The sequence below is a fragment of the Mycobacterium paragordonae genome, from assembly GCF_003614435.1.
In the GTDB taxonomy this organism is placed as follows: domain Bacteria; phylum Actinomycetota; class Actinomycetes; order Mycobacteriales; family Mycobacteriaceae; genus Mycobacterium; species Mycobacterium paragordonae.
In genome coordinates this window covers 3,319,716-3,377,386 of sequence record NZ_CP025546.1, presented here as the reverse complement: position 1 = coordinate 3,377,386, position 57,671 = coordinate 3,319,716, and the positions used below count along the sequence as shown (strand labels likewise).

At 67.0% G+C, this 57,671-nt stretch carries 49 protein-coding genes (2 of these 49 cut by a window edge); 23 read left to right on the top strand and 26 right to left on the bottom strand.

What is annotated here, in order from left to right; all coding sequences use genetic code 11:
* On the top strand, positions 1 to 1,120 hold the 3' portion of the coding sequence (locus C0J29_RS15340) for a molybdopterin-dependent oxidoreductase (RefSeq protein ID WP_240748664.1). 440 nt of this gene lie to the left of the window's left edge; the window shows 1,120 of its 1,560 coding nt (coding positions 441–1,560); its start codon lies beyond the left edge, outside the window; it ends in the stop codon at positions 1,118 to 1,120.
* 7 nt (positions 1,121 to 1,127) lie between these two features.
* On the opposite strand, the gene C0J29_RS15335 is transcribed toward C0J29_RS15340, so the two are convergent.
* Together C0J29_RS15335 and C0J29_RS15330 are read right to left on the bottom strand one after the other, a co-directional pair.
* Positions 1,128 to 1,532, bottom strand: coding sequence for a hypothetical protein (locus C0J29_RS15335; RefSeq protein WP_065049576.1), 405 nt, complete (start codon positions 1,530 to 1,532; stop codon positions 1,128 to 1,130).
* 130 nt (positions 1,533 to 1,662) lie between these two features.
* Positions 1,663 to 2,223: a hypothetical protein gene (locus C0J29_RS15330; RefSeq protein WP_065049574.1), complete on the bottom strand. Its 561-nt coding sequence runs from the start codon at positions 2,221 to 2,223 to the stop codon at positions 1,663 to 1,665.
* A gap of 202 nt (positions 2,224 to 2,425) precedes the next feature.
* On the opposite strand from C0J29_RS15330, the gene C0J29_RS15325 reads away from it, so the two are divergent.
* Both C0J29_RS15325 and C0J29_RS15320 read left to right on the top strand, forming a co-directional pair.
* A complete protein-coding gene (locus C0J29_RS15325) occupies positions 2,426 to 4,300 on the top strand; it encodes a DUF4407 domain-containing protein (protein WP_120792841.1) in 1,875 nt (624 codons plus the stop codon).
* Between the two features lie 143 nt (positions 4,301 to 4,443).
* Positions 4,444 to 4,890, top strand: a complete 447-nt coding sequence (locus tag C0J29_RS15320; protein WP_065049570.1) for a DUF6941 family protein — start codon at positions 4,444 to 4,446, stop codon at positions 4,888 to 4,890.
* A 24-nt stretch (positions 4,891 to 4,914) separates the two neighbouring features.
* Here C0J29_RS15320 and C0J29_RS15315 read toward each other — a convergent pair whose 3' ends face one another.
* From C0J29_RS15315 to C0J29_RS15305, 3 genes are all read right to left on the bottom strand, one after another.
* Complete coding sequence (locus C0J29_RS15315; RefSeq protein ID WP_120792840.1) at positions 4,915 to 6,129, bottom strand: cytochrome P450; 1,215 nt, start codon at positions 6,127 to 6,129, stop codon at positions 4,915 to 4,917.
* Between the two features lie 163 nt (positions 6,130 to 6,292).
* The gene (locus C0J29_RS15310; RefSeq protein ID WP_120792839.1) at positions 6,293 to 7,102 is read right to left on the bottom strand and encodes a DAPG hydrolase family protein; all 810 of its coding nucleotides are present in this window, start codon (positions 7,100 to 7,102) and stop codon (positions 6,293 to 6,295) included.
* Positions 7,102 to 8,442, bottom strand: coding sequence for an FAD-binding oxidoreductase (locus C0J29_RS15305; RefSeq protein ID WP_065049564.1), 1,341 nt, complete (start codon positions 8,440 to 8,442; stop codon positions 7,102 to 7,104). The genes C0J29_RS15310 and C0J29_RS15305 overlap by 1 nt, the downstream gene beginning before the upstream one ends.
* 66 nt (positions 8,443 to 8,508) lie before the next feature.
* Between C0J29_RS15305 and C0J29_RS15300 the strand changes: the two genes are divergently transcribed.
* The gene (locus C0J29_RS15300) at positions 8,509 to 9,255 is read left to right on the top strand and encodes an IclR family transcriptional regulator (RefSeq protein WP_065164398.1); all 747 of its coding nucleotides are present in this window, start codon (positions 8,509 to 8,511) and stop codon (positions 9,253 to 9,255) included.
* A gap of 86 nt (positions 9,256 to 9,341) precedes the next feature.
* On the opposite strand, the gene C0J29_RS15295 is transcribed toward C0J29_RS15300, so the two are convergent.
* From C0J29_RS15295 to C0J29_RS15270, 6 genes are all read right to left on the bottom strand, one after another.
* The gene (locus C0J29_RS15295) at positions 9,342 to 9,632 is read right to left on the bottom strand and encodes an ANTAR domain-containing protein (RefSeq protein WP_065049560.1); all 291 of its coding nucleotides are present in this window, start codon (positions 9,630 to 9,632) and stop codon (positions 9,342 to 9,344) included.
* A gap of 167 nt (positions 9,633 to 9,799) precedes the next feature.
* Positions 9,800 to 11,164: a wax ester/triacylglycerol synthase domain-containing protein gene (locus C0J29_RS15290; protein WP_120792838.1), complete on the bottom strand. Its 1,365-nt coding sequence runs from the start codon at positions 11,162 to 11,164 to the stop codon at positions 9,800 to 9,802.
* Positions 11,165 to 11,275: 111 nt separating this feature from the next.
* Entirely contained in the window at positions 11,276 to 12,553 is a 1,278-nt protein-coding gene (locus C0J29_RS15285) for a D-arabinono-1,4-lactone oxidase (protein ID WP_065049556.1), read from the bottom strand.
* 2 nt (positions 12,554 to 12,555) lie between these two features.
* On the bottom strand, positions 12,556 to 13,761 hold the full coding sequence (locus tag C0J29_RS15280) for a M28 family metallopeptidase (RefSeq protein WP_120792837.1): 1,206 nt from the start codon (positions 13,759 to 13,761) through the stop codon (positions 12,556 to 12,558).
* Between the two features lie 19 nt (positions 13,762 to 13,780).
* Positions 13,781 to 15,019, bottom strand: a complete 1,239-nt coding sequence (locus C0J29_RS15275; RefSeq protein ID WP_120792836.1) for an amino acid deaminase/aldolase — start codon at positions 15,017 to 15,019, stop codon at positions 13,781 to 13,783.
* 204 nt (positions 15,020 to 15,223) lie between these two features.
* On the bottom strand, positions 15,224 to 16,444 hold the full coding sequence (locus C0J29_RS15270; protein WP_120792835.1) for a CaiB/BaiF CoA transferase family protein: 1,221 nt from the start codon (positions 16,442 to 16,444) through the stop codon (positions 15,224 to 15,226).
* Between the two features lie 228 nt (positions 16,445 to 16,672).
* On the opposite strand from C0J29_RS15270, the gene C0J29_RS15265 reads away from it, so the two are divergent.
* Genes C0J29_RS15265 through C0J29_RS15230 form a run of 8 tightly spaced genes read left to right on the top strand, consistent with a single transcriptional unit; the run spans position 16,673 to position 25,269 of the window.
* A complete protein-coding gene (locus C0J29_RS15265; protein WP_065049552.1) occupies positions 16,673 to 17,536 on the top strand; it encodes a mycofactocin-coupled SDR family oxidoreductase in 864 nt (287 codons plus the stop codon).
* 56 nt (positions 17,537 to 17,592) lie between these two features.
* Positions 17,593 to 18,531 carry a thiamine pyrophosphate-dependent dehydrogenase E1 component subunit alpha gene (locus C0J29_RS15260; RefSeq protein WP_082994337.1) on the top strand — a complete coding sequence of 313 codons (939 nt, stop codon included), beginning with the start codon at positions 17,593 to 17,595 and terminating at the stop codon, positions 18,529 to 18,531.
* Positions 18,532 to 18,545: 14 nt separating this feature from the next.
* Positions 18,546 to 19,544 (top strand): alpha-ketoacid dehydrogenase subunit beta, encoded by a 999-nt coding sequence (locus C0J29_RS15255; protein ID WP_065164403.1) that lies wholly within the window; start codon positions 18,546 to 18,548, stop codon positions 19,542 to 19,544.
* On the top strand, positions 19,537 to 19,776 hold the full coding sequence (locus C0J29_RS15250; protein ID WP_055580007.1) for a lipoyl domain-containing protein: 240 nt from the start codon (positions 19,537 to 19,539) through the stop codon (positions 19,774 to 19,776). The genes C0J29_RS15255 and C0J29_RS15250 overlap by 8 nt, the downstream gene beginning before the upstream one ends.
* A 17-nt stretch (positions 19,777 to 19,793) precedes the next feature.
* Positions 19,794 to 20,663 (top strand): enoyl-CoA hydratase/isomerase family protein, encoded by an 870-nt coding sequence (locus tag C0J29_RS15245; protein WP_065049546.1) that lies wholly within the window; start codon positions 19,794 to 19,796, stop codon positions 20,661 to 20,663.
* Positions 20,664 to 20,682: 19 nt separating this feature from the next.
* The gene (locus C0J29_RS15240) at positions 20,683 to 22,215 is read left to right on the top strand and encodes an acyl-CoA synthetase (protein ID WP_065164405.1); all 1,533 of its coding nucleotides are present in this window, start codon (positions 20,683 to 20,685) and stop codon (positions 22,213 to 22,215) included.
* Between the two features lie 13 nt (positions 22,216 to 22,228).
* Positions 22,229 to 23,581 carry an aromatic ring-hydroxylating oxygenase subunit alpha gene (locus C0J29_RS15235; RefSeq protein WP_065049542.1) on the top strand — a complete coding sequence of 451 codons (1,353 nt, stop codon included), beginning with the start codon at positions 22,229 to 22,231 and terminating at the stop codon, positions 23,579 to 23,581.
* Positions 23,578 to 25,269: an FAD-binding protein gene (locus tag C0J29_RS15230; RefSeq protein ID WP_065049540.1), complete on the top strand. Its 1,692-nt coding sequence runs from the start codon at positions 23,578 to 23,580 to the stop codon at positions 25,267 to 25,269. Before C0J29_RS15235 ends, C0J29_RS15230 begins: the two co-directional genes overlap by 4 nt.
* Positions 25,270 to 25,332: 63 nt before the next feature.
* Here the strand turns inward: C0J29_RS15230 and C0J29_RS15225 are convergent, their stop codons facing one another.
* Positions 25,333 to 26,166, bottom strand: a complete 834-nt coding sequence (locus tag C0J29_RS15225; protein WP_120792834.1) for an enoyl-CoA hydratase-related protein — start codon at positions 26,164 to 26,166, stop codon at positions 25,333 to 25,335.
* A 168-nt stretch (positions 26,167 to 26,334) separates the two neighbouring features.
* Complete coding sequence (locus tag C0J29_RS15220; RefSeq protein WP_120792833.1) at positions 26,335 to 26,886, bottom strand: class I SAM-dependent methyltransferase; 552 nt, start codon at positions 26,884 to 26,886, stop codon at positions 26,335 to 26,337.
* 102 nt (positions 26,887 to 26,988) lie between these two features.
* On the opposite strand from C0J29_RS15220, the gene C0J29_RS15215 reads away from it, so the two are divergent.
* Complete coding sequence (locus C0J29_RS15215; RefSeq protein ID WP_120792832.1) at positions 26,989 to 27,579, top strand: TetR/AcrR family transcriptional regulator; 591 nt, start codon at positions 26,989 to 26,991, stop codon at positions 27,577 to 27,579.
* A 20-nt stretch (positions 27,580 to 27,599) separates the two neighbouring features.
* On the opposite strand, the gene C0J29_RS15210 is transcribed toward C0J29_RS15215, so the two are convergent.
* Positions 27,600 to 28,829: a hypothetical protein gene (locus tag C0J29_RS15210; protein WP_242460647.1), complete on the bottom strand. Its 1,230-nt coding sequence runs from the start codon at positions 28,827 to 28,829 to the stop codon at positions 27,600 to 27,602.
* A gap of 259 nt (positions 28,830 to 29,088) precedes the next feature.
* Complete coding sequence (locus C0J29_RS15205) at positions 29,089 to 32,376, bottom strand: helix-turn-helix transcriptional regulator (protein WP_120794745.1); 3,288 nt, start codon at positions 32,374 to 32,376, stop codon at positions 29,089 to 29,091.
* Positions 32,377 to 32,603: 227 nt separating this feature from the next.
* Between C0J29_RS15205 and C0J29_RS15200 the strand changes: the two genes are divergently transcribed.
* Positions 32,604 to 33,014 carry a hypothetical protein gene (locus C0J29_RS15200; protein WP_082994338.1) on the top strand — a complete coding sequence of 137 codons (411 nt, stop codon included), beginning with the start codon at positions 32,604 to 32,606 and terminating at the stop codon, positions 33,012 to 33,014.
* Here the strand turns inward: C0J29_RS15200 and C0J29_RS15195 are convergent.
* A complete protein-coding gene (locus tag C0J29_RS15195; RefSeq protein ID WP_120792830.1) occupies positions 33,011 to 34,762 on the bottom strand; it encodes an N-acyl-D-amino-acid deacylase family protein in 1,752 nt (583 codons plus the stop codon). The two genes, C0J29_RS15200 and C0J29_RS15195, sit on opposite strands and share 4 nt — an antisense overlap.
* A gap of 139 nt (positions 34,763 to 34,901) precedes the next feature.
* Positions 34,902 to 35,699, bottom strand: coding sequence for an LLM class F420-dependent oxidoreductase (locus tag C0J29_RS15190; RefSeq protein ID WP_120792829.1), 798 nt, complete (start codon positions 35,697 to 35,699; stop codon positions 34,902 to 34,904).
* A gap of 243 nt (positions 35,700 to 35,942) precedes the next feature.
* Between C0J29_RS15190 and C0J29_RS15185 the strand changes: the two genes are divergently transcribed.
* The 4 genes from C0J29_RS15185 to C0J29_RS15170 are packed head-to-tail and all read left to right on the top strand — an operon-like array spanning position 35,943 to position 38,541.
* Positions 35,943 to 37,127: a cytochrome P450 gene (locus tag C0J29_RS15185; RefSeq protein WP_120792828.1), complete on the top strand. Its 1,185-nt coding sequence runs from the start codon at positions 35,943 to 35,945 to the stop codon at positions 37,125 to 37,127.
* On the top strand, positions 37,124 to 37,318 hold the full coding sequence (locus tag C0J29_RS15180; protein ID WP_065049524.1) for a ferredoxin: 195 nt from the start codon (positions 37,124 to 37,126) through the stop codon (positions 37,316 to 37,318). The genes C0J29_RS15185 and C0J29_RS15180 overlap by 4 nt, the downstream gene beginning before the upstream one ends.
* Positions 37,319 to 37,369: 51 nt before the next feature.
* Positions 37,370 to 38,158 (top strand): heavy metal-binding domain-containing protein, encoded by a 789-nt coding sequence (locus C0J29_RS15175; protein WP_065049522.1) that lies wholly within the window; start codon positions 37,370 to 37,372, stop codon positions 38,156 to 38,158.
* Positions 38,158 to 38,541: a DUF5073 family protein gene (locus C0J29_RS15170; protein ID WP_065049520.1), complete on the top strand. Its 384-nt coding sequence runs from the start codon at positions 38,158 to 38,160 to the stop codon at positions 38,539 to 38,541. The genes C0J29_RS15175 and C0J29_RS15170 overlap by 1 nt, the downstream gene beginning before the upstream one ends.
* Positions 38,542 to 38,560: 19 nt before the next feature.
* On the opposite strand, the gene C0J29_RS15165 is transcribed toward C0J29_RS15170, so the two are convergent.
* From C0J29_RS15165 to C0J29_RS15155, 3 genes are all read right to left on the bottom strand, one after another.
* Positions 38,561 to 40,066: an adenylate/guanylate cyclase domain-containing protein gene (locus C0J29_RS15165; protein WP_162951478.1), complete on the bottom strand. Its 1,506-nt coding sequence runs from the start codon at positions 40,064 to 40,066 to the stop codon at positions 38,561 to 38,563.
* Between the two features lie 87 nt (positions 40,067 to 40,153).
* Entirely contained in the window at positions 40,154 to 41,557 is a 1,404-nt protein-coding gene (locus C0J29_RS15160; protein ID WP_120792826.1) for a WS/DGAT/MGAT family O-acyltransferase, read from the bottom strand.
* 14 nt (positions 41,558 to 41,571) lie between these two features.
* Positions 41,572 to 43,122 (bottom strand): FAD-dependent monooxygenase, encoded by a 1,551-nt coding sequence (locus C0J29_RS15155; protein WP_120794744.1) that lies wholly within the window; start codon positions 43,120 to 43,122, stop codon positions 41,572 to 41,574.
* A 113-nt stretch (positions 43,123 to 43,235) separates the two neighbouring features.
* Between C0J29_RS15155 and C0J29_RS15150 the strand changes: the two genes are divergently transcribed.
* Entirely contained in the window at positions 43,236 to 45,968 is a 2,733-nt protein-coding gene (locus tag C0J29_RS15150; RefSeq protein WP_162951477.1) for a helix-turn-helix transcriptional regulator, read from the top strand.
* 9 nt (positions 45,969 to 45,977) lie between these two features.
* Complete coding sequence (locus C0J29_RS15145; RefSeq protein WP_120792824.1) at positions 45,978 to 46,904, top strand: putative antibiotic biosynthesis monooxygenase; 927 nt, start codon at positions 45,978 to 45,980, stop codon at positions 46,902 to 46,904.
* On the opposite strand, the gene C0J29_RS15140 is transcribed toward C0J29_RS15145, so the two are convergent.
* Together C0J29_RS15140 and C0J29_RS15135 are read right to left on the bottom strand one after the other, a co-directional pair.
* Positions 46,905 to 47,780: an SDR family NAD(P)-dependent oxidoreductase gene (locus C0J29_RS15140; RefSeq protein WP_120792823.1), complete on the bottom strand. Its 876-nt coding sequence runs from the start codon at positions 47,778 to 47,780 to the stop codon at positions 46,905 to 46,907.
* A complete protein-coding gene (locus C0J29_RS15135) occupies positions 47,777 to 50,608 on the bottom strand; it encodes an MMPL/RND family transporter (protein ID WP_120792822.1) in 2,832 nt (943 codons plus the stop codon). Before C0J29_RS15135 ends, C0J29_RS15140 begins: the two co-directional genes overlap by 4 nt.
* A gap of 225 nt (positions 50,609 to 50,833) precedes the next feature.
* Between C0J29_RS15135 and C0J29_RS15130 the strand changes: the two genes are divergently transcribed.
* The 3 genes from C0J29_RS15130 to C0J29_RS15120 all read left to right on the top strand — a co-directional run bounded on the left by C0J29_RS15130 (position 50,834) and on the right by C0J29_RS15120 (position 54,070).
* On the top strand, positions 50,834 to 51,904 hold the full coding sequence (locus C0J29_RS15130; RefSeq protein ID WP_120792821.1) for a hypothetical protein: 1,071 nt from the start codon (positions 50,834 to 50,836) through the stop codon (positions 51,902 to 51,904).
* Between the two features lie 113 nt (positions 51,905 to 52,017).
* A complete protein-coding gene (locus C0J29_RS15125; RefSeq protein WP_120792820.1) occupies positions 52,018 to 52,890 on the top strand; it encodes a DUF4344 domain-containing metallopeptidase in 873 nt (290 codons plus the stop codon).
* A gap of 79 nt (positions 52,891 to 52,969) precedes the next feature.
* Positions 52,970 to 54,070: a glycosyltransferase gene (locus C0J29_RS15120; RefSeq protein ID WP_120792819.1), complete on the top strand. Its 1,101-nt coding sequence runs from the start codon at positions 52,970 to 52,972 to the stop codon at positions 54,068 to 54,070.
* Positions 54,071 to 54,162: 92 nt separating this feature from the next.
* Here the strand turns inward: C0J29_RS15120 and C0J29_RS15115 are convergent, their stop codons facing one another.
* The 4 genes from C0J29_RS15115 to C0J29_RS15100 all read right to left on the bottom strand — a co-directional run.
* The gene (locus C0J29_RS15115) at positions 54,163 to 54,927 is read right to left on the bottom strand and encodes an SDR family NAD(P)-dependent oxidoreductase (protein ID WP_120792818.1); all 765 of its coding nucleotides are present in this window, start codon (positions 54,925 to 54,927) and stop codon (positions 54,163 to 54,165) included.
* Positions 54,927 to 55,898, bottom strand: coding sequence for an enoyl-CoA hydratase/isomerase family protein (locus tag C0J29_RS15110; protein WP_065049502.1), 972 nt, complete (start codon positions 55,896 to 55,898; stop codon positions 54,927 to 54,929). The genes C0J29_RS15115 and C0J29_RS15110 overlap by 1 nt, the downstream gene beginning before the upstream one ends.
* Before the next feature lie 78 nt (positions 55,899 to 55,976).
* Positions 55,977 to 56,636: a TetR/AcrR family transcriptional regulator gene (locus C0J29_RS15105; protein WP_120792817.1), complete on the bottom strand. Its 660-nt coding sequence runs from the start codon at positions 56,634 to 56,636 to the stop codon at positions 55,977 to 55,979.
* A 73-nt stretch (positions 56,637 to 56,709) separates the two neighbouring features.
* Positions 56,710 to 57,671, bottom strand: partial view of an iron-containing alcohol dehydrogenase gene (locus C0J29_RS15100; protein ID WP_120792816.1) — the 3' portion only. The gene runs 211 nt beyond the window's last position; only the last 962 of its 1,173 coding nucleotides appear in the window; its start codon lies beyond the right edge, outside the window; its stop codon occupies positions 56,710 to 56,712.

Here is a 57,671-nt window from a genome sequence, read left to right as displayed (position 1 = left end):
GTGGCGGCACCTGGTTCCGACGAGCTGGGATGTGTTCCCCAACGCCGCATCGGTGGCCATTCAGTACGCGTCACTGCAATGGCCCACCGACAACGGCTGGGTCGCATACAACGGGCTGCAGCTGCTCGCCTACTTCACGACCGTGTTCATCGCCGCCCCTGCCGCGGTGATCACCGGACTGGGCATGTCACCGGCACTGTCACAGCGGGTGCACTGGCTCAGCAAGCGATTGAGCATTCAGCACGCCCGGTCGCTGCACTTCCTGGTGCTGGTGTATTTCCTGTTCTTCATCCTGACCCACGTCACGATGGTTTTCGCCACCGAAGCCCTGCGCAACCTCAACCACATGTTCGCTGCGCGCGACGACACCGGCTGGGCCGGCTTCGCGGTCTTCTGCGTCGCGATGGTGATCGTGGCGGTCGCGTGGGTTGCCGCCACGCCGTTCACCATTCGGCACCCGCGCGTGGTGCAGCGGGTCGGGTACGCGCTGGTCGGTCCCTTCCAGCGAGCGCTGGAACGTCTGAATCCCAAGCCCGGTGCCTTCACCGAGAAGGACATTTCGCCGTATCACTGGCGCAACGGCCGGCTGCCGGAGACCGTCGAGTACAAGGAGCTGGAGAAGAACGACTTCGCGGACTGGCGCCTGCGGGTGTACGGCCTGGTCGAGAACCCGACGGCGTTTTCCCTCGAGGACCTGCGCGCCCTGCCCTACCACGACCAGATCACGCAGCACTTCTGCATCCAGGCCTGGTCTGGGGTGGCCAAGTGGGGTGGCGTGTCGATGCAGACCATCATGGACATCGTCAAACCGCTGCCGGAAGCGAAGTGGGTGGTCTTCTACTCGATGGGCCTGGGCGCGACCGGAGGCATCTACTACAACGCGCACCCGATCGAGCAGATGACGCACCACATGAGCATGCTCGCCTACGACATGAACGGCGAGCCGCTCCCCTACCTGCACGGCAGACCGCTACGGCTGCGCAACGAGTTGCAGCACGGATTCAAGCAGGTCAAATGGATCAAAGGCATCGAGTTCGTGGCGCACTACTCCGAAATCGGCAGTGGCTACGGGGGTTACAGCGAAGATCACAAGTTCTTCGGCCGGCACCAGACGCTGTAGCGAGGTATCAGGTCGGGCACACCTGGTCGACCCACGACTTCACGATCTGGTTGTTCTTCGTGTAGTCCGGGTCGTCGAAGTGAGCGCCACCGGTCGTGACGAAGTGTTCGATCGCCGATTTGACCGAGGACGGCGGGTTGTAGCGCTCGAGGGTGTCGGCCGCCTTGCGCGCGGCGTCCTTGTCCGACGCCGTCAGCAGGTCCAGGTTGGCCCCGGTGACGTCCACGCACTGGCTGGAGTCGAGCGTGGTGACCGGTGCGGATTCGGTGGAGGTGGCTTCGCTCGAGGAGGCCGCGGCTGACGTCGACTTGGCCGCGCTGCTGGTGCCTGACGAACGGACCACCGTCTTGCCCGACGAGCAACCCGTCATCACCGTCGCCGCAACCACGACGGCCGCGATCCACCACCGCATTCCCATGAATCCTCCTGGCTGTGTACGCCAACCGCTCCCGACGCGATTGCACCGCCGTAGATTAGCGCACCACCTGTGGCCTGGGTCACCTTTGAGCTGCGAAGACCCGTCAGGGATGCCCGGGGCGCGGCTAGTTGCCCCAGGCGGCGGCGACCTGCGTCGCGACGTCGATGATCTGTGCCGACTGGGACTGCGGCGAGTCAATCTCTTCGCGGACGTACTGGGCGATGAATCGCCGGATCTCTCCGTCGACACCCGCGAGGATGCGCAGCACTTCGCCACGGATCGACTTGGACGAGACATTCACGGTGATGTCCGACGGGCGCGGCTTGGACACGTCCACGATGAGCAGCAGCGGTTCGGCCGCACGCGCGGTGGCACGCAACGCGATGTCGCCGGTCACCTTGAACCGCTGCTTGTCCAGTCGCAGGTCCAGGAGCAGGTCGATGGACAGCGGGATGTGAATGACGAAGGTGATGAGGTCACCGAGCTTGCGGGTGACCCTCGGCTCCTGGATCTTGACGTTCGCGCTGACCTTGGCGATCCCGCCGGGGCCCTGGGCGATGGGCTCCATGGCAAACTCACTGCCGGCGATGTCACTCAACGCGGCGGCGACCCGGTCCGGCGTTACCGCAACCTCGAAAAATCTGCGGCCGAACTCTTCGTAGCTGAGGAAGTCCTGGTTTTCCATAAGATTTATACGGTCTCATGCCGCCCGCCCGATGAGTCGCTGATCCGGTCGAGTCGCCGAAATTCGGGTTCACTTGCCCGCCCCGGGTGTGATCTGCGCCACCGCGCAGCCGGTTGTGAAGAACACCACAAGCGGGCGCTTCGATTCGGTGTGTCGGGCGGCGGCCTGCCACCCTTGACGTAACTGGAGGTGTTTAGATCCTATGCGCGCGCACGAAATATCGGAGCAGCGCTCGGTCGTCACGCGGATCGAGGCGCTGCTGACCTGGCTTGGCGGCGGACACGCAGGCGAACTCGGCGAATCCCACGAGCGGTCCACGCACGCCGTCGCCGGAGCGGTGGTGGTGCTCGGCGCCGTGCTGGCCTGGCTGGTCGCTGCGCTGGCCGTCAGGCCGGCGGTCGCCTCCGCCCCGATCTGGGCGGTCGTCGCGTCGACCCTGGTTTTCGGCCTGCTGGTCGGGGCGGTCACCCGCGCCATCGCCGGCGGTCCGGCCCGCGGTCGGTCCGGCACGGCGGGTCGTGCCGTCGTCGCGGTCGTCCTCGGAGTGGTCGTCGGCGAGTTGGCCGCACTCGTACTCTTCTCCGGGGCTGTCGGGCGCCGTCTCGACGAGCGGGCGTTGCGCACGGCGGATTCGGCACCGGCGGTGGCCCAGGCCTCCGCGTCGCTGCAGCAGGCGCGCGCGGCACGCGGCGCACTGGACGGCAGCGTCGAGCAGGCCCGCGGGCAGCTGGACAACGCTCTGGTGATCGCGCGCTGCGAATACAACCCGACGCCGGCCTGCCCGCAAACCCGGATCACCGGCGTTCCCGGCCGCGGTCCCGAGACGCGGACCGCCAACGAGCTGCTCGGCGACGCACAGCGCGAGCTGGACACCGCGCTGGCCGCGCGCGACCGGCAGGCACCCGCACTGGACGCCACCGTCTCCCGCGACGAACAGGCCCTGGCGGACGCACGGCACGCCGTGGTGGCCGATGCCGGCCATGGCCTGGGTGCGCGGTGGGTGGCGATGAATGACCTGACCCTGGGCAGCGCCGGGGCCCTCGCCCTGCGCATTCTGACAATCGCGTTCTTCACGCTGCTGTATCTGCTGCCGCTGATCCTGCGGATGTGGCGCGGCGAGACCACCCACGATCGCCACGCCACCGCGCGCGCAGAACAGGAACGCGCCGAGCTGGAGGCTGACACCGCGATCGCGATCAAGCGGGCCGAGGTCCGGCGCGCAGCCGAAATCATGTGGGCCGAGCATCAACTCACGCAGACGCGCCTTGCCATCGAAGCCCAGGCCGAGATCGACCGCGAACACCACCGCCGTCGAGTCGTCGAGGCGCTCGACGCCCCGGTGCACGCGACGTCGGAACGTACCTTCGAGCCCGTGGAGGAAGACATGTATCTGCCGATCGCCGCCGAAGCCGAAGCCGCAAGCCGGGCGGTGGCCGAACTGCCTGCCGCGGAGCGGGACGTGCAGCCGCCCGTCACCGAGAACCTGCCGGCACCGGCCGAACCCGGCGTTTCTGCCGTCGAGCACTACCAGGCACCGGCCAACGAGGTCACTGACGAGCACCGCGCCCCGTTGATTCCGTCGATTCCGGATGCCACCAAGGCCGCGGCCCGGTGGATCCGCCCGCTGGTGCCGCCGTTCGTGGCGCGGGTCATCGACAACACCACCCAGCCGCTCCGGACCGCCCGGCAGGTGTTCGAAGAGGTCGAGGAGATCGCGTTCTCGCTGAAGCGGACCCGCAAGGTGACGATGAATACCGAGACCTCCGACGGCCCCGGTCAGCAGCAGCCGCAGCAGCAGCCCCCGATGCAGGCGCCGGATCCCGCCGCAACCGGCCCCGGCTTGCACCACATCGATTCATCGCGTGGTCAGGCGGCCCACCCGAATTACCGTGACGACTACGCACAGGTGCGCGGCAATGCGGGACAAACCTCCCTGGGCAACGCGTCCGGCAGAGACCTGGCCGGTCTGTCGGTCGGGGCGTCGGCCTCGGATGCCCGGCGCGAACTGGTCGAGCGGGAGGGGCCGCGTGAGTTGCGTGGGCCCGACGGGCCGCGCCAACTTCCGCCCGCCAAATAGGGTGGCATAGCGGCAAACCGGGCGAGTTGGTCGCAGCGTAGTATCTTTCCAGGTCGGCAGCGACGGGTAATTGCATACGGATTGGGAACAGGACGTGGATCTATGGATCTCGTGACGGCGGCAATCGTAAGGCAGCGACTCGCATGAAGGTCAGCCTCTTTCTGGCGGACGCGGCGCAGGCCGATGTTCAATCGGGCAAGGTCCATACTCTCGGGCTGGGCTGGCGGCAGTGCCAAACACCTACGCCCCCATTCGCATTGGTGATGTTCCTGGACATCGACTGGGACGAGACGAACAAGCAGCACAAGCTCACCTGTCAGTTGCTGGACACCGACGGTCAACCGGTGGTGGTACAGGGGCCGCAGGGCCCGCAGCGGATTCTGTTCGAGGCTGCCGCCGAGGCGGGCCGCCTGCCGGGAGCGATCCACGGCACCGCGGTCCGGATGCCGCTCACCCTCAACATCCCGGCCGGAATCCCCTTGGAACCGGGCATCTACGAGTGGCGGGTCGAGGTGGACGGCTTCGAACAGGCCACCGCCGTCGAGGCCTTCATCGTGTCCCCGGGCGGCATCGCGCCGACGCCGACATGACATCGTAATCGGCTGCGCCGCAAGTTATTTGACCAACAATTGTAGGTGCTCCAGGCGCCGCACCAGCAAGCTGGGCAGCCAGGGCCCGACGCCGGCTGCCTCGATCTCGGTGGTGTGGTCCAGCAGTAGGCGCAGCACGATCTGAGCTTCCAGCCGCGCGAGTGCGGCGCCGACGCAGAAGTGCACTCCCCTGCCGAAGCTGAGGTGTCCCTTGGCTCCCGGGCGGTCGAGCCGGAACTGTGCGGGGTCTTCGAAGTGTGTGGGGTCGCGGTTGGCCGCGCCCCACATCAGCATCAGGTGCGAGTCGGCGGGTAGATCGACCCCGGCCAGGCTGGTGTCGGTGCGCACATGCCGGTAGTGACCACGGAACGGCGGTTCGTAGCGCAGTGTCTCTTCGATGAAAGGCCCGAGCAGGTCCGGGTTTTCGCGCAGCCGGCGCTGGATGTCGGAACGGGTCGCCAGGATCCAGGCGGCGCTGCCCAGCAGCGAGGCGGTCGACTCCCCGCCCGCCGCGAACAGGGTCACCATCATCACCTGTGCCGCGATGGTGTCGATCTCCCCCGATGTGCAGGCCGTCGAGAGCTCGCCGAGCAGGTTTGCCTGCGGCGCGGCGACCGCTCGGCGGAAACAATCGGTGATGTAGCCGTTGAGTTCCAGCAGCGCAACGCCTGCCGCATCGAGCTGCTCGCGACTCACCAATCCTTCGAGCAGCTGAGTGGCGGCGTAACCCCACTGCACCAGCTGGGCGATGTCGGCGTCGGGAATGCCGATCAGCTCGGCCACCACCATCATCGGCAGGCGGTTGGCCACGGCTCCCATCCATTCGATTTGCCCGTCACGCAGACCCTGGCGCCAAAGCCGGTCCGCGGCCGCCGCGGTGAACTGTTCGATGGCGCGGATTCGTTTGGCGGCCAGGTGCCGGACCAGCAGCTTGCGATGCACCGCATGCAGCGAATCGTCGGCGGTCGCCAACACCTGGGTGGGCCCGCCGAGGCCATCCATGGTGAACGCCTGCACGCTGCCGTCCGGCGTGTACGTCATGGTGGCGGTCAGATTCGAGGAGAAGTCCTCGGTGCGGCCGATGGCCTCATGGACCGCCTCCCACCCGCACACCACATAGAAGTCCGAGTCGGCTACCCGATGGACCGGGCCCGCGCTGCGCATGCGCTCATAAAGGGGGTAGGGATCCTGGATCGACCCGGCATCGAAGAGGTCGACGGTGTCGTGGACGGCGATCATGGAGTCCAGCGTGCTGAGTCAATACCCGCAGGTCAATGCCACCCGGCGAAGTCGAAAATGCCCGATATCGGCCTCCCGCCGGGTCTGTCTCAGCGGCGCGCTCCGACATGCGGTTATCCGCGGAAGGATCTCCGCAGCTGTCTCAGACGTGAGAATCTGGGCGTCACTCGTCACCGAAGCTCTCGTAGAGTTGGGGCAGAAATCCGGCCAGGTGGTTCATCTCCTGGGCACAGTGCACCAGCAGATTGCGTCCGCTGGTCTCCGCGTTGCCCAGTATCCGGGATGCGATGGGACGCACTGCTTTCGACGCCACACCGGGAGCGTTGCGGACGGCGATGTGCGGTCCTCCCATCCAGAAGCGGGACCGCATCTCCGATCCGTCCCGGGTGGAGCGGATGTGGTGAATGAACCAGCCGACGTCGACCGGCGCGTCCGCTGAGCCCAGTCGCGCACAGACCGCCACCGCATCGTCGCTGTCGGCGGGCAGGCCCATCGCTGCCGGTTCGACGAATTGTATTGCCCCACTGAGCATCGACGAACCGATGTACTCGTTGATCAGCGACCAGCGCCCGATATAGCGTTGCGCCCCTTCGCGTCCATTGTCGTCACCGTCTTTCCAGGCGGCCGACAGGTGTGCCCTCGGGTGCCACAACTTGTAGCGGCGGCTGTCGCATCCGTGCCAACCGAACCACCACGACCACATCGCCGGCGTCACACCGGGCATGTCGGTACGCACCGACACCTGATAGCTGCCGTCTTCGAGAACGCCGTAACCGTTCTCGGTCTGCTGGTAGCCGTCATCGGCCACCCGGGCGGCGTCGTCGCGCGCCAGCAGCGCCATGCCGCCTTGCGGCCCGTGCTCCAGCGCTTCCACGACATGCTTTGGCAGCGGCGCCATTTCGGGTTTGAAGAACTTGCCGAACGGAGTGTCCGCGTCGTCGCCCCGGTAGCCGAGGTAGAGGTCTCCGGTCATCAGATTCGTCCCATCCAGCTGTTGAACAGGCCATCGGGGTCATAGGTCGCGCGAGCTTTGTCCAGCCTGACCATCGCCTCGTCGGTGGCGAAGCGGGCAGGGCGCTGGCCCAGGTTCTCGTCGGCCAGTTGAATGCCGGTTGCCAGGTGTGACATCGCCGCCATGTTGGATTGCGCCCAGTCAGCGTATTTCGCGTCATCGGCGGGGTCTTTCCAGGAGCCGTAGAGGGCGAGGTAGATTTCGTCCTCGACGCTGTAGGCCATGTCCTGGCGGGCCGGCGAGGGCCCCCAGTTCAGCCACAGAAAGTGCGACGGCGACGGTGGCAGGGTGTCGACGATGTTGCGGATGCCCGGCAGCAGCTCCTCCGCGGACGCCGACGTCCACATGTTGTCGGCCGTGTAGCGGTGGTCCTCCAGGTAGTGCGTCATCACGACGTCGTACCAGGTGGGTAGATCCGTTGGCATGTAGGGATTTTTGACCAGTGCTCGGTCGACGACCGGACACGTCTCGAACACCGCGAGGGCCTCCTTGGCCTCCTCCTCGGAGTCGGCGAACGCCGGTGATGCCATCACGATGGCCGGAATGTCGAGGCCCATCTCGGGAACGCTGGCCGTGGCGATGATCTGCATCTCGACGCGACGGTCGACGTCAGCGCTGACGTTGCGGGCCCAGGTGTACACCTCGTCGGCGAGATCGAGCGGGTACACGTACACGCTGGTGCCACAGACCGCGGGGCGCGGATAGACCTTCAGATAGAAGGAGGTGACGACACCGAAGAAACCGGGGCCGGCACCGCGGGCGGCCCAATACAGTTCGGGATGGTTCTCGGCGTCGCAATGGATCTGCTCGCCGTCGGCGGTGATGACATCGAGCGCGGTGACGCTCTCGCAGGCCGGCCCGTAAATCCGGCTGTTCCAGCCGTATCCACCCTGCAGGAGGTACCCGCCCAGGCAGACACCCTTGCAGTGGCCGCCGGGGAAGAACAGGTTCTGCGCCTGCAGATCGGCCATCAGCAGGCTGCCGCCTTTGCCGGGCCCGGCGACGGCGGTCATCTTGTCGGCATCGATCGAGGCGTGGTCGAGGCGGCTCACGTCCAGCAACAGGGCGCCGTCCCGGAGGTGGCTGGCCGCAAAGCTGTGCCCACCCGACTTGATGCTGACCTTGTGGCCGTGGGCCTTGGCATAGGCGAGGGCGGCTTTGATGTCGTCAGCATCGGTAGCCTGCACGATCACGTCCGGGTAGCGGTCGGGCACCCGCTGATGCCAGACGCTGTCGCGCCGGGCGGGTTCGTAGCCGTCCTCGCCACGGAAGTAGTGTCGCCCGGCAGGTAACGCGCCCATTTGGAACTCCTTTGATCCCTATTTCGGTTCTTCCCAGTCCGCTATGCGGCACACTATAGTGGAAGTGTGGGGCAAACGGAACGGACTTCGACGACCAATCGTGACGAGGGAATTCAGGTGCTGCGCCGTGCCGCGGCCGCCCTTGACGAAATCGCCGCCGAGCCGGGCCATCTGCGTCTGGTCGACCTCGGCGAGCGACTGGGATTGGCGAAGTCGACCGTCCGGCGACTGCTGGTGGGTCTGGTCGAGGTCGGCCTGGTCAGTGTCGACTCGAATGGCCGTTTTTCCCTTGGTGATCGGTTGCTCGGCTTCGGTAGCGCCACCGGTGCGCATATCGCCGCGATCTTCCGGCCGACCATCGAGCGGGTGGCCACGGCCACCGACGGGGAAACCGTGGACCTCTCCGTGCTGCGGGGCCAGCGAATGTGGTTCGTCGATCAGATCGAATCCTCGCACCGGCTGCGGGCGGTTTCCGCGATCGGGGTTCGTTTCCCGCTGGCCGGTACCGCCAACGGAAAGGCGGCGCTCGCCGCACTCGACGACGCCGACGTGGAGGTGGCATTAGCCCGAATGCCCCGCGAGGTGGCCGCTGCACTGCGGCCGGAGATCGACGAAATCCGTTCCACCGGAATCGCTTTCGATCGAGATGAGCACACTGCGGGCATCTCCGCGGCAGCTATCGCACGACGGTCGGTGGGAGACAACGTGATTGCCATCTCGGTGCCCACCCCGACCGAGCGCTTCGCGGAGAAGCAGGACCAGATCGTCGCCGCACTGCGCGCCGCCGCCGAATCGGCGGCCTGGACGCGCTGATCCGCACCCGGAGGCCTTGAAGAAGGCCTTGAGAAAGGCCACGGTACTTCCCTTTACCGCGGCCGTGCCGTGTTCGGTGATGCGGGTCAGCAGGACGATACGCCGGAAGCGGCGAACAACTCGCCCCACTCATGCCGGGCCGCTGACTGGGCCTCGATGAAACTCGGTGTCTCCTCTCCCTCCCCGGCCAGGTGCACCAGCGCCCAGGCCATCGCGTACACCGGGACCCGGTGACGCTGCGCTGCGTTGTGCAACTCGTCGAAGGCCATGCCGGAGCGGCACCGGCGCAGGCCGATGAGAATGCCGCGTGCGGTGTCCATCAGGCGACCCGAGTTCGAATCCGAGGGAATCTGGGTAGGAGCCCAGCTTGCCGTCATACCTTTCTACCTCCAACCGATACATCCACCAGCGAAACTCTTGCAGGTGAAGACTTCTCGCCGGAGGCACGCCACAATCGGCGCACCGTGCCATGATTTGCGGGTCTGCGCGAATGCGCCAGAGCGCCGCCCGTATCGATACGTAGCTGTAAGGGTGCTGATACCGATCAGTCGGCCAGCGCCAGCACTTCTTCGAAGCCGGCGACCAGGGCTTCGTGGAAGACGTCGTAGTCGGGAATCGCCGCGGTGTCGACGTTGACCCCGAGTGCGCAGGTGTCGACGTAGGACAGCAGCGTGACGTTGACGGATGAGCCGATCGTGGGTCCGAAAGCGTACTGACCGCGCACCGCGGCACCACCCAGAAACACCGGTACCGGAATACCCGGCACATCACTGGTCAAGAAGTCGACGTGGCGCAGCACCGAACCGATGTACCACCGCGGCATCAGATTCAGCACACCGGCGATCAACTGGGTGTGCGGCAGCGACTTCTCGTTGCGCACCAGGCCGACACGTTCGTGGATCTGCTGGATCCGGCGCGCCGGATCGGGCTCGCCGACCGGCACATCGAAGCGCATCAAGGTGATCTTGTTGCCGCCCATGTCATCGGTGTTTGTCCGCAAGCTGATCGGCATCGTCAAATGCAGATCACCCACGGCGACACCGTGCTTCTCGTGGTAGCGACGCAGCCCGCCCGCCACCCCGGCGACGAACGCGTCGTTCAGCGCGCCGCCGGCGCGGTGTGCCGCCTCCCGCAGTTGCGGTCGCGATACCTCGTGCACGCTGAGACGGCGGATCAGACTGCGCTCGGTGGTCAGCGGCGAGCCGGTCCGGTTCAGCGGGCGCACGGTGCGGTAGACCGATGCGGCGTTGGCCGCCGCCGACCGCACCGTCGCCACCGGCCGCCGAAGACCGTCATACACCAGGCGAGGTGCCCTTCTGGCGGTGCCGACCAACGCCTGACCGAGCAGAGAAGCGTTGTAGCGCAACGTGTCCCGGTAACCGTCCAGCCAGCTGGACGCGGAGACCCGCGGCTCCTCCGGCAGCGGCTCATGCGGGTACAGCTCTTCGGAGAGGTCGAACAGGTTCATCGCGATCTGCACACCCCCGACCCCGTCGGTCAGGGCGTGGTGGAACTTGCAGATCACGGCCGCACCGCCGTCGGCCAGACCCTCGACCAACGTCGTCTCCCACAGCGCCCGGGCCCGGTCGAAATCCTGCATCTCGGCCAGCCGCGCCATTTCCAGCACATCGTCGAGCGTGCCCGAACCGGAGACCGCGGTGCGCCGCATGTGGTAGTCGAGATCGAAGTCCGGGTCGTACTCCCACCGGGGCGGGGCCGGCGGCGGGGATTCCACGACGCGCTGCCGGAACATGGGCAGCTTTCGGCTGATCCGGTCGAAACGCTCGCGCACTTCGCCCCAGTCCGGAGGCCGGTCCAACAGCACCACGCTGACCACCGTCGACCGCAGCCGCGGATCGCTTTCCATCGCCCAGGTGAAGGCGTCGCTGTTGCGCAAGAATTCAGTCATGTTCGCCTCCCGGTCGTAAACCTACGACCAGCAGCGCCCCGCGTCAGCACCCTATTGGCAGCCAATGACTTTGGTCCCCACAGATGGGGCCGTTCGTCAGTCCCCACCGAGTCAGTTGCCGAGCACCCGCCGGGTGTAGTCGTTGCGGAAGACACGCTCAGGGTCGAGCCGGTCGCGGACCGCGATGAACCGATCCCAGTCCGGGTAGCGCTCCCGCAAGGTGGCGGCCGTCTGGTAGTGGCGCTTACCCCAGTGCGGCCGGCCCTCGTATTCGTCCATGATCTCTTCCACGGCACGGAAATAGGTCTCGAATTCCATGCCGCTGAACTGGTGCACCGCGATGTAACAGGTGTCGCGCCCGTTCGCGGTCGACAGGAACGCGTCGTCGGGAGCACTGAACCGCACTTCCAGCGGGTACATGATCGGCAGGTTTCGCCGGCGCACCAGGTCGATGACGCGCTGGACCGCAACGCGCGCATGCTCCCGGGGAATCGCGTATTCCATCTCGGTGAACTTGACGTTGCGCGCGCTGGCGTAGACCTTCCACCCGTGGTCCTGGACGCTGGACGGCGACATGAGGCTGGTCAGCAGCCGATTGAGGCGTGGTGCCGCGCTCGGGAATTGGCGCCCGGCGCGGCAGATCACGTTCAGGCCGACATTCTCGAATCCCTCGCCGAGCTTCTTCTTCCAGGCCGGCGCGGGCCGGGGGGATTCGTTGCTGCGCCGGGTGGTGCGGGTCAGCGCGGTGTCTCCGTAGGGGAAGACGAAGAATTCGAAGTGGTCATTGCCGTCGACGTCGGCGTCGAGCCGATCGAGCGTCTCGGTCAGCGGGCGTAGTTCGTCCTCGCGGTGCAGCGTGAACAGGGGCACCACCTTGAGGGTGACCTGCGATATCACGCCGAGTGCGCCCAGCGACACCCGCGCCGCCAGGTAGTCGTCGCCTTCGGAGACCTCCAGCACCTCACCGGTTGCGGTGACCACCCGGGCCGAAACAATCTGTGCGGAAACGTTTTTGAAGCGCGCGCCGGTGCCGTGGGTGGCCGTCGCGGTGGCTCCGGTGATCGACTGCTTGTCGATGTCGCCCTGGTTCTCGATGCCGAACCCGCTTGCCGCCAGCTCGGCGAAGAGCGGATGCAACTTGGCACCACCCTGGACCGTCGCCAGGCCGTTAGCCTTGTCGACGTTGATCACCCGCTGCAGACCGGTCATGTCGATCATGACGCCGTCGGTGCACGCGCAGTCGGTGAAGGAGTGGCCGCTTCCCACCGCGCGGACCCGCTGCCCCCGGCCGGCCGCCCGGACCACGATGTCGGAGAGCTCGGCCTCCGAGGCGGGCCGTTCGATCGCCGCCGGTGCGCAGATTTGGTCACCGGCCCAGTTCTTCCACATACTCATCGCACCAGCTCCCGTGCTACCGATTCCGCGACCGTGACTGCGTGAATCACGGTCTCATACACCAGATTTTCTGGCGTATCCGACATTTGGTGATAGTTGGACAGCGCCTTGTGGCGGTTGATCGAGGAGAAGCACGCCGTGGGGTAACCCGCGCGGCTCATCAGCACGGCGTCGGTGCTGTTGCGCGATCGCATGCCGCGTCGCAGTGGCGCCCCGGCGCGTTCGGCGGCGCGCACCACCAGATCGCGGAACGGCCGGTAGAAGTAGTCCTCCATGACGGTGGTGCCTTCGCCCTCGAGCATGATGAGCTCGGGCGAGCCGACGGTGTCGAAGTTCAGGAAATAGCTTCGCTCGGGATCGAGTTCGGGCTTGTGCCGCGCCATGAAACCGTAGATGCCGCCCTGCAACTGCTCCTCGGCGCCCAGCGAGACCAGGAGCACCCGCACCCCCGTGACGGGCCGGTCACGCAGCCGCTCGGCCAGGGCTACCAGCAGCGCGACGGCCGAGAGATTGTCGTTGGCCCCGGGGACGATCGGGCTGCGCGCGATGTCGGTGAATGCGGCCACGCCGATCGCGCTCACCGCGGCTCCGGCCAGCATCATGGCGCGGCTGCCGCGCAGGGCCCCGAGACCGGCCAGCGCGGGCGCGAAGATCGTCGGCCACCAGTTGGGCAGGGAGGTGTCGACCCGTTCGACGATGCCCGGGAACCACGCGACGGCATACTCCTGAAGTTTGGAGTCGAAGAACTTGCCACTGTGCGCGGCGTCGTGGTGCGCGCACACGACCACGGTGTGCTCGCCGGACGGATCACCGGCTTCGGCCACCACATTCCAGGTGGTCCGGGATTTGTGCAGGGTCTTGCGCACTACCCGGGCGCCGTTGGAGCAGTCGTCGGCGATGGCCAGTCCGGCGCCGACCCCGGCCAGCGCCGCCGGCGCGCGCAGCCGCCGGCTGACCAGGCCCGCCGCGGCGGCCGCGACACCGACGGCGGACAACTTGGCGTGCAGCCGCGGGTAGCCGTCGTAGAACTGCTCTTCTTCGATGCGCGCCTGCCGCGCTCCGGCGGCCCGCAGCCGCTCGACGATCCACGCGGCCGCCTGGTATTCACCCGGGCTGCCGGCGCCCCGCTCGATGGGCGCGAGCGTCTCGATCACTTCGCGCAAGGTGTCGATTTCGGTCGGCCCCGCGCTGATCGCGGTCATGGCAACTCCTGTTCGCGCATCAGAGGAACGTGCACCCCTCACCCCGGTAGGTCGGGACCGTGTCGACGATTGCCGCGCCGCGAACCAGGTGCAGACGGTCGAACCGTTCGCACAACTCGCCGGCCTTGGTGTGGCGGAAGTAGACCTTGTCGCCGATCTTCAGGCTGCGGGCCGCGTCGCCGGTCAGCGGCGTCTGAACTTCGCCGGTCCCCTCCATCGAGTTCAGCGCGAGCCCTTCGGGCAGGTAGGGGGTGGGCATCCGGTCCTTGGCGCCGACGCCGCTGGCCAGATAGCCACCGCCCAGTGCCGTGACCGTCTGCTCGTCCGGTCGCCGGGACACCGGCAGCGCGAAGATCGCCGCGGGCTGCAGCGTGAACGATGAGTAGGAATCGAACAGCGTTGGCGCATAGAAGCCGGATCCGGCGGTCGCCTCGGTCATCGCCGGTTCCTGGGCAACCCATTGCAGGTCGCCGGTGCCGCCGGCGTTGACGATCTCGAGCTCGGCCACGTCCCGGACGAGCTCCACGGCACGGGCACGGCGCTCCCGCAACTCTGCGATCGACCGCCGCTGCATGAGGCCGACGAGCGCGTTCTGCACAGGCTTGCCGGCGACGTGGTCGCCGAACCCGGCGATGTGGCCCTCATAGGACATCAGCGCGACGAGTCTCAGCCTGGCCCGGCGCGCGATCTCCTCCGCAAGGGCGCGTGCCTGTTCGGGCGTGTGCAACGGGGAGCGCTTGGGGCCGATCTTGACGCGCCCGCCGGCCGGCCAGTATCCGGCGTCGAGATCCAGGCACAGCCGCACCGGCTGGTTGGTCGCGCTCTCGATCAGGTCGAGATGCTCGACGCAGTCGACCATCACTACCGGCGCACCGTCGGGGTCTGCGGCGGTGATCTCGCCCAGCTCGCGCAGCGCCGCGCGGTCCGTACTCGGGTAGGCGAGCAGGAGATTGCGGAATCCGTGGCCGGCCAGCCACAGGGTTTCACGCAGCGTAAAGGTCATCAGCCCGTTGAAGCGCTGATTCGAGTCGAGGATCTCCCGTTGAATCGGCCTGCACCGCAGCGACTTTGATGCGACGCGAATGGGCTTGCCGCCGGCGCGGGCAAGAAGCTGGGCGGCGTTGCTCCACATCGCGTCGAGATCGAGGAATGCGAACGGCGCATCGAGATCGGCGAATGCCTCCTCGTAGCGCTGCAGTCGGCCCTGGGTATCGAGCCTGACCTGCCCCTGCGGTGGTGGCTGGTGGGCGGCATTCACGCCGTCACCTTACTGAACATTCGCTCAATTGCGGCAACATGCGCGCAACCGAGTCGGCAGTCTGTGCAGTTTGCCGCCCCGGCCGCTCGATTTTGTGCAGAATGCCCTGCTACCGCCGCTCGGGTCCGGCCTGCCGCCGAGCGCCCCGCTCCCCCGCCACGTGCCGATCAGGACGGCGCAGCCACCGGTCCCGCCCGGTAGGGGTCAGAGGATGGCTTTGACGTCCTTGGCGTGCGCGATCTGATCCCAGTCCACATCCAATTCAAGCAAAATTTCCTCGGTGTGCTGGCCGTGTTCCGGTGCCCGGCTGGGGCCCGGCGGGGTTTCGTCGAATTGCACTGGGGCGGCGACGATCCGGTACTTCTCGCCCTGGTCGTCGACGTTGGTGACCACATACCCGTTGGGTTCCACCTGCGGGTCGTTGAGCGTCTCGCGCGGTGTCGCCAGCGCACCCCACACTCCCGGTTCGTCACGCAGGACCTGCCGCCAGTGCGCGAGGTCATGTGCGGCAAAGGCATTGGCGAAGATGGCGGTTGCCTCGGTGGCGTTGGCGATCAGGTTGGCCGACGGCACGAATCGTTCATCGTTGACCAACTCCGGCAGACCCATTCGGCGGCAGAAGCCGGCCCAGAATTTATCGGGTTGCAGGAAGACCAGCTGAATCCATCTGTCGTCCTTGGTCTTGTAACGCGCCACCAGCGGGTTGATGGCCAATCCCGGTGGCGCGCCAGGGATTCCGTCGATATCGAACAGATCCGCGACCGAGATCGACGGTGCGATGGCCCACATCGCCTGCGCCAGCAGGGAAGAGTCCACGATGCTCGGCTCGCCGGTCCGCTCGCGGTGAAACAGAGCGGCGCACACCCCGCCGGCCAGCGTCGCCCCACCCTGCAGGTCACCGAACGCGGGGCCCTGCACCGCCGGGTTCTCGGTGCCGAAGGGTGTCAGCGTGTACGCCACGCCACCGCGGGCCAGGTAGGTCGCCGCGTCGAAGCCGCCGCCGTCGCGATCCGGACCGCGCACGCCAAGTCCGGTGCCCCTGGCGATGATGATCCGGGGGTTGAACGAGCGGATGTCCTCAACCGTCAGCCTGGCCCGCTCCAGCGCACCGGGCAGCCAGTTCGTCAGGAAGACATCCGCCGAAGCCAGCAGCCGACCGAACAACTCGCGGCCCGTGTCGGTCTTGATGTCGATGGCGATGCTGCGCTTCCCCCGGTTGCTCAGCTCCAGAATGAAGTCGACATCGGCGCGCGCGGCCTGGCGGGTGAAACCGCCAACGACCAAGGCCCGTCCGGGATCACCGGAACTGACGCCTTCCACCTTGATGACGTCGGCGCCCCAGTCCGCCAGTGCGACTCCGGCGGACGGAACGTACGTCCAGGACGCCAGTTCGACCACCCGAACACCGCTGAGCATGCCCGCCATCGTCAACCCCCTCGGTTGCCCGGTTCATTCCTTGCTATTTTAGATATTCTAGCTACTGTAAGGCATGTTGGTAGCCCGACCGCAGCCATGCCCGATCCAGCACGGCTGCCTGTGGAAGAGATGTGATGGAAGCCGGCCGCTGGTCAGATGCCCGGACCCTTCCCATGACGAAGGATGTTGGGCCACAGCGCCGATCGCGCGAACAGATACCGGGGTAAGGGGCGGGACGTGGGCCGAGTAGCCGGGAAAGTGGCTGTCGTAAGCGGGGCGGCGCGGGGTCAGGGCCGATCCCATGCGCGGATGCTGGCGGCCGAGGGTGCCGACATCATCGGGATCGACCTCTGCGACGACATCGAGACCAACGAGTACCCGCTGGCGCGGCCGGAGGATCTCGAAGAGACCGGACGGTTGGTGGAGAAGGAAGGCCAACGCTTCCATTCCGTGGTCGCCGACGTCCGGGACCGGGCCGCGCTGTCGGCCGCCATCGACGACGGCGTCGCCGAGCTGGGCCATCTGGACATCGTGGTTGCCAACGCAGGCATCTGCCCGCTGACCGCGGGGCTGCCGCCGCAGGCCTTCGCCGATGCCGTCGACGTCGATCTCGGCGGCGTGCTGAACCTGGTGCACAGCAGCCTCAAACACCTGCACGCCGGCGCGTCCATCATCGTGATCGGATCCAACGCCGCCTTCATGTCGTCGATGAACACCACCGGTATCGACGGCGGCCCCGGCGGAGCCGGCTATGCCTTCGCGAAAATCGCTGCGGCACACTATGTGAACGACTTCGCGCGGGCACTGGCACCGTTCTCCATCCGGATGAACGCGGTGCACCCCACCAATGTGAACACCGACATGCTGCACAGCGCGCCGATGTACCGGGCGTTCCGGCCCGACCTGGCCAACCCGACCCGGGAAGACGCCGAGCCCATTTTTCCGTTGGTACAGGCGATGCCCGTGCCCTACGTGGAACCGGAGGATATCAGCGAAGCCGTGCTGTTCCTGGCCTCCGACGCGGCGCGCTACATCACCGGCCAGCAGCTGCGGGTCGACGCCGGCGGATTCCTCAAGGTCAAACCCTGGTCAGGCTCCTAACCCTGTCTTGCAACGGAATTGGAGGTCAGGTGAACGAGCGCCGGCTGTACGAACTGATGGCGTTGATGAAGACGGCTGACGACCGGCTGTCCAAGGGCATCGGCACCGGGGAGTTCATGTGCGTGTACTGGCCGTCGCGCGGACAGGAAGCCATCGCGGCGGCGATGGGTGTGGCACTGCGGGACGACGACCAACTGGTCACCACCTACCGGGGGCTGCATGATCTGATCGGCAAGGGCGTTCCGCTGGAAGAGATCTACGGCGAGATGATGGGCCGTGTCGTCGGGGCCGGCCGCGGCAAGGGCGGCACCATGCACATCGCCAACCCCGATAAGGGCGTGATGCTCTCGACCGGCATCGTCGGAGCCGGTCCCCCGGTGGCCGTCGGACTGGCCATGGCCGGCAAACGTAAAGGCCTGGAACGGGTTACGGTCGTCAGCTTCGGTGACGGCGCCACCAACACCGGCTCGTTCCACGAGGCCGCCAACATGGCCGCCCTGTGGGACCTGCCGCTGGTCTTCGTCTGCCAGAACAATCTGTACGCCGAGATGACGCCGACGACGGACACCATGAAGATCGCGCAGGTAGCCGACCGCGCCGCGGGTTACGGGATGCCTGGGGTCCGCGTCGACGGCAACGACCCGCTGGCGGTGCAGGCAGTCCTGGTGCAGGCGCTGGAGCGGGCCCGCGGTGGCGGCGGACCCACCTTCATCGAGTGCGTGACCTTCCGGTTCCGCGGCCACTACTTCGGCGACCGGATGCCCTACATCCCCAAAGACCAGCTCGCCGAGGCGCTGGCGGCCGACCCGGTCCCGCGGTTCCGCAGTCACCTGGAGGCGGCGGGGATATGCAGCGCGGACGAACTCGACCGCATCGACGCCGAGGCGCAGGCGGCCGTCGAGACCGCGCTTCGCACGGTTCTCAGTGCCGATCCACCGTCGATCGACGAACTGGACCGGGATGTGTACGCGACCCCGATCAAGTTCCCCGGGTGAGGAATCCACTGGCTATGGAAGAAAAAGAGATGACGATGCGCGAGGCGCTCAACCTCGCGCTGGACCAAGCGCTGCAAGCCGACGACCGGGTCTTCCTGCTGGGTGAGGACATCGCCGACCCCGGCGCGTCGGGCCCTACCGCGGGGCTGTCGACGAAGTACGGGCACGAGCGGGTGCTGGACACGCCGATCTCGGAGGCCGCGATCCTCGGCGCGGCGATCGGCGCCGCGATCGACGGCCTGCTGCCGGTGGCCGAGATCATGATCATGGACTTCATCGGTATCGCCGCCGACCAGTTGATCAACAACGCCGCCAAGTTGCGGTTCATGACCGCGGGCCGGACGACGGCGCCGATCACCGTCCGGACGCAGGTGTACGCGGGGCTGGCCACCGGCGCCACGCACTCGCAGTCCCTGGAAGCGTGGTTCATGCACATTCCCGGGATGAAGGTCATCGTGCCGTCCACTCCGCGGGACGGCAAAGGCCTGCTCACCTCGGCCATCTTCGATGAAGACCCGTGCCTGTTCGTCGAGACGATCCGGCTGCAGGGACGTAAGGGCCCGGTCCCGCTGGATCCGGGGTTCGCGATTCCGTTGGGACAGGCCGATATCAAGCGGCCCGGCACCGATGTCAGCCTGATCAGTTACGGCCGCGCGGTGCACGACGCGCTGGCGGCGGCGGCCACTCTTGCCGAACAGGGGGTCAGCGCCGAGGTGGTCGATCTGCGCACCCTGCTCCCGCTCGACGTCGACACCATCGTCGAATCCGCCCGTCGCACCAGGCGAGTCGTGATCGTGCACGACGCGATCCAGTTCGCCGGCCCGGGAGCCGAGATCGCCGCCATCCTGTCGTCGGAACTGTTCGGCGAACTGGCCGCGCCCATCCAGCGGATCGGAGCCAGGTTCGTGCCCAACCCGGCCGCGGCCGGCCTGGAGGCCCAGGTCTACCCGGCGCCGGCCCGCATCGTCGCGGCCGCGCAACTCACCCTGGAGAAGGCGAAAGCGCATGGCTGACTTCATCATCCGAATTCCGCGGGTGTCGGTCGCCGTCTCGGAGGCCGAGCTCACCGAGTTGCTGGTGAACGGCGGCGACTATGTGGAAGAAGGCACCCCGATCTACGTCATCGCCACCGAGAAGGTGGAACAGGAAATCGAAGCCGGCGCATCGGGCACCGTGCGGTGGACGGCGCAGACTGGAACAACTTACGACATCGGCACCGAAATCGGCGTCATCACCTCATCCTGAAAGGTAATCGAAAAGTCATGGATCTCAACGAGACTCGCGAACGGATCATCTACGAGAAAGAGGGTCCGATCGCCCGCGTCACGCTGAACTGGCCGGAGAAGGCCAACGCGCAGGACCAGAAGCTGGCCGAGGAGGTCGACGCCGCGCTGCTGGACGCCGACCGCGACTACGACATCAAGGTGCTGGTCCTCAAGGCCAACGGCAAGGGCTTCTGCTCGGGACACGCCATCGGCAACAACGCCGTGGACTACCCGGCGTTCGTCGAGGGCGCGAAGGTGATGGGCACACCGTGGAAGCCGCAGACGGATCTGTTCGTCAAGCCGGTGATGAATCTGTGGGAGTTCTCCAAACCGACCATCGCGCAGGTGCACGGCTACTGCGTGGGAGGGGGCACGCACTACGGGCTGACCACCGACATCGTCATCGCGGCCGAGGACGCGTACTTCTCCTACCCGCCGCTGCAGGGATTCGGCATGCCGTCCGGTGAATGCTCGATCGAGCCCTGGGTGTTCATGAACTGGCGGCGGGCGGCCTACTACCTCTATCTCGCCGAGGTCATCGACGCCAAGAAGGCGCTGGAGGTCGGACTCGTCAACGAGGTGGTGCCCCGCGATCAACTGGACGACCGCGTCGAGGCCATCGCCCGCCACATCGCGCAGGCGCCGATGACGACGCTGCTGGCGACCAAGGCCAACCTCAAGCGGGCCTGGGAGCTGATGGGCATGCGGGTGCACTGGCAGAGCTCGAATGACCTTGTCGCCCTTGCCTCGATCAGCAAGGACGTGCAGGAGCTGATCCAGACCGTGTTCCGGGACAAGGTGCTGCCCTCCGAGCAGGCACGGCGCCAGGCCGCGGCGGCCGCCTCGACCGACGGCGCCGGCACCTGAGCCCGCCCGAGATCCGTCCGTGAACATCGCCGACCACGCGAGAACCGCCGCACGATCGCCGGCGCTCATCACCGCCGGCGGCGTGGTCTCGTTCGGAGCCTTGTACGACCGCAGTCAACGAGTCGCCGCGGCACTGCACGAAGTTGGGCTGCGCCGCGGCGACGGTGTGGCGCTGGTGCTGCCGAACCGGCCCGAGTTCTTCGAGATCACCTGGGGATGCCAGCTTTCCGGCCTCTACTACACGGCAGTGAACACCCATTTCACGCCGGACGAGGTCGCCTACGTGATCGACGACTCCGAGGCGAAGGCGGTCTTCGTCGACGCGTCGATGGCGGCCCTGGCGGCTCGCATCCGCGAGGTCAACGCCTCGGTGCGCGTACACCTGGTGGTGGGCGGCGAACTGGCGGGCTGGCGGTCCTACGAGGACGCGCTGACGACGGCGGCTGCGCCGCCACCCGCGAGCGACGGGTCGGAGATGCTGTATTCGTCGGGCACCACCGGCAGGCCGAAGGCGGTACGCCGTCCACTGCCGTTGGACGGCAACGGATCCTGGGCACAGGCGGTGCTGGAGATGGCGCTGATTCACAAATACGGGATGAAGCCGTCCGATGTGTATCTGTCCCCCGCCCCGCTCTACCACGCCGCCGGTGTCAACTACACCATGGCGGTCAATCGTGTCGGGGCGGCGTCGATCATCATGGAGAAGTTCGATGCCGAGAACGTGCTGCGGCTGATCGAGACCCACCGCGTCACACATGCACAGTTCGTGCCGACCATGTTCGTGCGGATGCTGAAACTGCCGCAAGCGGTCCGCGACAAGTACGACGTGTCCAGTCTGCAGTGCGTGATTCACGCCGCCGCCCCGTGCCCGGTCGACGTCAAGCACCAGATGATGGACTGGTTCGGGCCCATCATCCACGAGTACTACGGCGGGACCGAAGGATTCGCGGGCACCACCATCGGGCCGCATGAGTGGCTGGCCCACCCGGGTTCGGTCGGCATTCCGATGACCGCCGTGCATGTCGTCGGCGAGGACGGCGCCGAACTGCCCCTCGGCGAATCCGGCGAACTCTACTTCGAGGGCGGGCCGGACTTCGAGTATTTCAAGGACCCCGCCAAGACCGCGTCGGTGTTCAACGACCGCGGCTGGCGCACTCTCGGCGACATGGGTTACCTCGACGCGGACGGTTATCTCTACCTCACCGATCGCTCGACGTTCATGATCGTCTCCGGTGGAGTCAACATCTACCCGCAAGAGGTGGAGAACCTGTTGATCATGCACCCGAAACTCGTTGACGCCGCGGTCTTCGGGGTGCCGAACGAGGAGTTCGGCGAAGAGGTCAAGGCGGTCGTGCAACCGGTGGCAGGCGTCCAGCCCAGCTCCGAGCTGGAGGCTGAGCTGATCGAGTACTGCCGCAGCCATCTGGCCACCTACAAGTGCCCGCGCACCATCGAATTCGATGCCGAGCTTCCCCGTGACCCGAACGGCAAGCTGTACAAGCGACGCATCCGCGACAAGTACTGGCAGGGACGGATGTCCCGGATTCTATAGACGAGGAAACGCCATGGACGTCAACTGGACACCGCTCGAGGTGCCATGGGCGGTGCAGGACGCCGACCGAATTCCCAAGCAGCGCTACTATGATCCGGAATTCTACGAGCTGGAGAAGCAGAACTTCTGGCCGCGGGTGTGGCAGATGGCGTGCCGGCTCGAGGAGATTCCGAAACCCGGCGACTTCGTCGAATACGAGATTCTCGACCAATCCATCATCGTGGTGCGCCTGGATGCCGAGACGGTGCGGGCCTATCACAACGCGTGCCGCCACCGTGGCGTGAAGTTGGTGGAGGGCAACGGGTCCCGCCGCACTTTCGTCTGCCCTTTCCACGGTTGGTGCTGGGGCATCGACGGGCAAAATACCTTCGTGCTGCGCGCCGACGCTTTCGACGAGCACAATCTGGATCCCGCGGATCTGGCGCTGGTACCGGTCCGGTGCGAGCTGTGGGGGGGCTGCGCCTGGATCAACCTGGATGACGAGGCTCCCTCGCTGCGTGACTGTTTCGAGCCGTTCGCGACGATCTACGACGCCTGGAAGGTGGAGTCGCTACGCACCGAGTGGTGGCAATCGTGCCGTCTGCCGGTCAATTGGAAGCTCGCCACGGCGGCCTTCATGGAGGGCTATCACGTCCCGCAGACCCATCCGCAGTTGCTGCCGTCATCGCAGCCCGCGACGTCCAAGCCGCCCGGTCTGGTCCAGACGAGCCTGTATTTCATGCGCACCCTGGGCGAGGGCATGGCCGGCATGACGCACGCGAACGACATCCGCATCGCCGAAGGACTGCAGAACATCGAGCTGCCCAGCAATCCCGCCGAGGCGATGGCGGAGTGGAAGAGCACGCTCAACGATGCCGTCGTCGCGTGGCACCGGGCCCGCGGTTGTGACATGCCCGACCTCAACGATCTGCAGCGCCGCGGCATCGTCGACGCGATCGGCTTCTGTTTCCCGCACTATTTCCTGCTGCCGCAGTACAGCAGCGCCTCCTCCTACCGGATCCGTCCGCTCGGCCCGGAGGAAACCCTGTTCGAGATCTGGTCGCTCACCCGCATCCCACCGGACCAGATCACCGCCAAACCCACTCCACCGGAACCGATGGCACCCGACGACCCGCGCTGGCCGCCCATTCCCGCGCAGGACTTCTCCAACCTACCCAGACAGCAGAAGGGTCTGCACTCAAAGGGATTCGAGTTCATGCGCCTGTCCAGCCGGATCGAGGGACTGATCTCCAACTTCGAGCGCGTCATCGACGGCTTCCTGGCCGGCCTGCCCTCCGCTGCGCTGGTGCCGGCGATCCAGAAGACCAACACCACCATCGACGTGCCGATCGCCGATCTCGGTTTGACGCGGGAGGTCGCGCGATGAGCACCAACTGGGATCGCACGGTCGACCTGGTGATCGCCGGCAGCGGCGGTGGCGGCATGGCGGCGGGACTGGCCGCACTGGACGCCGGCCTGCAGCCGCTGATCGTCGAAAAACAGCCCCTGGTAGGCGGTTCGACGGGGCTGTCCGGCGGCATCGTCTGGCTACCCAACAACCCGCTGATGCGGGCGGACGGCATCGCGGACTCACACCAGGACGGTCTGGCCTATCTGGCCGACGTCGTCGGCGACATCGGGGCGGCCTCCTCCCCCGCCCGCCGGGAGATGTTCCTGACCGCCGGCTACGAGATGATCAACTTCCTGCTCCGCAAAGGCGTTCGGATGATCCGCTGCGCGGGATGGAGCGACTACTACCCGAACCACAAGGGCGGCAACGAATCTGGTCGCGCCGTCGAGGGAACCCCGTTCGACGCAGCCGAACTCGGCGCCTGGCACGACAAAGTGCAGCCGCCGCTGGCCAAGAACTACGGGTATGTGGTGCTGACCAACGAGTTGCGGTCGGTGCAGTACTTCAACCGCTCACCGCGCGCATTCGCGGTGGCCACCAAGGTGTTCGCGCGCACCAGAGCCGCCCGGCTCGCCAGGAAGCAGCTGCTGACCAACGGCGCGTCGCTGATCGGCCAGATGCTGAAGGTGCTCATCGACCTCAGCGATGGCCAGCCACCGCTGTGGATCAACGCCGCGATGGACGACCTGATCGTCGAAGACGGCCGGGTGGTCGGTGCGCGTATCGTCCGTGACGGCGTGGCGCAGAATGTGGCGGCGCGCAAGGGAGTTCTGTTGGCGGCGGGAGGCTTTGGCCACAATCCCGAGATGCGCCGGCAGTACAGCGGCGAGCAGCCCAACGAAGGGCAGTGGTCGATCGCCAACGCCGGCGACACCGGCGAGGTTCTGCAGACCGCGATGCGCCTGGGCGCCAAGACCGATCTGCTCGACGAAGCCTGGTGGCTGCCGTCGGTGTTCATCGCCAACGGTGGCGCCGCCGCCGCCTCACTGGGGTCGGGACGGCAGCGTCCCGGGGCCATCTACGTGGACTCCGGCGGCCGGCGCTTCTGCAACGAGTCGAACTCGTACGTCGAGGTCGGCAAGGCGATGTACGCGAACAAGGCGGTGCCATGCTGGATGATCTTCGACGACGGCTACGTGCGGCGCTACGTGGCGGGTACCAACCCGGTCAAACGCGAGCACCTGCCCCCGGAATTGATCGAGAACGGCGCCGTCAAGCGGGCCGGGACGCTGACCGACCTGGCCCGGCAGATCGACCTGCCGCCAGAGGAACTGGTGCGAACGGTGCACCGGTTCAACATGTTCGCGGCCAAGGGGCTGGACCCCGATTTCGGCCGGGGGCAGTCCGCCTACAACGACTGTCTCGGCGATCCCGGGTACCGGCCGAACGCCGCGGTCGGGCCCCTGGACCGGGCGCCGTACTACGCGACCCGGGTGCTGCCCGCGGACGTGGGCACCTGCGGTGGGGTGATCACCAACGAGTACGCGCAGGTGCTCGATCAGCAGGACCGGGTGATCGAGGGGTTGTATGCGACCGGCAACACCACCGCCACGGTCATGGGCCGAACGTATCCGGGAGCAGGCGCGAGCATCGCGAGCTCGATGGTGTTCGGCTACGTCGCCGCGCGCCATGCCGCCGGCCGCAAGATCGCGGGTCACCACTAGTGCCGAGCAGACGCAAAATCGCCTCTATTCGGGACGAAAAGGGCGATTTTGCGTCTGCTCGCGTCAGGACTCGGCGCCCTCGACGAAGTCGCGGGGCTTCATCCCGGACTGCATGAGCTCGGCGCGACGGGCCTGCACGTCGGAAGCCGCGCCCACCATGTTCGTCAGGATGTGGCTGACCTGAAGATGCACGCGCATACCCATCAACTCCCAGGCCCGCTTGACGTTGTTCTTCACCGCCATCAGCGTGGTCAGCGGAATTTGGGCGATCTTGTGCGCCATCTCCTCGACGGTCTGCTCGAGGTCCTCGCGCGGCACCACCTTGTTGAGCAGGCCCCACTCGAGTGCCTGCTGGGCCGACAGCGTCGGTGCCAGCAGCAGCCAGTCCATCGTGCGATGCCAGTTCATCAGCAGCCACGGCTCGATCATGGTGTGACCGCCCGGTTCGCCGAGGCTTTGGGCCAGTGGCATCTGGAAATACGCGTCCTCGGACGCGACGCAGAAGTCGGTCAGCAGCCCGAGGTAGATCCCGCCGCCCATGCAGTAGCCGTGGATCTGGGAGATCGTCGGCTTCGGAAACTCCCACAGATACAACGTCGGCCACAGAAAAAGATCGGCAGTGCCTTTGTAGAGATCCTCGAAGGTGTTCCCGAAGTCGGGGTAGGGATTCTCGTCGGGTCCCCAGCGGGCGACATGTCCGCCACAGAAGCCCTTGCCGTTGGCTTTGAGAATGACGACCTTGATCTCCTTGTCGCGGTCGGCTTCTCGCAGACACGTGTCGACTTCGGTAACCAGCACAGCGTCTTTGGTGTTGGCCTTGTCGACCCGGTTGAGGATGATGCGCGCGATCGGTGGCTCGCGCTCGTAGATGACCGCTTCCAGGACGCGCCGCTCCATGATGGTGACACTACCCGACAGGAGGTGCCGGCTACAGTGATCGGCTGATGATTTCCTTCATGATTTCGCTTGTGCCGCCGTCGATTTGTTCATTCGTCCGGCAGGCGGGAGAGAGTTCGGACACAGCTACCTCACTTCAACGGGACGGCAACTCGATCGGTGCCGACGCTACCTCAGGGCACGCGCCAGCAACCACGCGTGGCCGTCGGCCTCGCCGGCCGCGACCGGCTCGAGTCCACCGAATGCCGACGACAGTTCGCCCGCTGCGGCCCGGAACGGTCCGGGTCCGGCACCCACCTCACTGAGGGTGCGGATCGCGAGCAGCCCGCCGGGAGCCAGCCGCTCGACCAGCGCCTGATGAAGTCGAGGATCCCGAAAGTTGTTGCACAGCAGCACGTCGACCGGCGGTCCGGCCGGCAGTCCGTCGTCGAGGTCCCCGACGTCGAACCGGCAGCGTTCGTGAACGCCGTAGCCCTGGGCCAATTCCCTTGCCTGCGCGATCGCCACGCCCGAAATGTCCACACCCCACACGTCCAACCCATGCTGTGCCAGCCACACCGAGCCGAGTCCCTGGCCGCAGGCGACGTCGAGTGCGCGGCCCTGGGTGGGAATCAGGTCGGTGAACGGTTCCAGGAAGTTCGGCGGTGGCACGGAATCGACCGCCAACGGCCGCGACCGCGCGTAGCGCTCGTCCCACCGGCGCCGGTCGTGCTCGCTCACAGGCCCAAGGCTACTGGCCGCAGACCCGGCGGCGGTGGTCATGACCACATTATTTCTGGACAGTTGTCTACATCGGCGCCCACGGTTTCCTAGACTGAACCGGTGCCCAGAGAAGTGGCTTCGCCAACGACCGGTGCGGTAACCCCGCGACGGTCTGACCGGCGCCCGGGACAGACGATCCGCAAGGTACTTGACGCCGGGCTGGAGGAACTGCGCGAGTCGTCGTACGCCAACCTGACGATGCGTGCGGTGGCACAACGCGCCGGAGTGTCACCCGCCAGCGCCTATACCTATTTCTCGTCCAAAAGTGCTCTGGTGGCCGCGGTTTACCTACGGTTGCTCCGGGAACTGCCGCTGCATACCGACGTGAACGACACCACCAAGACCCGGGTCAGCGCCACCATGCGCGACATGGCCCTGGTGGTCGCCGACGAGCCGGAACTCACCGCCGGATGCGGAGCGGCATTGATGGCCGATGACCCCGCCATCGTCCCGTTGCGCGTGGAAATCGCCGAAGAGGTGGCCCGGCGGATCGGCGCCGCGCTCGGCCCGGGCTGGCCGCGGGCGGTCAAGTCAACCCTGCAGATGACGTTCGCCGGAGCCCTGATGACGGCCCGCTTTCTCACCTACCAGGAGATCGCCGGCCAGCTCGACGAGGCGGTCAACCTGATACTGGGCGCCTCGGTCGCCTGAATTGCGCTGGGCCGGGACAGTTAAACCGGGGTCAGCGGCAACGACTTGCGCGGCTGGAAGACGAAACTCGAACCGCCGCTGAACTTTGTTACCGCGACCTCAGCGAATTCCTCTGCAGCAGAATCGTTTTCAGTGACCAGCGCCGTCCAGTCGGTGGGGGTGCCGCTTACTTCGACACGCAGGTGCGGGTCGACCGCGGACGCGATCGCCTGCAAGGGCGCCACCGCCCCGGGCGACACCAACGCCGGCCATGCCTGGTCGTCGTGAGCCGGTGACAGGTGCAGGTGTACGCGATCGGATTCGAAGTCGGCGACCACGTAGACCGCGGGGTTGAACAAGGGATGCAACTCCATCACGCGAAGCGCACCCTCCACTCCCCCGGGCAGACCCAGTGCGCGGTGAATGCGCTCGCCGGCCAGCCCGGCCAGTCCGATGAGTTGCTTGGTGGCGATCGAACGCGCGAGGGCGGCGTCATCGCCGGACCGTTTGTGCACCGCAAGCGCGAAGGACAGATAGAGCAGATGCATCTGCAGGCAGACCTCGTCGGCGAGGCGGACCAGCGCCGAGTGGGAGAATGCCCCGAAATCGAAGTCGGACACCAGCGGGCCTGAATAGTCGGCCTGGCCGGGTTCGGTGTCGTCAATGGGGTCGAGTTCGGTGGTGGCGGCCCTGGTGCGGCCGATGGTCTCCAGCGCCGGGATGAAGCCCACTTCGGGATGGGAGTCGTCGATGATCACCGTCCACGCGCAGTGCGGGTGCCGGTCGGTGGGTACCCGCGGCGGCCGGTGGATCGGGCGCACCTGGGCGCGGCGATTGGTCGCCAGTGCGGTGGCGTCGAAGGTCGGATCCTCGATGTCGTGGCACATTCCGCGTACATAGTCGTCGCCCATCGGCTCGACATCCAGCAGCGCACCGCAGTGGTCCAGCTGAAACTCGCCGTGCCAACGGTCATGCACCGTGTAGCGGAAGTCCATGAACTGCGGCGGAGCGCCGATGTCCAACTGCAGGCCCTTGAAGATGGTGACGACGTCGTCACCCTCGAAGCGCAGCGCCCGCTGCATGCGCTTGGTGTAGATCGGGCTGGCGCCGGCCCATTCCTCGATCGCGATCTTCAGCATCTCCTCGCGGCCGAATTGCTGGATGCACCAGGCCATTCCGGAGCGATCGATCATCTGGCCGATCAGGAGCAACTCCGGCACCAGCGTGCTGAGCTGCGACCGGGTGAGGGCAGCGTACCTGCTAGTCAACAGCGGTCCTCCGTCTACATCCGTGTCCCGGCTGCGGAGCCAAAGCCGCAAATAATGGACAGGTGTCTGATTCTGTTTCCGACTCTAGCGAGCCGGCCGATAATCGGCAAGAAGCCTGCGGTTCAGGTGTGAGAAGTGGAGATGAAGGCACTCGCGGCACGGCTCGGTGATGCCACCGGTGCGCGGCCAGCCTGTGGTTTCGGTGCGTTCTGGACAGTTGTCCAGTGCTTCGCAAGCAGCGGTCCAGTGCCTGTCCGACTGCTCAGGTGTGACGCGCCGCCTCCTGCACGAGCTGTACCCGCGAAGCGATGCCCAGCTTGGTGTAGACGTGGGTGAGGTGCGCCTGGACGGTCCGCGGTGAGACGAAGAGCCGCGTCGCAATATCCTTGTTGGCCAGCCCTTCACAGACCAGACGGGCGACATCACGCTCGGCCGGGGTCAGCGATTGCCACCCGCTGCTGGGCCGTTTGCGTTGGCCGCGGCCGCGCTGTGCATAGGCGATGACTTCGTCGACGGTCAGCGCCGCACCCTCAGCCCACGCGGCGTCAAACGCATTGTCCTCCATTGCATCACGCAGCAATCGCACCGATTCCTGATAAGCGGCTTCGTGAATCTTGAATCGCGCCAGCCCGGTGCGCTGCCGGAGACCGTGCGCCGCGCCGAACAGCCGCGCCGCCTCCGCGTGGTTGTTACCTTCCCCGGTGGCCAGGCCGGCAAGTACCTCGATGATGTCGGGGATGTTGAGGTGCACACCGCTGGCAACCGCGCACACCAGCGCGTCATGGGCGTCACGTTCAGCATCGTCTAGTGCACCGTCGGCTATCGCGACCCTCGCGCGGACCACGAGTGCGGACACTCGATGCCAGTGCACGGCCACCTCGACCGCCCGATTCGCCCATTCCCGGGCTTGGCCGAGATCGCCACGCGTCAAGGCGATTTCCACGGAGTTGAAGACCCGCTGCGCATCAGCCATCTCAGGTTGGGCCACCCGAAGACCGAGCCAGGCCGCCTCACTCGCCTCAGCAGCTGTCTCGATGTCACCTGCCGCCAGACTCGCCTGCGAGAGCTGAGCGTAGGCCAGGCCGACAAAGAATTCACCGAGGGCGGCGGCACCGTCCAAAGCCTGGCGAGCCGTGGCGAGGGCCGCGTCGATCTCTCCGTGATACGCGAGCGTAATGCCCAAGCCCATCAGGGACATGGGCCTGTGTACCTCGTCGTGGGCCTCTTCGCACTCCATCCGGACCTCGGTGAATTGGGCCAGGGCGGCAACCAGGTCGCCCCGCAACAGATGCGCCCAACCGATCCCATTCCGGCTGTACCGCGAGTTGCTCCGATCGCCGATGGCGTCGGCGAGATCTCGTCCTTCCAGCCCGGCCGCTCCGGCCGATACCGGGTCACCGATGCCCATCCCCGTGTTGGCCTGCCAGGCCAGGATCTGGCTCAATACCCACTTGTCGTCCAGTGCCCTGGCCAACTCGAGGGCCTCCGAGTAGTAGGCGGCGGCCGCCGCGACGTCGTAGCGAGCGCCCGCGATGTAGCCGCATGCGGTGAGCGTCCTGGCGAGCAGGGCCGGGTTCTCGAGTTCTCGGGCGATGTCGAGCGCCTGCCGCACGTGCCCCAAACGTTCTTTTCCCACATACATGTCGAGCACTGCCCTGTCGGCAAGCGCACGCGCCCGCACGACCGGCGCAATGGTCGCAGCTTCCTCGTCGGCGGGTATGACGTCGAACCAGGCCACCCCCTCGAGGATGCGGCCACGCGTCAGCCACACCGGTTGCAGCGACGAAGCCAGCGCGAAAGCCCGCTCGACGTTCCCGTTGTCCAGGTGCCAGCCGAGCGCATTGCGCAGGTTGTCCATTTCGACTTCGACTTGCTCGAGCCGTTGCTCGTGATCGGTGCGCGCCGAAGCGTCGAGCAACGCCGCTATCGATGTGTAGTGCTCGCAATGGCGCGAGCGGACCGAATCCGCTTCCCCGGAATCGCCGAGTTTTTCCAGGGCGTACTGGCGCACCGTTTCGAGCAACCGATAGCGGGTTCGACCGCTGCTCGCGTCTGCGATTACCAAGGACTTGTCCACCAGCAGCGTCAACTGATCCAGTACCTGATACTGCTCGATATCACCCTCGCCGCACACGAATTGCGCTGCCGCCAAATCAAATCCACCGTAAAACACGGACAGCCGGCGGAACAGGACGCGTTCGGTCTCGGTGAGCAGCGCATGCGACCAGTCCACAGATGCTCGCAAGGTCTGCTGCCGGCGAACCGCGGTCCGCGAACCACCGGTCAGCAACCGGAACCGGTCGTGCAGACTGTCGATGATTTCGGTCAGCGACAGGGCCCGCACCCGCGCGGCCGCCAACTCGATGGCCAGTGGCATACCGTCCAGCCGACGGCAGATCTCATGTACCGCAGCGCTGTTGTCCTCGGTGACGGCGAAATCGGGTCTGGCCAGGCGGGCTCGCTCGGTGAACAGTTCGACGGCTTCGTCCCGCAACGACAGCGACGGCACCTGCCAGGTGGCTTCGCCGGTGATATTGACCGGTTCGCGGCTGGTGGCCAGTACGGTCAGTCGCGGCGCGGTGGCCAACACCTCGGAGAGCAATGTGGCGCTGGCCTCCAGCAGGTGTTCGCAGTTGTCCAGCACGATCAGCAGCTGCCGTTCGCGGACATATCGCAGCAACGTCTCCATCGTGGACCGGCCGGGTTGATCGGGCAGGCCCAGGGCCCGCGCCACGGCCACGGGAACCACCTCGGCGGCGGTGAGCGGCGCCAGGTCGACGTACCAGACACCATCGCCGTATTCGTCGGTGACCGCGGCGGCGACCTGCACTGCGAGGCGGGTCTTGCCGACCCCTCCGGTACCCGTCAGGGTGACCAGCCGGTTGTCCACCAGGCTGCGCCGGATCCCCTGGATCTCTGACCCGCGTCCGATAAAACTTGTGAGTTGGGCCGGGAGATTATGCGCGGCAACGATACTCGCGGTGCGAAGCGGCGGAAATTCGTTGCGGACGTCGGGATGGCACAGTTGCACCACCCGTTGCGGCCGCGCCAGATCCCGCAGCGGATGGGCGCCGAGATCGTTGAGCCAAGCGTCTTCCGGCAGAGATTCCGAGACCATGTCCTCGGTCGTGCCGGACAGTACCGTTTGGCCACCGTGCGCCAGATCGCGCAGTCGCGCGGTCCGATTGATAGTCGGCCCAACGTAATTGCCCTCATCGCGCAGCCGCACCTCGCCGGTGTGGATGCCGATCCTCAGCCGAATCGGGGCCAGCGGAGCCCGCTGCAGCGTCAACGCGCACGCCACCGCGTCGGACGCCCGGCTGAACGCGACGACGAAACTGTCGCCCTCGCCTTGCTCGACCGGTCTGATGCCTTCGTGCGCCGCGACGGCCTCGACGACAATCCGATCGAGCCGCGCCAGAGCGGCGGCCATGTCGTCGGGTTGCGCCTCCCACAGCCGCGTCGACCCCTCGACGTCGGCAAGCAAGAGGGTCACGGTTCCCGTCGGCAGCCCAGTCACGCCAATCTCGCTCCACTCCGTTGTGCTCATGCTAGCCAGCATGCGGTGGCGCCGATCGCAGAACATCAGCGAAATGGCCAATCCCCTTTGCCACCCATGCGTAGGTTGCGCGACGCGGCCGCAGCGCCCGGCGGTTGATCCGCGCTCCGCTTTCGGCAATCCTCATCGGGGAATCTCGTGCCAGAGCCGAAGGAGGGCCGAACGTGGCCGGAGTCGGACAGATCGCGCTGAACAGCGCGCCCGTCCTAGGTGGCATCATGCTCGCACTGACGGCGGGGCAGTTACGCGGACCGGACTACCGCTCGCTGATCATGCAGGACATGGACCTGCTCGATCGCCTTCCAGCGGAGGCCACTCAACGACGCGCCAATCTGCAACGCAGCATCGACACCCGCATCGACGACCTGATCGCCGCGTCGGACCGGAACACTGCGCTGCGCAAAGCCGCGACGTCCTACCGGGGTAACTGGCGTGACATCGTTCTGTTCCTCTGTGTGGTGTTGTTCGCGATCGTCTGGTGGGACGTCAGCCACAGCCGGGCCAACTGGTTACCGACGTTCGTGCTGCTGATCCTGCTGGCGGTGGTCACTGCTGTGTACGCGCTGCGCGGAATGGTGCGTGCTGGTGGATCGTTGCTGCATCGCCGCGACACCGAGGACGGTAATTAGCCGACCGGCGTCGGACGCCCGCCGCGGACCAGGCCGCCGGGCCTGGCATCGGTCAATTCACCTTCGGCGACCACCGTCTGACCCCGGACCAGGGTCTCGACGTAGCCGTCCGAGCGCTGGATCAGCCGGCCGGCGCCGCCGGGCAGGTCCTCGACGCGCTCCGGGTAGTGCAACGCGAGCCGTTCCAGGTCGATCAGGTTGATGTCGGCGCGCCGGCCCGGTGCCAGCACGCCGCGGTCGCCCAACCGGTAGAAGCGCGCCGGATCGCCGGTCAGCCGGTGTACGGCCGTCTCCAGCGGCAGACCCGGTCCTCTGGTCCGGTCCCGCACCCAGTGCGACAGGAGATAGGTGGTCATGCTGGCGTCGCAGATGATTCCGCAGTGTGCCCCGCCGTCACCGAGGCCCTGCAGGCTCACCGGATCCGACATCATGTCATGCAGGTGGTCGTAGCTGTTCCCGGCGTAATTCAGTAACGGCAGCAACAGGAATTCGCGCCCGTCCGCCCCGAGCAGCACGTCGTAGGTGACCTCCCAGGGGTCGCGGCCCTCCCGCTCGGCGATGGCCGCCACGCTGTCCTGCGGTGCCGGTTCGTAGTTGAGGGCGGCGCCGAGTGGATACAACCGCTTGAAGATGTGCCGGTTGAGCTGATCGGCTGACGGCTGCGGCGTCGGATCGGGTGTCTCCGCCAGGATCCGGGAGCGCACTGCGGGATCGCGCAGGCGTTCCACCCGCTGCCGCAGCGGCAGGTCCATCAGCGACCGGTAGGTGGCCCGATGCCGGAAGGGATTCATCCGCGATTGGTGGCCCATCAGCATGCCGAACGCGCGGCAGGCGACCTGCGGCCGGATGACCGCACCGTCGGCGTTGGCTTCGTGCACCGCGGCGAACCAGCTCCGCCAATCGTGCGGATCCTGCTCGTTGACCATCGCCAGGAACGTCAGCGGTATCCGGTACCGGCGGCCGAGCCGGGTGATCCACGCGATCTCGGCATCGATCGAATGCCGTTGATCGCCACCCATCGCACCCCCGACTCCGGCCGGAACTACTTGCAGCACACCAGAACCCACGTCCGCCATGGCGGCCATCAGTGCCGCCAGCTCGGCTTCCTCCGAGTAGGTGCCCGGCACCGGCTCCCCGGACGCGCTGCGGTGACCGGCCGTGCGGCCGAACGACATTCCCACTGCCCCGGCCCGCAGGCCGTCGCCGACGATCCGGCTCATCGCTTCGATATCCGCGGCGGTGGCGGAGCCCTGCGCCCGGTCCCCCATCACGAATCCCCGGACCGCCGCGTGCGGGATCTGCGCGCCGACGTCGACCGCTCGGGGCATCCGCGCCAGCGCGTCCAGATACTCGCCGAACGACTCCCACTCCCAGGTGATGCCCTCGGCGAGCGCCGAGCCCGGGATGTCTTCGACTCCCTCCATCAGGTCGACCAGCCACTCGTGCCGATCGGGTCGCACCGGCGCGAAGCCGATGCCGCAGTTGCCCATGATCGCGGTGGTCACGCCGTGCCAGCACGACGGTGTCAGGTGCGGGTCCCAGGTGGCCTGGCCGTCGAAGTGGGTGTGCACATCGACGAAACCCGGTGTGACGGTGAGTCCGTCGGCATCGATGGTGCGCTTGGCGCCCCCGTCGACCCGGCCCACGTCGACGATCACACCGTCGAGCACCGCGACGTCGGCCGTCATCGGTGGCGATCCGGTCCCGTCCACCACGGTGCCGCCCCGGATGATCAGGTCGTACGTCATGGGCGCCTCCCGGCATGCACCGCTATTTCTGCAATGATAGCAAGGTTGAAGAAGCTGCAGGCCAGACCCCCGCCGCAGCCAGATTTCCACGGCCGGCTGCACCTGGTTGTAGACGTCGACGGCATCCGGGCCGGAGGCGTCACACCCCGTCGCGCCAGGCGATCAATTCGCCGAGAGTGGTTAAGTCGTAGCCCTTTTCGCCGGGCCGAAGTTGCGCGGTGAACAGCGTCGCGCCTTCCTTGCGGTACAGATCGGCCTCACTGGGGCCCCGCCACAACACCGCGCGCTCGATCGACGAATCATCGCGTTGTGCCGCTTCGGCATACGACTTGAGCAAGTCATCCCGGCGGCGGAACTCATCGATGGGCTCGGCGCTGTGCCAGATGTCGGCGAAGCCGGCGATCAGCGGCAACGTCTTTCTGTCGGCCGAGCTGTCGATCAGAATCGGGATGTCCCGCAGCGGCGGCGGGATGAGACGTGCCAGCCGATGTTCGATCCGCGCCAGTCCGTCGACCAAAGCACGGAACCGGTCTCCCGCCCTCCCGTAATCGTATCCGTATGCGGTGTAGTCCTTTTCGTAGTCTCCGGCGCCGACGCCGAGGATCAGCCGGCCACCGCTGATGTGGTCGACCGTGCGCGCCATGTCCGCCAACAGGTCCGGGTTGCGGTATCCCATCCCGGTGACCAGCAGGCCGATTTCGGCGCGGGTGGTCAGCTCTCCCCATGCCGCCAGCGCCGTCCACCCTTCGAAGTTGGTGGCCTCCGCTTCGCCGGTCGGCGCGTGGAAGTGGTCGTAGCCGAAGATGACATCGGCTCCCATGGCCTCGGCGTCGAGCACCGCCTGACGCCACGCGGCGTAGTCGGGCGTGCCGCCCGGCCACAGCTGGGCCCCGACCCGGATCCGGCGTGCCGATACCGCTGATATCGCTGAAACCATTGAAACCTCTTGTGGTCGAGACCATTTCAGATCGCCGGTGCTGCCACCGACAGATCATGTGCTGAACGTAACCCGCGATCTCGGCGATTTATTTCCATAAGCTATACAACTTCGAGATGGCGGCCATCGAAATGCGTGATGGACGCAGCCGGAGAAGGCGCTCCGGCGGCCAAGTTGTCTAACTTACTAATTTTTGTAAGACAAGGATTGCCCGGCGCTCGGCGCGGTGTCAGGCTGAGGTACATGACAGAAGCGGAATCATTCGTCGACCAGGCCGTGATGGGTCTCGCCGAGCCTCAGCCGATGTACAAGGCGCTGCGCGAGTCGGCCCCGGTGTTCCGGTCGCCTCAGGCGGTGGTGCTCAGCCGGCTCTCGGACATCGAGATGGCGCTCAAGCGGACGGACCTGTTCTCGTCCAATATGGACGCCGTCGATCTGGGCAACCTGCGACCACTGATCCCGCTGCAGATCGACCCTCCCGAGCACGCGAAGTACCGGCGGATTCTGGACCCACTGTTCACGCCACGGGAGATGGCCCGACGGGAACCGCAGGTCACCGCGCTGGTCAACGAGATGATCGACCGCTTCGCGGACCGGGGCTCCTGCGACTTCCACGAAGAGTTCGCGGTGCCGCTGCCCTGCACGGTCTTCCTGCAGTTGCTCGGCCTGCCGCTGGAAGATCTCGACAAATTCCTGGAATGGAAGGACGGGGTGATCCGGCCCGAGGGATCCACCGGTTACGACGACCGCCACGACGCCTCGGCCAAGGTCGCCGCACAGATCTACGAATACTTCGACCGGGCCATCGACGATCACATCGCCCGTCCGCGCGACGACGTACTGTCCGCGATGATCGCGACCCACTTCAAAGAGGAGGGCGGTGCGGCGCTGTCCCGCGAGGAACTGCTCGACATCTGCTTTCTGTTCCTGATCGCCGGGCTGGACACGGTGACGGACTCGCTGGACTGCTTCTTCGTCTACCTCGCCCGGCATCCCGAGCACCGGCACCAGCTGGTCGAGCAGCCGGACATCCTCCCGCACGCTATCGAGGAACTGCTGCGCTGGGAGACGCCGGTGCCCGGCGTCGCCAGGGTCGCCATGCAGGATGTCGAGGTCGGCGGCTGCCCAATCAGCAAGGGTGAGCGGGTCAGCCCGCTGCTCGGCGCCGCCAACACCGACCCCGCCGAGTTCGCGGACCCCGAGCAAGTCGATTTCAGCCGCAGCCCGAACCGGCACCGTGCGTTCGGCGGAGGCCCACACCGCTGCCTCGGGTCGCATCTGGCCCGCATGGAACTGCGGGTGGCGTTGCGCGAGTTCCATCGGCGCATCCCCGATTACGAGATTCCGCCCGGCACCGAGCTGAAGTACACCGCCGCGCTGCGCTCGGTCGAATCGCTGCCACTGACATTCCCGGTGCCGACACGATGACGCGCGTTTCGGTGGATGCGGATCGCTGTGTCGGCCACGGACGCTGCTATTCACTGGCGCCGCGGATCTACGATTCCGACGACGTGGGCCACTCCGTCGTGCTGGTCGCGGACGTCTCCGGCGAACTGGAGCAGCAGGCGCTGGTCGGTGCTCAGAACTGCCCGGAAGAGGCCATCACGCTTACTCCATGAGCGGCCCGTGGCTAGGTACGCTGTCGCAAACGACAGAAGGGACCCCCGCGCATGGAACCAGGCTCGCTCGATCCGGTGGCCAGCGAACGGTTATCGCACGCCGCCAAGTCGTGGACATCGGACTTGTCGATCAATGAGTTCGCACTACTGCACGGGGCCGGGTTCGAACCGATCGAGCTGGTGATGGGCGTCTCGGTGTACCACGTCGGATATCAGTTCACCAACATCCGTCAACAGCAGGAACTGGGTGTGCTGACCGAGGCCACGTACCGGGCTCGCTGGAATGCCATGGCGCGCATGCAAGCCGAGGCCGATTCATTGCAGGCGGACGGCATCGTCGGGGTGCGCCTGAACTGGCGCCACCACGGCGAGGGTGGCGAACACCTGGAGTTCATGGCGGTCGGCACCGCGGTCCGATACACCGAAAAGCCCGGGGCCTTCCGGCGCCCCAACGGGCAGGCGTTCTCCAGTCACCTGTCCGGACAGGACATGGTGACTCTGCTGCGGTCCGGCCACACTCCCGTCGCATTCGTGATGGGCAACTGTGTGTTTCACATCGCCGTGCAGGGGTTCATGCAGACCCTGAGGCAGATGGGACGCAACATGGAGATGCCGCAGTGGACGCAAGGCAACTACCAGGCCCGCGAGCTGGCGATGTCGCGGATGCAGACCGAGGCCGAGCGCGACGGCGCCACCGGCGTGGTGGGCGTGCACTTCGCCATCTCGAATTACGCTTGGGGGCACCACACGGTGGAGTTCTACACCGCGGGAACAGCAGTGCGGCGCACCGGAAGCGGCGAAACCATCAAGCCCACGTTCGTCCTGCCCATGGATAACTGATGTACGAGTTCGACCCCGAGCGAGTCAGTCGCACCATTGCGGGCGCACTCGCCGGCCCCGGCGGTGTCGCCATGGTGGTGAAGGTATTCGCCGGGCTGCCCGGCGTGATCCACACGCCGGCCCGGCGCGGGTTCTTCTCGTCCAGCCCGGAGCGCGTGCAGATCGGCGACTGGCGCTACGAGATCGCGCGCGACGGACGGCTGCTCGCCGGGCATGTGGTGAACGGCATCGTGATCGCCGAAGACGTCCTGGCGGCCGACGCGGTCGGACCGCACGTCACCCGCTCGCTGCATCAGATCGTGGGCCGATACGGCGCATCGGTGATCCCCAATATCAACGCCGCGGTCGACGTGCTGGGCACCAGCACCGGCTATTCGTACTGAGATCGCTTATCCCGCAATGCTATTCGTCGGGATCCGCGGGTACGACGATCTCGGTTGAGCTGTCCCTGCCGCGCAGCACGGCGGTGGTGAGTACGCGCCAATGCCGCGCCTCACCGTCTGCGGCGCGAGTCAGCGCCGCACCGGACGCCGCGACGCCGCCCTGTTGTTTGGCCACCTCGGTGAGTCGTGCGGCCTCATTCACCGGGTCGCCGATGACCGTGTATTCGTAGCGTCGTGACTCGCCGACGTTGCCGGCGACGACGGTTCCCGCCGACACCCCGATGCCGGCCCTGATCTCCGAGTGGTTCAGTTGCCGGCCGAGTTCGCGTGCGGCAGCCAACGCCGCGCCCGCGCAGTCGGCCAATTCGACCGGTGCGCCGAATATCGCCAGCACGGCATCGCCTTCGAACTTGTTGACCAGCCCCTGGTGGCGCTCGACCACGTCAACCACCACCGCGAAGAACTCGTTGAGCATCTTGACGAGGGCCTCGGGAGTCATCCGCTCCGCCAACCGCGACGAGCCGACCAGGTCGACGAACAGCGCCGCCGCCTCGCAGCTGACGCCGCCCAGCGTCGCTTGGACGCCGTTCTCGGAGGCACCCTGTTCGGCCAGGCGGGCGACGTCGCGTCCGACGTGCCGGCCGAACAGGTCCCGCAGCCGCTCGCGTTCGCGCAGGCCCCCCGCCATGGTGTTGAACCCTGCCTGCAGCAGCCCGAGTTCGGAGGCGTCGAAGACCGGCACGGTCACATCGAAGTCACCCCGCTCGACGCGTCGCATCCCGCGCCGCACCTCGTCGATCGGGTCGGCGCTCACCGCGCCGGTGAACGCGGTGATGGCCAGCCCGCTGACGGCCGCGCAACCACCCAGGACCAACACGACGATCGCCAGCCTGCGTCCCGAGTAGTCGATGACCAGTGCGCTGGCCCCGACCAGAAGCAGTTGCAGCAGCGGTACACCGGTGCCCAGCGTCCACGCGGACACCGCACGCAGCCGCAGTCCGGGCCCGCGAGCGGCGGTCGGCGGGCTGTCGGTGAGCACCTCGGCGACGAACGGCCGCAGAATGCGCGTGCACAGCCAGTACGCGACGGCGGTGGTCACGAAGCTGCCGAGCAGCACCGAGACGCCCAACGTCGTGGCCAACCACGGCGCTTCGAGATTGATCACCACCAGGATCACCCCGGCGGTCACCCAGACCGCACCGTGAATGGTGGCCGTGCGCAACGGGATTGCCATCAGCACCCGCTTGCGCGCCTGCACCTCCTCACCGCCACTGTCACCGCCACTGCGGTACGTGGTGGCCAGAAGTCCGCAGACGACGGCGGTCAATGCGGCAGCACCCACGTACACCGCCATCACCACCACGTTGAGCTGCAGCACGTGCCGCTCGCTGAGCGCATGACCGGAAGGCAGGGCCCAGAAAGTCGTCACCCCGATCACCGCCGCGCCCAGCACGTTCGGGAACAGCGCCGCCAGAACCAGCTGGGCCCGCGTCGTCCACGGCACCGGAAACTTCCGGCGACCCATCGACTTCACGTCCGCGGGCCGTCATGCGAGCGTTGCACGGCTATAACGTGCCACAAACCCCCGGCCGCACCGCGGCAGACAGGCCGATCAGTCGTCCGGCGGACGTCCCGCGGCCGACGGATCGCGGCAGACCAACAACTCCTTCAGCGCGTCGGGAAACGCGTCGGCCATCCCCCACAGGTCCGGAACCAGGTCCGGGCAAGAGATGATGCCGATCCCCAGTGCTCCATTGAGAGACATCGCGGTCACATTGAGTCCCGCACCACTGAGCAGCGGGCCCAGCGGATACATCGATTCGATGCCGCAGCCCAGGAAGTACAGCTGGTCCTGCGGCCCGGGCACATTCGACATGATCATGTTGTGGACCGGACTGGTACTCAACGGGATTCGGGGCAGGATCCGCATCGCCGCGCCGAACATCGTCTGCCCGCCGAACTCGGTCCAGTCGTGTAACAGGCTGGGCCCCATCGCCGCGGTGTGGTCCTTTGCGGCGTTGTTGCCCGCGGCGATGGCGCGGATGCGCTCCGCGGGATCGGCGATCTGGGTCTCCATGCGGCAGAACATCCACGTGGTCTGGTTGCGGCCCGGTCGCTGCGACTTATCGCGCACTGAGACCGGGACGGTGGCCACCAACGGGGCATCGGGCAGTTCGTCGCGCTCGAGCAGGAACCGCCGCATGACCCCCGCACACAGCGCCACCACGACGTCGTTGACGGTCACCCCGAACCGGTCCTTGACCCGCTTGACGTCGCGCATGTCGAGCTGGGTGTATGCCACGTTGCGGGAGCGGGTCAACTGGCCGTTGAACGGGGTCGGCGGCGCAGTGAACGGTGCGGCCATCGTGCGGCCCTCGCGCGCTCGCAGCACCGTCTGCGCGACGGTGAGCAACGTTGCCGGTACCACCGTCGCCAGCCGGAACGGTCGCTTGGCGACGTTGAGCAGCCCACTCGCGGCTATCTGCACGGTGCTGGCGCGCCCGGCACCGGCGACCGGCTGAGGATTCGGGGCGTCCGGCACCAGACTGCACAGCTGCGCCAGCAGGTTCGCGCCGGCCACTCCGTCGACCACGGCATGGTGCACCTTGAGCACCACCGTGAGCCCGTTCTCCCGGGCGCCGCCTTCGACCACCCACATCTCCCACAACGGGCGGTCCCGGTCCAGCGGCAGACCCGCGATGTGTCCGCAGATCTCAGACAGTTCGCGGCGGCCGCCCGGCGCCGGCACGGCCACCCGGTGCAGGTGGCGGCGCAGCGCGAAGCTCTCGTCGTCCACCCAGACCGGGTGGTCCGGATTCAATTGCGTGTCAGCAAGTTTCATTCGAAACTCCGGCACCGCGCGGACGTGTTTCGCCAGCGCCGAACGAAGCCGGGCGTAGGAGTACCCGCCCTGCATCGTCGAGGTATCGAGCTCCAGCACGCAGCACACGTTCAAGGGCTGCGTCGGTGTCTCCATGTAGAGAAAGAAAGCGTCAAGACCGCTTAGTCGTTCCATAGCCGCCCACCCGACTAGTCACGTGCACATTTATCAGTGATAACCCCCCGGCTCCATCCCCAGGCACCGAGGTTCCGCACCGCGTACCCCGGATGCTCTCCGCTTAAACCGATCTTTTTTTCGCCGCACCACCGGGTGAGCACTTCAGTGACTTCGCCGGCCGTCGGCAGCCGGCGGGCTGCCCACGCGACATATCCGTCCGGCCGAACCAACACCACCGCGGGTAGCGTCGCGTCGCGGTGGTTCACCCGGTCGACGCCCGGCCAGTCGACGGTGACGCCGCCGGTGAGCAGGACGAAGCGGCCGCTGCGCAGCATTTCGTAGAGCCGGCCACCGTCGCAGTCCATGTCCGGCATCCGGTGCCCCACCAGGGGGTCGTCCGCTCGCGACTGGCGTGCATAAGCGATAGCGATGCCGCTGAGCCGCTGCGCTGCCGTGCGACGGCTCCGCGGAAAACGCAGGATGGTGCGAATGGCGAAGCGCTGCAACACCCGGCGTATCGCGGAGCGCCCGAGCACCAACTGGTTGAGCATGTCGGTCATCGCCAGCACGTCGGCGCCGACCGGATGCCGCTCGGATTCGTAGCTGTCCAGCAGCGAGTCACCCGCCCGTCCGTCCAGCACCCCATTAACCACGGTGGCCAGCTTCCAGCCCAGGTTCACCGCGTCGCCGATCCCGGTGTTCATGCCCTGCCCGCCGATGGGCGAATGAACATGCGCGGCGTCGCCCGCCAGCAGCACCCGGCCCACCCGGTACCGGCGGGCCTGTCGGCGTTCGCTGAGAAACCTTGAACTCCAACGCATTTCACCCAGGCCGAAGTCCTCTCCGGCGATCCTGCCGATGGCGTCGCGGATCTGCGCCGCGGTCACCGGCTCGGTCAGGGGTTCGTGTTCATGCCGGCGGTCCCACGCGATGGCGCGATACCAGCCGTCGCCGAACGGCAGGACCAGCACCACACCGTCGGCATTTGTCCTGGCGAACATCTGCTCGGCAGGTGGCCTGGACAGTCTCACGTCGGCCAGCATGATGTGCGTCTGATACTGCTTGCCCACGAAATTCACGCCCAGCAGCCGGCGCACCGCGCTGTGTGCTCCGTCGCACCCGACCACGTAACGTGCGCGCAGGCTGCCCCCGCCGGCGAGGGTCAGGCTGACGCCGTCGCCGTCCTGCTCGAGGCCGACCAGCTCGTCGCCCCGCCGGATCGGGACCCCGAGGCGCTCCACGTGGGCGGCCAGCACCCGTTCGGTCCCGCTCTGCGGCACCATCAGGATGAACGGGTAGCGGGTCTGCAGCTCGTCGGCCAGCGAGACCGTCGCTCCCGGTATCGGGGCCACCGCGCCGACCCGGAAGCCGCGCGCCAGGATCTCGTCGGCCAGCCCCCGGGCGTCGAGTAGTTCCAGAGTCCGCGCATGCATGGCGAACGCCCGGGTGATGTTCGGCTCCTGTGCACGTCGTTCCAGGACCTGCACTCGCACGCCCCGCATCGCCAGCTCACCCGCCAACATCAAACCGGTGGGGCCCGCGCCGATCACCGCGACGTCGGTACTTGCCTCGAGAGTCTTCATCTCAGCTCCTTTTCACGTCCTTTTCACGTCACTCCAGCGTCGCGTCTGCGCGGTGGCGTCGAATCAGTGAAGTCACCAGTACCGGCACCGGTCCGGGTCCTACGATCGGTGCTGTGCTGCATGGCCGGGAGCGGGAATGCGCGCAGGTAGATGACCTGCTGGTGGCCGCGCGGTCCAAGCGCAGCGGCGCTCTGGTGCTGCACGGCGAAGCCGGTATCGGTAAGTCCGCGCTGCTTGACTACGCGGCGGCGCAGGCCGGCGGCATGCAGGTGCTGCGGACCGCGGGCATTCCGACCGAATCGCAGCTCCCCTTCGCCGGGCTCCACACGCTGCTGCGGCCCGTCCTGCAGCGGTGTGAGGCCATCCCCGACCGACAGCGGGCGGCGCTGCTCGGTGCCTTCGGACTGGGTCCGGCCTCCGCTGAGGACCGGTTTCTGATTTCGCTTGCGGTGCTGAGTCTGCTGGCCGAATCGGCGGAGACGCTCCCGCTGGTGTGCCTGGTCGACGACGCGCAGTGGCTGGACGGGCCGTCGGCCGACGCACTGACGTTCACCGCCAGGCGGATGCAGGCCGAGGGAATCGCCATGATTTTCGCCGCACGCGACGACCGGCCCTTCGAGGCGCCGGGATTGCCCGAGCTCAGGATGACCGGGATCGATGCCGGCGCCGTCGCGCGGATGGTGACCGAACGCACCGGCACGCCGATCGCCGCGACGGTGCGCGACCGGTTGGTTGCCGACACCCGGGGCAACCCGCTGGCCATCGCTGAACTGGGGCGGTTGTTGTCCGCGCAGCAGATCGCCGGGCGGACGGTTCTGCCGGACCAGTTGCCGGTCAGCACCGATCTGGAGCGGCTGTACCTGGACCGCGTCGGGCGGCTGCCGCCGCAAGCCCAGTCGATGCTGCTGGTAGCTGCCGCACACGGGACCGGGCAACTCGACGGGGTGTTGCGCGCGGCGCAGGTCCTGGGCGCCGGACCGGATGCGCTCGACCTTGCCGAGGCCGCCGGGTTGGTGCACGTGGAATCGGCAGTCGTGTCGTTCGTCCATCCGCTGACGCGATCGGCGGTCTATCAGGGTGCGACATCGCAGCGCCGCCGTCAGGTGGAGCTCGCACTGGCGTCCTGCCTGGACACCGATGCCGACGCCGACCGCCGTGCGTGGCATCTCGCCAACGCTGCGCCAGGGCCGGACGCCGAGGCGGCCGACGCGTTGCAGGCCGCAGCCCAGCGCGCCGCCGCGCGCGGCGGACACGACGCGGCCGCCGCCGCCTTCGAACGCGCCGCTGCGCTCACCGCCGCCGCCGAGCTGCGCGCGGCCAGGCTGGCCGATGCGGCCGCGGCCGCGTGGTCGGCCGGGCAGTCCCAACGGGCCCAGGAAATCCTGGACCGGGCCCTGCCACTGGCCGGCGCGGCACCACTGCGGGCCCGCATCGCACACTTGCGCGGATCGATCGAAGCGCACTGCGGCACCCCGTCGGCCGCGTACGCCATCCTGGTCGGCGCCTCGGAGCTGGTCGCCGCCACCGAACCGGAGCGGGCGGCCCTGATGCTCGGCGAGGCCGGGCAGCTGGCGTGGGCCGGCGGCGACCTCGCACGGTTGACCACGGTCGCCGACCGGCTCGCCGCGCTTCCGGCCGGCGACCGCCCCGAATTTGTTGCAGCGCATGTGATTACCGGACTTTCCGGGCTATTGCGCGGGGACACCACAGCCACCGCGGCCAAGCTCCGGGCCGCCGTGGAACTGGCCACCACCGCCCAGCAACCGAGGGTCTTGATGGGCGCGGCCGCGGGCGCGATGTTTCTGGGCGAAGATTCCCGCGCCATCGATCTGTTCTGCACGGCGGTCGCCAAGACGCGGGTGGCCGCCGACGTCGCGACCCTGCCGTTGCTGCTCGGCCCGCTGGCGATGGTGGAGACGCTGACCAGTCGCTACGCGACAGCACTGGCCGACGCGACCGAGGGGCTTCGGTTGGCGCAGGAGACCGGACAGCACAATCCGGCGGCACACCTGCACGCCGTGCTGGCGCTGGTCGCGGCGATACAGGGACGCATCCAGGACTGCCGTGACCACGCCGAACCCGCACTTGCGCAGGCAATTTCATATCGCCTGGGCCCGCACGCGGCCATCGCGTCCTGGGCACTGGCGGCGCTCGATCTCGGCGCCGGCCGTTCGGAGGAAGCTTTCGACCGGCTCGGGTCGCTGGCCGGCGCGGCCCCCGGTGAAGGCAATCAGATGGTGACGTTGATGGCCACCCCGGATTTCGTCGAGGCCGCCGTGCGCATTCAGCGCCAGGACGCCGCGGCGGCGCGCCTGGCGGCACTGCAGGCGTGGTCGCGAGACACCGGCGCCCCATGGGCGCAGGCCCTGGTGGCTCGGTGCCGCGCCCTGCTGGCCGACGACGGCGAGCAGGACCGGTACTTCGACGAGGCGCTGAGCCTGCATGCGCGTGGCGGCCGGCCGTTCGATACCGCCCGCACCCAGTTGCGGTACGGCGAGAACCTGCGGCGGCGCCGTCGTCGCGCCGAGGCGCGCAAGTATCTGCGTTCCGCGCACGAGACCTTCGAGAGGCTCGGCGCCGCGCCCTGGGCCGAACAGGCCCGCGCCGAACTGCAGGCCACCGGCGAAAACACGCGCAAGCGCGATGTCAGTGCCGTCGATCAGCTCACGCCGCAGGAGTTGCAGATCGCGCGCTTCGTCAGTGCGGGAGAAACCAACCGCTCGATTGCGACGCTGATGTTCCTCAGCCCGCGCACCGTCGACTATCACCTGCGCAAGATCTTCATGAAGCTCGGGCTGTCGTCGCGAGCCGAGCTGATCCGCATGTCCTCGAGCCACGGATGGTAGACAAACGGCATGACAGTTGGCGCCGCCGCGATCTCGATTTTCCATCCACCCCGGGATCCGGATCGGTTCGCTAATTGGGTCGGGCAGTACCTCGCCGCGGCCGGGCAGGCACCGGGATATGCCACTGCGCGCCAATCGGTTCCCGGCGACGGCCAGTTGGACTGGGCCGTCGAGGTGTCTTTCGACGATGCCGAGACCCTCGACGTCTGGCTCGACAGCGTGCAGCGCCGAGCGGTCCTCGCTGACGGCGCGGAGCAGGGATTCGGACGTTGCGCCTCCGACATCATTCTGACTCCGGGCGATCTACCACCGGGCGACGCAGCCGTGTTCCTGCATCCCGTCGCCCCGGGGAAAGACGCGGAATTCGTTGGCGCACAAAGTGACTTGGCGCTCGTTACGGCAACTTTCCCCGGATATGAAGGGACAGCGCTGTTTCCGGCAGACCGGGACGGGCAGTGGATGTCAGTGCTGCGCTTCCGCACCGCCGGGCGCTTGGCCGACTGGATTCGGTCCGCCGAGCGCCGGGAGGCCCTGCCCCGCCTGCGCGAGGAATTGACGCACGATTTCGCCGAGCTGCCGCGCAGCGCGCCGTTCGGTTCGACGGTCCGGGTGTCCGATGGTCAGGCCAAGATCACGCCGGGGTGGAAGTCCGCAATGCTCGTGGTGCTCTGCCTGTATCCCACCGTGGTCCTGCTCTCCAAGTCGCTGTCCCCCGCGTTGAGCCGAATCGGAATCGGCCCGGCAGCAGCGATTTTCGTCGGCAACGTGATCAGTGTCGCTCTGCTGCAATGGGTTCTGGTCCCCGCGGCGTCGCGGCCGTTCCGTCGCTGGCTCGACCCGATCGACGGCGCCTCGACCCGCACCAGTCTGGCCGGGTCGGCGGTGGTGCTGGCCGGTTACGCGCTGTCCCTGCTGGTGTTCGGTCTGATCGGATGATCAGCCCGCGATCATGGCGTGCAGTTCGTCGACGGACCACGGCCGGCTGTCGTTGTGGTCGCGGTAGCCGAGCAGCGCCGGCGTGGGCCGTCCGAATCTGCCCACGAAACCGCCTGCCCCAACCAGGATCTGGCCGGTGACCTCACCTGCCAGGTCGCTGGCGAGGTAGGCGTAGAGCGGGGCCACGAAGGCGGGTGGGGCGGGGTCCAGGGAGGCGCGCATCGTCATCTCGTCGAGCAGTCCGCGCCGATGCAGTTCGCCGATGTGCCGCTCGTACTCGGGGCCGGTGGACAACCGGGTTCTGGCGCCGGGACACACCACATTGGCCCGCACCCCGGCGCTTTTCAGTTCTGCCGCCATGGCCATCGTCAAGCCGTTGACGGCGGCTTTGCCGGCGGGATAGCCGGTGCCGCCGTAGTCGCCGAGGAATGCCACCGAACCGGTGTTGATGATGGTGCCGTGCCCCTGGGCGGCCATGACCGGCGCGGCCGCCCGGCAGGTGTGAAACACCGTCCCGAGGTGCGCACCGATCAAGGCGTCGAACTCCGCCGGTGCGATCCGCAGGATCGAAGAGCCTGGTGGCTCGGCGATTCCGGCGCAGTTGATCAGAATGTCCAACCGTCCGAAGGACTCGGTGCACGCCTCGATCAGGCCCGCGGCGACGTGTTCGTCGTCCGCCGCCCCGGCCACTCCGACCGCATCGCCGCCCGCCGCGGTCAGCGCGTCGACGCACTGTGCGACCACGTCGGGGTCACGGCCGTTGACCACGACGCGTGCGCCCATCGCGCAGAGCAGTTCGCTGACCGCGCGCCCGATTCCGCGCGTCCCCCCCACGACCACCGCACCGCGCCCGGCAAGCAGGTGGGGTGTGCTCATCTGGCCGCGGTCGCCGGTTCGAGTTCTTCCTCGTCGGCGGCCGAGCGGCGCGGCCACCACAACCAGCGGTCCAGCACCACCATCATGGCCGGCAACACGAACGCGCGCACCACCAGCGCGTTGAGCACCAGGCCGAGTCCGACCGTGACGCCGATCTGCGCGACGCTGAGCACGCTGCTGATACCGAGCGCAAGCATCGTCAGGCCGACCACGACGCCGCCGGCGGTGACGACCATTCCGGTCGCGGCAGAGGCGCGGATGATGCTGGTGCGCAGCCCCGCGGCGAGTTCCTCGCGGATGCGCAGCGCGAACAACAGGTTGCCGCCGGAGGCGATGCCGACCATCGACACGAACGCGATGGGCGGCACCGACCAGTGCAGGTCGTGGTGCAACAGGCGGTGAAACAGCAGCACGCTGGCGCCGAGCCCGCAGACGTAAGAGGCCAGAATCGTCGCGAGCACGACGAATCCGGCGATCGGACTTCGCAACAGCAGCGCGGCGATGAAGAGGATGACGCCGAGGGTGATGAACACCATCAGGGCCAGGTCGCCGCCCACGATGTCCTGCAGGTCGCGGGTCGCCGGCCCGACACCGGTGAGTTCGACGGCCGTCACTTTCAAGCCGCTGCCTCTGAGTGTCTCGGTGACCGCAGCCTCGATCGAGCGGGCCCGGGCCGCGCCTTCATCACCCCATTCGAGCCCTTGGCCGTAGACGAAGATCCGGGTGGCACGCCCGTTCGGCGGGAAGAACTGGTCCAGCGTGGGACGCATACCCGGGTCGGTCAGGATGCGGCGGGACGCGTAGAGGTTGGAGCCGGGGTTGCCCTGGGAGGCGCCGGCCAACTGATGCAGATAGTCGGGAAGTTCCTGGGTCGGCACCGGACGGGCACTGCCCAGCAGTTCTCTGAACTGCGCCGCCATCCCCCGGACCTGCGCCATCTCGGTGCTGACGGTGGCAACCACCGCAGGCAGGGTGACGCCCGGTGCCGCCGCCGCGTCCACCGCCGACTTCGCCAGCTGATCGGCCGCGTCGGCCAGTTTCCCGGCACCGCCGACGACCGCATTCGCCCAGTCCACCGCCTCCTGGGCCGACGAACACACCGGGGTCGTGCGGCAGTCGCTGATCGCTCCGACAAACTTGCGCAGCGGATCGAAGATCTCGGCGACGTCCGCCGCACGGGCCCGGATCTTGTCCGTGGCCTGCTGCGTCAAACGCACCGCCAGGCTCACACCACCGATGGCATAGGAGCCCGCTTGCGCCCCGGCCTGGATCAGATCCAGGCCCGAACCCAGCTCACGCACAGCGGCGTCGAGGTCGGCGAAGGTCGACTGCTTCGCGTCCAGCCGGTCGGAGAACTGGTCGAGCCGGTCGCCGACATTGCCGCCGGTGGCTGACAGGGAAGCCTGCTTGGAGACCATCCCGCCGGGGTGGCTGGCCGACTGCACCATGCGCACGCCGGAGATCCCCATGATCGCGCCGGTGACCCGGCCGATCACGGTCAGCGCGGCCGGGTTGCGCAGGTCCTCGTCAGCCTCGATCGTGACGACGTCGGGCTGCACGTGGTTGGCATCGAAGTGCTGGTTGACGGCACGGTACCCACGGTTGGCCTCGGTGTTGGATGGAGTGGACGCCGTTTCGTCCCAGCCGATCGGCACGCCCGGCAGACCGAGCAGCATGATGAGCACGAACACGCTGCTGGCCACCAGGATCGGTGCCGGCCAGCGCGCGACGCGGGTGCCGACGCGGCGCCAGTTCCGGCGCAGACGTTCGCGCTGCGGCGGCTTCATCAGCCCGGCGCGGCCGGCGAGCGCGATCAAGGCCGGCGTCAGCGTCAGCGTGGCGAGCCCGACCGCGAGCACACCGATTGCGCAGAGGATGCCGGTCGTGGCCAACATGCTGATACGGGCGAGACTCAGCCACGCCAACGCGCCCAACGGCGCAACAACGATGAGGACCGAGCCGATGATCGTCGGCGCGACGCTGCGGTAGGCGTCCGCCAGCGCGTCGACCGGAACGAAGCCGTTTCTGCGCTGTTCGTGGTAGCGGCCGATCAGAAAGATGGCGAAGCCGGTGCCTGCCCCGACCGCAACCGCGACGGCGATCGACAACGAGAACAGTGAAACGTTGATCACCGGACGGGAGGCGAGGTCCGAGATGATGGGCTTGGCGACGGTCAACCCCGACAGGACGGACACCAGCGGCACCAGGGCCGTGATCAGTGACCGGTACAGGATGATCAGGAAGACGAGCAGGACACCCAGCGTCACTGCCGTGATGACCTGAGTCTGCCGGTCGATCTCGGCGAACTCGTCCATGATGGTGGCGCCGGCGCCGGTGATGTAGACGTGCAGACCGTCCGGAGGGTGGATTCCCGCCACGACGGCGCGCGCCTCCGTGATCGAGTCGACGGCTTCGGTCGACCCCGTCACCCCGTCAAGGCTCAGGGTGGCCGTCACCACGTGGCCGTCACGGCTGACCGCGGTGTTGCCGGCCGCCGGCATCTGCCACCAGTCCGTCACCTCGTACACATATTTGTGGTCGGCACGCAGCGCCGTGACGAGCTGGTCGTAGTAGGCCCGGTCCTGGTCGCCGAGCCGGCCGTCGCGTTCGAGCACCAGGTACCCGATGTTGTCGGTAGGCGTTTGGCCGAAGGCGGCGGCCGAGCGTTGCACCGCCATCGCGGTCGCGGTGCCGGGTGGCAGGAACGGCTGGTCCATATCTGCCACGACCCGCTCGAGTGGCGGAGCCATGCTGTTGCCGGCGACGGCGGCGAATGCCCAGACCCCGACGATCAGCAACGCGAATCGATAGATGAGCCGAGGGATCAATGCGTCAGCCTCAGCTGAGCTGACCGGCGGGTATCACGAAGCAACCCATTCACCTGGCGTATCACCTTCTCGATTGACATCGCGATGTAACCCCCGACCGAGTCGGCTCATTCAACCACCCCAGCCCACCGATCGACAGCGATTATGCGGCGTGCCGTGGCCGTTTGCGGCCATGCTGGTCAAACCGTGCCCACCTGCAATCCTCACTGGATAAGGTCGCCCGTCATGGGCGTTCTGCGGTTTCTCTGGCGACGCGTGCTGGCCTTCGACCGTATCGGTTCCCGCATCCCGCAGCTCATCCAAGTCTGGCTGCTCGAGTTGTTCTTCGTCGTGCCATTGACCTTCTTCATCGGAAAACTGATCGACATCCACGGCGCGTTCGGCGTGCCCGGGACCGGCGAACGTCTCTCCGGGGTGTTCTGGGGAGCTTTGGTCGTCTCGCTGATCTTCGGCTTCCTGTTCGTGCGGTCACTGGTGCGGCCGCGTGTGGTCGAGGGATCGTGGACTCCGGTGGCGCACGCCGATGCCGGCCCGGTGACCGTCTACGGCGCCAACCGGGGCTGGACGGTGACCTACCCCTACCTCACCAGCCACCCTTCGTACGCGCTGCTGTTGCTGTTGACGGCACCGATCCCGGCGGTGATGTTCGCCGCAACCCGTAACCAGGGCGACAGCACCTTTTATTTCCGCGCCTGCGGCATCGTCGGCATGGTCGTCCTTGCCGGGATGGCGATGGCACGCATTGTGTCCTGGTACGTCCTGCGGTTGGGTCGCCGCCGACTCGACGAGCAGTTGAGTGCAGTTCCGATTTCGCCGCGGCGCCTGGGCTGGGAAATCGCGTGGAAGCCGGTGCTCGTGCTGGTGGTGTTGATGTACGCGATCGTCTGTATCCCGCTGGGTTTTATGTGGCTCAAGGAGAAGCGCACCATCGCGGCGCTGCCCCTCGTCACCGTCGCCGACACCGCCGGCGTGTTTCGACGGGTGGAGGGGACGGTGTCGTCCCCGCCCGTCTACTGGGCACCACGTGGCACCGGCCGGGGCGGCAACAACTACGCCGGTGCCGGAGTTCAGGTGGCGCTGCGCTCCGGCGGCGAGGCGCTGCTGCTGGCCGAGTCGCTGGCAGTGGCCGACTTCAGAGGAATGATGGCCGACGTCAGGCACGGCACCCTCAAAGCAACCGGAAGGGTGATCGAGGACATCACCGCCACCCAGCGCACGTATTACGGCTTCGACGTCGGTGCGTTCGCTGAACCGCCCCCGGGTGGGCGGGTCATGCTGCTGCTCTCCAGCCCGTAGACCGTCGGCTGGACTCTTACCGCCAACGCGGTGTTTTGTGCCGCCGGGTGTCGTACCGTTCTCAGAGGTCCTGGGCAGACCGTCGATTGGTTCCATCGAAGGGAGCTCGAGGGATGAGCAGGCGACTCATGGGTGTCGCGGCGTGCGCCGCGATGCTGGCGGCGGCGGGATGTGGCGGATCGAAAGGAAACCACGCCGATGCGCATCCGCGGGCGGCCGAGCGGCCCCCGGGAACCTCGCGCACCGACCCGGCGAGCGAACCCACCCCGGCCGGAAAGATGATCTTCCGCTACGAGGACGCGACCACCCCGGAGGCCCAGGCAGGCCGCCAATTGATGTCGGATGCAAAGGTTTTGGAGAGTGTCGCGGCGCACGTCAACGACACGCTGAACCTGCCGCACGATGTCGGAGCCGTCGGCAAGCAGTGCGGCGAGGCCAACGACTACTGGGATCCCAACGCCAACGAAATCCAGTTGTGCTACGAGGACATTCAGCAGAGCCGGCAGCGGTTCGCCAATACCGGCAATCCCAACCCGGCCGAAGCCGCGGTCGATGCGACGATCTCCGGGTTCTACCACGAACTCGGGCACGCGACGCTCAACGTCTACGACCTCGCGTTCACCGGACGCGAGGAGGACGTTGCCGACCAGTTGTCCGCATTCGAGCTGCTGGCCCCCGGGGCCGATGGAAAGCCGTACCCCAATGGTGTCCGGATCGCTATGGACACCGCCCAGGACTGGAAGCTGAGCGCCAAAGAGGCCGGTGACGCCAACGAACTCCCGTTCTGGGACGGGCACTCGATGGACATCACCCGGATGTACAACTGGGAGTGCTGGATCTACGGGTCGGATACCACCGCCAACGCCGTCATCGTCACCTCCGGCGACCTGCCCGAAGACCGGGCCGGCAACTGCGAGGAAGAGTTCCAGAACATGTCCCGGGCGTGGCAGCAGATGCTGGGGCCACACTTGAAGAAACCCAGCTGAACCCGAGGTTCACGAACTATTCAGGCGGTCGTGGGCCCGCGCTCGTTGACCGCACATACCCGACCGTTTCGCTCACCGTATGCGGGTGGTTCAGGTCGCCAACTTCTACGGGCCCCGGTCCGGCGGGCTGCGGACGGCGGTTGACCGGTTGGGCGCCGAATACTGCGCAACGGGGCACGAGGTCTTCCTGGTGGTACCGGGTGCCCGCGCCGAACGCAGCCGGCTCGACAGCGGTGTCATGCGAATCACGGTGCCGGCCAGGCTGCTTCCCTGCACGGGTGGATACCGCGCGATCATGCCCGCGCCGGTGCGCACACTGTTGACCGCGCTGAACCCGGACGCGCTGGAGGTGTCCGACCGGCTCACCCTGCGCTCCCTGGGCCGGTGGGGTCGCGAGCACGGCGCCACCACCGTGATGATCTCCCATGAGCGTCTGGATCGCCTTGCGGGACAGGTACTTCCGCGACGAGCCGCTCAGAGATTCGCCGACGTGGCCAACCGGCGCACCGCCGCCGACTACGACACCGTGGTGTGCACCACCGAGTTCGCCCGGGAGGAGTTCGATCGCATCGGCGCCACCAACACCGTCACCGTGCCACTCGGTGTCGACCTGCGGACCTTCCACCCGCGCCGGCACAGCGCGCAACTGCGGCAGCGCTTCGCCACGCCCGGCCAGATCCTGCTGGTGCACTGTGGACGCTTGTCGGTCGAGAAGCGCGCCGACCGCAGCATTGACGCCCTCGCGGCCCTGCGCGATGACGGCGTCGACGCCCGGCTGGTCGTGGTCGGCGAGGGCCCCCTGCGGGCCCGGCTGCAGCGGCAAGCGGCCCGCCTGCCAATCGAATTCACCGGGTTCGTTGCCGACCGGCAAGTCGTTGCCGCGCTGCTGGCGACCGCCGACGTGGCATTGGCGCCTGGGCCGCACGAGACGTTCGGGCTGGCCGCCCTGGAATCGCTGGCGTGCGGCACTCCAGCGGTAGTGTCACGGACCTCGGCGCTGACGGAGATCATCACCGCGGACAGCGGTGCGCTGGCCGACAACGACCCGGTGGCATTCGCGCGCGCGGTCCGTGACCTGGTCGACCGGCCGGAGCGCGACCGTCGCGTCTGTGCGCGGCACCGGGCCGAGATGTTCACCTGGCAGCGATCGGCGGCGGGCATGCTGACGACGTTCAGGTAGCCGTGCTGACCCTCGCTTTTCCCCGAGTGTGAATTCTCCGACGGGACACGCCGATGTAGCGTCGGGATTTTCACAATCGGCGGTCCCCGGCCTCACCAGGTTTGGTCGGACGCCCGCACCAGCATGTGGTTGACCGCGACTCGGCCGGCGCGGGTGACCATGTAGAGCACCGCGTCGGCGACGTCGTCCGGTCGCAGCTTGACCATCCCCGCGGTCTGCCGCTCCACCGCCTCTCGCGACGGCGCGTCCAAATGCGAAAAGATCTCGGTGTCAACGGTTCCGGGGGCGACCACACCTACCCGGACCCGTTTGCCCAGCAGTTCCTGCCGAACCGCCTCGCTGAACGCGTTCACGCCGAATTTGGTCAGCGAATAGACCGCGGTTCCGGGGCGCGCCACCCACCCCGCGGTCGAGCTGATGGTCACCAGATCGGCTACTCCGCGCGGTGAGTCAACCGCCGCCTCGACCAGAAGAGGCAGTGCCGCTCGCGTGACATACAGCACCCCCTGGATGTTGACCGCGACGAGGTCATCCCAATCCTGTAGCGGCGCTTGGGTTGCCGGCCCGGTCCGCATCAGTCCGGCATTGTTCACCACAACGTCCAGGCGGCCCAGTTCGGTGACCGTGCGCTGCACCGCCGCCGCTGCCTGCGCCGCGTCGCTGACATCGGCCACCACGGTCAACGCGGTGCCGCCGGTGGCTTCGATCGCACCCCGCAATACGCGCAACCGGTCGGCCCGCCGCGCCAGCAGCCCCACGGCGGCACCCTGGGCGGCAAGCGCTTTGGCCGTCGCCGCGCCGATACCGCTGCTGGCGCCGGTCACCAGGGCCACCGTGCCGGCCAGTGTCCCCGTCATCAGGGTTTCTGGCGTCCCGAACGGCTCAGACGCCACTCCGGCGGGAAGTTCAGGTCGTTGTCCTTGACGACGTTGTTCAGACCCTTGCCGAAAGTGCCCTCGGTGAGGTCGACGTCGTTGTCCTGGTCGTTGGCGATCAACGGCAGCATCCCCTCGACCATCCCGGTGAGCAGACTGCCGAAATATTCGCCCTTGTGTTGCTTGTAGAGCTCCAAGAACGTCTTCTGCACCGCGACGGTATCGGTCGGCCGGCACCGTGCGCAGGCCATCGCATACTTGGCCGTTTCCTCTTCGAGCTTGTCGCGCGGCACCACGCTGTTGATGAAGCCGCACTCGTACATCTCCTTGGCGCTGAAAGGCCGCCCGGTGAACAACATTTCGGAGAACTTGCGCAAGCCCATGGTCTCGGCCCACCACCACAAGCGTGGCCCCCAGCCCACGTAGCGGAACGCCGGGTGTCCGAACAGGGCGTCGTCCGAGGAGATCACCAGGTCGGCGTCGCCGGCTTGATAGAAGTGCCAGCCGTAGCAGTAGCCCTTGGCCTCGACGATGCTGATCTTCCGAAGTTCTTGCAGCGGGCGGTTTCCGGCGCGGGCTTTGGCGTAGAAGTCGGTGACGGTGGACAGGTAGCGGTAGGAGCCGCCCGGCGGATATTTCACGTCGTCGTCGTTGATCGCCAGCTCGTGCAGTAGCGGCATGCCCGGGTTCTCCAGCATTCCACGCTGTTCGGGCAGGTCACCACCGCTACCGAAATCCTCGCCCTCGCCGCGGATTACCACGACCTTGACGTCGTCGTCGACATTGCACTTGTGGATCAGGTCGGCATAATTCTGCCGCATGCCCAGGGTGGTGGAATTCTGCGCGTCCGGGCGGTCGAACGTGATGTAGGCGATCCGGTTCTTCACGTCCTTCTCGAACTTGATGTACGGCTCGGCTTCCTTTTTCATTTCTTCGTAATCGAATTCAGGCATGTGACTCTCTCTCTACTTGAGCAGGCTGCCCGCGACGACGGGAAGCGGGTGATGAGTTCGATTTGCGCACCGGGTGATTCACTGACCGGAATCGCCGGTCAGTTGTCCCTTGTAGGGACTCTTCAAGACTCCGCTGGCAATGGCGGCCAGGATCTTGTCCAGTTGTTCTGGGCTGTCGACGATTCGGTCACCGTGGGCGAACCGCAGCAGCAGGCCGTTGATGAACGTCAGGGTGATATTGCTCAGGTCTTCGACCACGGCGGATTCCAGCTCCGCGCCGCGAGGCATCAGCTGGACCAGGATCTCGCGGTGCAGCTTGGTGAACGCCTCCGTGCCGTGTGCCAGGGTGGCGGCCAGGGCCGGGTCCCGCGCGGCCTGCATCGTCAGCTCGTACCTGGCCCTGGTTCGGGAAAGTTCGGGCTCGCAACCGGATTGAATCACCACTTGGGATAACAACGACGGCGACCGGCGGCCCTTGCCGGTACCGGCGGGACTTGCGTGGTCGGCGACCGACTGCAGGTTCGCCAGGTCCAGCTCTGCCAGCCGTTCGGCCACCGCGAGCAGCAGTGCCGAGCGGGTCCGGAAATAGAAAGAAGTCGTCCCGTCGGGCACGCCGGACTTCCGGTCCACCTTCAGGTGGCTCAACCCCTTGGCGCCGTCGTCGGCCAGCAATTGTATTGCCGCGTCACACAGGTCGCGCCGGCGTTCGGCCGGGTTGGGTTTTCGTCGTCTGTCCATCGTCAACCCCTCTCGGGTCTGGGCGCAGACATTACTCTATATGTGTAGTGTCGGCTACCCGCGGGAGCGACGATCAGCCGTAGATCTCTGCGTAGAGCGCTTCGATCTCCGCCGGCCCGGGAATCACGGGATTGTTGGCCGGCGAACCGGAAGCCACGGCTTGTTCGGCCATCAAGGGAATGAGCGATTGCCAAGCGGCACTGTCGATGCCGTACGACCTGGGGGTGGGGACCTCGAGTTCGGCGCACAATGCGGCGAGGGCGTCCACGAGCGCCCCGGCGGCGGCCTGGTCGCTCGTCGTCGCGTCGGCCACCCCGTAGGCCCGGGCACAGTCCGCGTACCGTCCCGGCGCGCCGGCCACGGAGAACGCTGTGACCGCAGGGAACAGCATGGCGTTGGAGAGCCCGTGCGCGACGTGGAAGTGCGCCCCGATCGGCCGGCTCATTCCGTGCACCAGTGCGACGCTCGAATTGGAGAAGGCCATCCCGGCCTGGGTGGCGGCCGCCATCATCGCCGCCCGGGCGGGGGCGTCCGAGCCGTCGAGGTAGGCCCGCTTGAGGTGCGTTGCGATGAGGCGGATGGCCGCGAGCGCCAAGCCGTCGCTGATGGGATTGGCCTTGCGGCTGACGTATGCCTCGACCGCGTGCGTCAAAGCATCGACGCCGGTGTCCGCGGTCAGTCGAGGGGGCATCGTCATCGTGAGTTCGAAGTCGACGATCGCGGCGACGGGCAGGAACGACAGCCCGGGGCAGAGCATTTTCTCATTGGTGTCGCTGTCGCTGATCACCGTGAATTGCGTTGCCTCCGATCCGCTTCCCGCCGTGGTCGGGATCGCGATGATCGGCAGCGCCGGTCCGGCGTAGTTGTTCGGCGCCTTGAACCGGCGCATGGGCCCGGGCTGTAAAGCCAACACTGCCAACGCTTTTGCGGTATCCATCGGACTGCCTCCGCCGAAGCCGACGATGCAGTCGGCCCGGTGCTCGAGCAGCGCCGCGACGCCCTGCGTCAGCGAAGCGGTGGTGGGGTCGGCAACGG

Bases quoted from the DNA above. Each gene is read 5' to 3' on its own strand.
- C0J29_RS15200 (WP_082994338.1), top strand. From the start codon at position 32,604: ATGCTCGCACTGACGGCGGGGCAGTTACGCGGACCGGACTACCGCTCG.
- C0J29_RS15255 (WP_065164403.1), top strand. From the start codon at position 18,546: ATGGAAGAAAAAGAGATGACGATGCGCGAGGCGCTCAACCTCGCGCTG.
- C0J29_RS15120 (WP_120792819.1), top strand. From the start codon at position 52,970: ATGCGGGTGGTTCAGGTCGCCAACTTCTACGGGCCCCGGTCCGGCGGG.
- C0J29_RS15140 (WP_120792823.1), bottom strand. From the start codon at position 47,780: ATGAGCACACCCCACCTGCTTGCCGGGCGCGGTGCGGTGGTCGTGGGG.
- C0J29_RS15335 (WP_065049576.1), bottom strand. From the start codon at position 1,532: ATGCGGTGGTGGATCGCGGCCGTCGTGGTTGCGGCGACGGTGATGACG.
- C0J29_RS15305 (WP_065049564.1), bottom strand. From the start codon at position 8,442: ATGGGCGCGTTACCTGCCGGGCGACACTACTTCCGTGGCGAGGACGGC.
- C0J29_RS15225 (WP_120792834.1), bottom strand. From the start codon at position 26,166: ATGGAGCGGCGCGTCCTGGAAGCGGTCATCTACGAGCGCGAGCCACCG.
- C0J29_RS15145 (WP_120792824.1), top strand. From the start codon at position 45,978: ATGACAGTTGGCGCCGCCGCGATCTCGATTTTCCATCCACCCCGGGAT.
- C0J29_RS15330 (WP_065049574.1), bottom strand. From the start codon at position 2,223: ATGGAAAACCAGGACTTCCTCAGCTACGAAGAGTTCGGCCGCAGATTT.
- C0J29_RS15190 (WP_120792829.1), bottom strand. From the start codon at position 35,699: ATGGTTTCAGCGATATCAGCGGTATCGGCACGCCGGATCCGGGTCGGG.
- C0J29_RS15180 (WP_065049524.1), top strand. From the start codon at position 37,124: ATGACGCGCGTTTCGGTGGATGCGGATCGCTGTGTCGGCCACGGACGC.
- C0J29_RS15295 (WP_065049560.1), bottom strand. From the start codon at position 9,632: ATGACGGCAAGCTGGGCTCCTACCCAGATTCCCTCGGATTCGAACTCG.
- C0J29_RS15165 (WP_162951478.1), bottom strand. From the start codon at position 40,066: ATGGGTCGCCGGAAGTTTCCGGTGCCGTGGACGACGCGGGCCCAGCTG.
- C0J29_RS15125 (WP_120792820.1), top strand. From the start codon at position 52,018: ATGAGCAGGCGACTCATGGGTGTCGCGGCGTGCGCCGCGATGCTGGCG.
- C0J29_RS15160 (WP_120792826.1), bottom strand. From the start codon at position 41,557: ATGGAACGACTAAGCGGTCTTGACGCTTTCTTTCTCTACATGGAGACA.
- C0J29_RS15270 (WP_120792835.1), bottom strand. From the start codon at position 16,444: ATGGCGGGCATGCTCAGCGGTGTTCGGGTGGTCGAACTGGCGTCCTGG.
- C0J29_RS15285 (WP_065049556.1), bottom strand. From the start codon at position 12,553: ATGTGGAAGAACTGGGCCGGTGACCAAATCTGCGCACCGGCGGCGATC.
- C0J29_RS15315 (WP_120792840.1), bottom strand. From the start codon at position 6,129: ATGATCGCCGTCCACGACACCGTCGACCTCTTCGATGCCGGGTCGATC.
- C0J29_RS15235 (WP_065049542.1), top strand. From the start codon at position 22,229: ATGGACGTCAACTGGACACCGCTCGAGGTGCCATGGGCGGTGCAGGAC.
- C0J29_RS15290 (WP_120792838.1), bottom strand. From the start codon at position 11,164: ATGACTGAATTCTTGCGCAACAGCGACGCCTTCACCTGGGCGATGGAA.
- C0J29_RS15205 (WP_120794745.1), bottom strand. From the start codon at position 32,376: ATGAGCACAACGGAGTGGAGCGAGATTGGCGTGACTGGGCTGCCGACG.
- C0J29_RS15115 (WP_120792818.1), bottom strand. From the start codon at position 54,927: ATGACGGGGACACTGGCCGGCACGGTGGCCCTGGTGACCGGCGCCAGC.
- C0J29_RS15130 (WP_120792821.1), top strand. From the start codon at position 50,834: ATGGGCGTTCTGCGGTTTCTCTGGCGACGCGTGCTGGCCTTCGACCGT.
- C0J29_RS15195 (WP_120792830.1), bottom strand. From the start codon at position 34,762: ATGACGTACGACCTGATCATCCGGGGCGGCACCGTGGTGGACGGGACC.
- C0J29_RS15230 (WP_065049540.1), top strand. From the start codon at position 23,578: ATGAGCACCAACTGGGATCGCACGGTCGACCTGGTGATCGCCGGCAGC.
- C0J29_RS15250 (WP_055580007.1), top strand. From the start codon at position 19,537: ATGGCTGACTTCATCATCCGAATTCCGCGGGTGTCGGTCGCCGTCTCG.
- C0J29_RS15110 (WP_065049502.1), bottom strand. From the start codon at position 55,898: ATGCCTGAATTCGATTACGAAGAAATGAAAAAGGAAGCCGAGCCGTAC.
- C0J29_RS15310 (WP_120792839.1), bottom strand. From the start codon at position 7,102: ATGACCGGAGACCTCTACCTCGGCTACCGGGGCGACGACGCGGACACT.
- C0J29_RS15320 (WP_065049570.1), top strand. From the start codon at position 4,444: ATGAAGGTCAGCCTCTTTCTGGCGGACGCGGCGCAGGCCGATGTTCAA.
- C0J29_RS15245 (WP_065049546.1), top strand. From the start codon at position 19,794: ATGGATCTCAACGAGACTCGCGAACGGATCATCTACGAGAAAGAGGGT.
- C0J29_RS15280 (WP_120792837.1), bottom strand. From the start codon at position 13,761: ATGACCGCGATCAGCGCGGGGCCGACCGAAATCGACACCTTGCGCGAA.
- C0J29_RS15185 (WP_120792828.1), top strand. From the start codon at position 35,943: ATGACAGAAGCGGAATCATTCGTCGACCAGGCCGTGATGGGTCTCGCC.
- C0J29_RS15260 (WP_082994337.1), top strand. From the start codon at position 17,593: ATGGCGTTGATGAAGACGGCTGACGACCGGCTGTCCAAGGGCATCGGC.
- C0J29_RS15170 (WP_065049520.1), top strand. From the start codon at position 38,158: ATGTACGAGTTCGACCCCGAGCGAGTCAGTCGCACCATTGCGGGCGCA.
- C0J29_RS15175 (WP_065049522.1), top strand. From the start codon at position 37,370: ATGGAACCAGGCTCGCTCGATCCGGTGGCCAGCGAACGGTTATCGCAC.
- C0J29_RS15325 (WP_120792841.1), top strand. From the start codon at position 2,426: ATGCGCGCGCACGAAATATCGGAGCAGCGCTCGGTCGTCACGCGGATC.
- C0J29_RS15105 (WP_120792817.1), bottom strand. From the start codon at position 56,636: ATGGACAGACGACGAAAACCCAACCCGGCCGAACGCCGGCGCGACCTG.
- C0J29_RS15155 (WP_120794744.1), bottom strand. From the start codon at position 43,122: ATGAAGACTCTCGAGGCAAGTACCGACGTCGCGGTGATCGGCGCGGGC.